Genomic DNA, 57671 nt, shown 5'->3' on the forward strand with positions numbered 1-57671 from the left:
GCCGTCCTCAAATGCGGGTGCAAAGGTACGGGTTTTATTTTGGAAAAGCTAGGGCGTGGTGAATAAGAATTTGATAGAAAGTCATGCTGAGCGAAGCCGAAGCATCTCGCGTGTGGTAGTAATCAATCGTCGAAAAAGGATTAGTGATGGCACGCGAGATGCTTCGACTTCGCTCAGCATGACGTTCCCGTTGTTCGGGCACCGTTCTGCTGAACACAAAAAAAAGCCCACCAAAGGCGGGCTTTCTTAGATTGCAAAGCTTGAGCTGAATTAAACCAGCGATACTTTTACTGCGTTCGGGCCTTTTTTGCCTTGAGCTACTTCGTATTGAACTTTGTCGTTTTCGCGAATCGAGCTAACCTGGAGGTCGCTGATGTGAACGAAGATGTCTTCGCCAGTTTCGTCGTTTTTGATGAAACCAAAACCTTTGGTGTCATTAAAGAATTTTACCGTTCCGGTGGGCATGGTGGTTGGTTGTGGAGTTTCCCTAAGCGTTTGGGCCACCGTGGCTTGGTTTCTTAGGTTGCGTCAAAGATAGGCAGAATTTCCAAATGACCAAGTCCATAGATATTTTTTTCAATGGCTTGGAACGCTAGCGGAGAAGGTCTTGCCCTATGATGCTGGGGGCGCCAGGGGGCACAGCCCCGTGGTTCGGCTACATGGAATTGAAAGTAATGGCTTCACTCGCGCATTGCCTCGCTGCGCCCGGTATGACGTTCTTTTGTGTCTTGCGCGCTGCTTTATTTCCGCCTTCTCCCTTTTCTTACCTCTTACCCATGCCCGACGCGCCCTCCCACGCCTTCTCGCACGAATTTCAGGTACCGGCCAGCGCCATTGATGCGCTGGGCCATGCCAATAATGTGGAGTACGTCCGCTGGGTGCAGGACGTGGCCGGCGCACATTGGCTAAGCATCTGCCCGCCTGAGTTGCGCGACCAGATTATTTGGGTGGTGCGCGAGCACCGCATCCGCTACCTGCAATCGGCCTTCTCGGGCGAGACGCTGCGGGCCACCACCTGGGTGGGCGAAACCAGCGGGGCCACGTCGCTGCGCTACACCCGCCTCAGCCGCGTGAGCGACGGCGTGCTGCTGTGCGAGGCGGAAACGACCTGGGTGCTGCTCGACCCCAACAGCGGCCGGCCGGTGCGGGTGACGGCGGAGATGGTGGGTTGGCTGACAAACGACGTGACTTAATCTACTTTTTCTTTTACTCAACTTCTCAGAATAGTAGGATGCTTTCTTGAGCTCACTTTCTCTGTAGATACTTGTTCTGGAACATAAACCCGCATAGAAATAGCGCACGCTGTCATTACTAGTTCTGCTTGAAAAAGAGCAAGATTTGGCGTACACTAAATACGATTTACCTTCTTGAAACATTATGCCACAATCGGCGCCCCCACTTCCTGTTGCTACAACTACGGTATCAGAATGTACCAGACCCTTTCCTTTGGCTTGCACCAATAGAGTAACCAACTTTCCAACCATTGAAATGCCTTGCCATCTCAGGTAATCCACTCGCTTTACAGATAGAACTTTACCGCCAAAAACAATATCTGAATTACTCACTGCATCTTTTACACTTGCCTTGCCACTACAAGAACACGCAAACGAACTATTGGCAGTAAGTAGCAGAGCAAGAATTACAGCTATTGTCTGAGAGTATTTCATTCGCTTTATCTGGTTTTGCAAGTTGATGCTCGAATCAAACAAAGTACATATGCCTCCCTCCTTCCGCATCTACTCCTCTTCGGCCGGCTCGGGCAAGACGTACCAATTAACGAAAGAATACCTGCTGCTGGCGCTGGGCGCCGACGACCCGGCGTATTTCAAGCGCGTGCTGGCCATTACGTTTACCAACGACGCGGCGGGGGAAATGAAGGAGCGCATTGTGGGGGCGCTACGGCGCTTTGCGTACCCGGAAAGCGGTAAGGCCGACGGGCTGCTGACCGACATCGCGGCCGAGCTGAAGCTGCCGGAAACGGAGGTGCGGCGGCGGGCAGCCGAGACCTTCCGGCTGGTGCTGTACCACTACGCCGATTTTGGGGTGAGCACGATTGACTCGTTTGTGCAGCGGATTGTGACGGCGTTTACTCGGGAGCTGGGCTTGCCGGCCACGTTTGAGGTGGAGCTGGACACGGATGCGGTGCTGCAAAGCGCCGTGGCCGCGCTGCTCGACAAGGTGAACCGCGACCCCAACAGCCGGCTGCTTTCCCAAACGCTGGCCGAATACGCGCTGGGGCAGGCCGACGAGGGCAAAAGCTGGAGCCGGCTGCCCGAGGAGCTGGCGGGCTTCGGGCGGGCGCTGTTTAACGAGACAGTGCAGGAGGCGGTGACGCAGCTGGGCCGGCTGACGCTGGCCGATTTCCGGCGGCTGGATAAGCAGATTCGGGCGAAGCGGGCGGAGATTGAAGCGGCCTTTGCCCAGACGCGGGAGGCGGCGCTGGCGGTGCTGGAGCAGGCCGGCGTAGCGGAGGGCGACTTTTTCCAGGGCAAGCGCGGCATTTTTGGGTACGTGCAGAAGGGCGTGGACTTGCTGGCCCCGGAGGCCGGGCCGAACAGCTACGTGGCCGCCACGCTCAGCGACGACAAGTGGTACAGCGGCAAAATCAAAACCGAGGCCGACCGCGCCCGCGTAGACGCGGTGAAGGAGCCGCTGCGGGCGGTGGTGGCGGCCGTGGAGCAGCTGCGCGAGGCGTATTTGTCGAGCTACGTGCTGCTGGCGGCCATGCAGCCGTACCTGTTTCATGCCTCGCTGCTGAGCGAATTGAACAAGGTGGTGGAGCAAATCAGCCGGGAGCGCAACGTGGTGCTGATTTCGGAGTTTAACCGGCGCATTGCCAGCATCGTGCTCACCGAGCCGGTGCCGTTTTTATACGAGCGGCTGGGCGAGCGGTACGAGCACATCCTGATTGACGAGTTCCAGGACACGTCGGTGCTGCAATGGAACAACCTGCTGCCGCTGGTGGAGAACACGCTGGCCAACGGCCACAGCAGCCTGGCGGTGGGCGATGCCAAGCAGGCCATCTACCGCTGGCGCGGGGGCGAGATGGAGCAGATTCTGCGCCTGCACCAGAACAACACCGCCGCCCTGGTGGCGCGGGCCCGCGAGCCCGAGATGCGCGAGCTGCTGCGGCTGCGCTACGAAACCCTCGACCCCGTGCTCGAACCCAAAGCCCTGCAGGTGAACTACCGCTCGGCCCGCGAAATCGTGGACTTCAACAACGCCTTTTTCAAAGCGGTGAGCGACCGGCACGCCACGCTGGGGTTGGTGGCGGGCATATTCGACAACCACTTTGGGCAGCAGGTGCCCGAGTCGCAGAGCACCGCCCAGCAGGGCCACGTCGAGCTGCTGTTCACCCAAAAAGACGCCCCGGCCCTGCGCTACGGCGCCGCCACTGGCGCCTACACGCCTGAGGCCCTCCCCGGTCACCTGCCCGAGGCGGTGCTGGGCTACGACGAAAGCACCTGCTACCTCACCCTGCAGTTGGTGGAGCAGGCCCTGGCCGAGGGCTACGAGTTGGAAGACATTGCGGTGCTGTGCCGCACCCGCTACGCCAGTAAAATCATTGCCAAGTTCCTGAAAGAGCGGGGCTACCCCATCATTTCGGCCGACTCGCTGGCGCTGGAATTTGCCGAGGTGGTGAACCTGCTGGTGAGCATCCTGCGGGTGCTGCACCAGCCGGCCGATACGCTGGCGCGGGCCGAAGCCCTGCTGCTCGTGGACAAAGTGGTGCGCGGGCTGGCCCCCACCCCGGCCCGCGCCCGGCACATTGCCGAGGTGGCCAACGCGGCCGGCGGCCACTCGTTTTTCGACGAGCTGCGGGCGTTGGGCTACGACGTGCGCGAGACGGAAACCGGCAACCTGGGCCTCTACGAGCTGGCCGAGCGGCTGCTCAACCTCTTCGGCCTGCTGGGGCGCAACGGGGAGAGCGACTACCTGTTCCGCTTCCTCGATTTGACGCTGGAATACAGCCTGCGCTTCGGCAACAACCTGGGCAATTTCCTCACCTACTGGGAGGAGCGCAAGGGGCGCATCAGCATTAATGCGCCGGGCGGGCGGGCGGCCATCACCATCACCACGGTGCACAAGGCCAAGGGCTTGGCGTATGGCGTGGTCATCGTGCCGTTTGCCGACTGGAGCCTGGAGCCGCACCGGGGCACCCTGCTCTGGGGCCACCTGGAGCCCGACGAAAAGCCCCTCGAAAACATGCCCGAAGTAGCAGTGGTGAGCCTGCAAAAAGGCATTCAGCAAACGGCGCTGGCGGCCCAATACGACGAGGAGCGCGAGAAAACCTTCCTCGAAGGGCTCAACACGCTGTACGTGGCCTTCACCCGGCCGCGCCACCGCCTCTACGTCATCAGCAAAAAGCCTGCGGCAGTTGGTAGTTCTTCGTTGTCAGTTGGTAGTTCGAAGGAAGGCAAAGAGCCGCAGGGCAGCGCCTCTCCAGCTCGTAATGTCGCCGACCTGTTGCACGGCTATTTAGAAGAGCGCGGCGAGTGGCAAGATGAGCAGGTGTCTTTTGTGGTTTCTAAAGGCACCCCGGCCGCTCGGAAAAAATCTGACAACGGACAACTAACAACGAACAACTACGAGCTAACCAACCTGGCCGCCGCGCCCTGGGAAGACCGCCTCAAGCTGCGCCGGCACGCCACCACGCTCTTCGATTTTGACGAGCAAAAAGAGCAGGGCGAGTGGAACCGCAAGCTGCACTTCGGCCTGCGCCGCCTGCTCACGGCCGCCGACGTGGGCCGCGTGGCCAGCCAGCTCGTGGCCGAGGGCATCCTCAGCGCCCGCGAACGGCCCCGGCTCGTCGACAGCCTCGAACGGCTGGTGCTCGACCCGCGCCTGGCCCCCTACTTCGCCCCGCACCTGAGCGTGGAAACGGAGCGCGAAATCCTGGTGGGCGGCGTGAAGCTGCGCGACTACAAGCCCGACCGCATCGTGCTCGAACCCTCCCTAGAAGAACACCACCGCCTCGGCGGCCGGGTCACGCTGCTCGATTTCCGCCTGCCCCCGCCGCAGGAGAAACACCGGCGCCTGCTGCGGAACTACGCCACGCTATTTGAGCAGTTGGGGTACGCGGAGGTGAAGGGCCTTATTTATTATTTCGGCACGGGGGAAGTGGTAGAAGTGTGAGAAATCAAAATAAAACCTCAACTGATGAGAAAATTATTGACGCTAAATGCACTTGTAATCATTGCTTCACTAACCGCCGGAATATATGGCAGTTTGCATGACCAGATTACCTATACAATCTCGCCAGAATATTACACAAAATTCAAATTCATCCAATTCGATTTTGTTGTAATGGGCAACGAGGCTATTCTTCCAAACCCAAGATTATACGTTGCATTCGTAGGTTTTTTAGCTACTTGGTGGATGGGAACAATATTGGGCTTCATTTTAAGCTTGGTTAATTTAATTCAGCCCGATTGGAAGACGATGCTTACCGTTGCAATTAGGGCTTTTTTTGTTACGATGCTTGTTGCTTTTACAACTGGAATTATTGGCCTTATTTACGGCCACTTTTTTCTTGCTAAAAATCCTAAAGACGCTTTCGAAAATTGGTTTATTCCGAATAATGTGATTGATTTCACAAACTACATAAGCGTTGGGTCCATGCATAATTTCAGTTATTTAGGCGGAGTAATCGGCTTAGTTGCTGGGATTATATACAGTCTGCGGCAAAAGCAGGAACGTTCAGAATTGGCTACATTTTAGTTTCTCCTCCCCGCCAAACCGACGCCTGAACATTGCGCCCATCCTCGCCACAGGCGCTGCTCCAGGCCGATGAGGCGCCCTGGTGGAGCCCAAGGGTCACTTTTTCATCGTGAACGCCTCTATCGGGCGACCTTTGTCCCGATGCATACCCTTCACCAACTCCGCACCGGACAGCTCCGGGGTCTAAAACGCCTCGACCTGGCTGCCGGCCTCACAGAGTTCCCCCGCGAGATTTTTGACCTCGCCGACACGCTGGAAGTACTCAACCTCACCGGCAACGCGCTGTCCTCCCTTCCCGACGACCTGGGCCGCCTGCGCCACCTGCAGGTATTATTCTGTTCTAACAACCGCTTCACCGAAGTGCCGGCCGTGCTGGGCCAGTGCCCGCAGCTGCAAATGGTGGGCTTTAAGTCCAACCAGATTCGAACGCTGCCGGCGGCCGCCCTACCGCCGGCCCTGCGCTGGCTCATTCTCACCGATAATCAACTGGAGGCGTTGCCCGAGGAAATCGGCAACTGCCAGAAGTTGCAAAAGCTGATGCTGGCCGGCAACCGCCTCACGGCGCTGCCCGAAACCCTGGCTCGGTGCACCAAGCTGGAGTTGCTACGACTTGCCGCCAACCGCCTGACCGAGCTGCCGACGTGGCTGCTGGCCTTGCCGCGCCTGGCGTGGCTGGCCTACGCAGGCAATCCGGCTTCGGCCGAACTTGAGCGGGCCGCCGAGCAAAACCAGCCCATTGGCCCCATCAACTGGGATTCGCTGACGCTCACGGAGCAGCTGGGCGAAGGCGCGTCGGGGGTCATTTCACGGGCTTGGTGGCAGCACCCCAACACCGCCGCCACCGAAGTGGCCGTGAAGCTTTTTAAAGGCGCCGTTACCAGCGACGGCCTGCCGCACTGCGAGATGCTGGCTTGCCTCAAAGCCGGCGCCCACCCCAATTTAATTGCCGTGGAAGGCAAAGTGCACCGCCACCCGGCGGGCGCCGAAGGCCTGGTCCTGGAACTCATCGACGAGTCGTTCGGCAACCTGGCCGGGCCGCCCAGCCTGGCCACCTGCACCCGCGACGTGTACGCGCCCAGCACCCGGTTTTCGCTGGAAACGGCGCTCAGCATTGCCCGTGGCATTGCCGCTGCCGCCGGGCATTTGCACGACAAAGGCATCCTGCACGGCGATTTGTACGCCCACAACGTGCTGACTACCACCGACGGCAATGCGCTGCTGGGCGACTTTGGAGCGGCCAGCTTCTTCGCACCCGACGGCGAGGCCGCCCCTGTCCTGCAGCGGCTGGAAGTACGCGCCTTTGGCTGCCTGCTGCAGGAATTATTGGCGCATTGCCCCGAAGCGGAAGGCTCCCCGCAGGCAACAAGACTCCAGCAGCTCCAGCACCAATGCCAGCGGCCTGACGTGGCCGCTCGGCCCTGTTTTGGCGAGATTCAGCAGGTGCTGGCTGGCTTGTAGCAACGCCCCCTATTTATTCAGCCAGCCATTGGCGTCCAACCAGTTGCGCAGGCGGTCGGTCCAGAGGTCTTTGGTGGTTTTGTTGTTGAGACCGAAGCCGTGGCCACCTTTGGGATAAAGGTGCAGCTCGGCGGGCACGCCGTGGCGCAGGCAGGCCTGGTAGAATACGATGCTGTTGTTGACGGGCACGGTTTTGTCGTCCTGGGCGTGCACGAGGAAGGTGGGCGGCGTTTGGGCCGTCACCTGCAGCTCGTTGGAATACTGGCGAATTTGCTCCGGCGTAGGCGTTTTGCCCAGCAGATTATCCCGCGAGCCGCCGTGTTTGAGCGTGTCGCTGAAGCTGATGACGGGATACATCAGCACCAGAAACGCCGGCCGCACCGATACCGGACCGGGCTTGTCTCCCACCGGCCGCGCAAACTGCGTGCCCGCCCAGGCCGCCAGGTGCCCGCCCGCCGAAAAGCCCATCAGGCCGATGCGCTCGGGGTTGAGGCTGTACTTGGCGGCTTGCTGGCGCACCAGGCGCAGGGCCTGCTGGGCATCGAGCAAGGGCGCGATGGATTTGTCGGGCTGGCTTTGGTCGTTGGGCAGGCGGTATTTGAGCACGAAAGCCGTGACGCCCATTTCGTTGAGGCGCTTGGCCACGTCGTAGCCTTCGCTGTCGATGGACAGGCGTGCGTAGCCGCCGCCGGGGCAAATGACGACGGCCGTGCCATTGGCCGTGCCCGCCGGCGGCACAAAAACCGTGAGGTTGGGCTGCACCACGTTGGAGATGCGCACCCCGCCGTTGGCCAACGTGAGGCTGGTTTCTTGCACCGCGCTGGGCTTGGAATTGGGAATGGTGCCGGTGTAGAGCGGGAGAGTTTGCTGGGCACGGAGGTGGCCTGCAGAAGTAGCGGCGAGGGCTAATATGCCGAGGATAAAGTACTTTTTCATAAGCAGGACAATTGTACGCAGAAAAATATTTTATGGCCAAGGAGTGGCACAATATGAAATCGCAGTAGAACTTTTCAAATAAATTCTCAGAAAACGCAACCCAAAATGAACCATGCCGTAGCGGGGCGGGTCTGGGGAACATGCGAAAGACCACTCTGCTGGCCGCCGCCGCCCTGCTGGGCAGCCCCGGCCTCACCCTGGCCCAAAACACCGCCGAGGAAAACAACCCCAATGTGGATGCCCCCTTCGTGCGGAACATTCGCGCCGACCGTCCCGGCCAAACCATCACCGCCCAAGTATTGCAGCCCGGCCGCTTTCAGCTCGAAACGGGCTTTCAGCGGCAGTTTGGCGGCAGCAGCTTGGCCCAGAGCCTAAGCGCGGCCACGCTGCGCATCGGTTTTTTCAATAGCATGGAGCTGCGCGTGACGCAGGGCTACCGCCACAACGGCCCGCTCTCCGCCACCGAGGCCGGCCTAGTGGAGGCCCGGGGCTACGCGCCCACGGTCATCGGCACCAAGCTCATGATTTCGCCCAACTACGACACCCGCACCCAAGTGGCCATCATGGTGGAATCGGCGGTGCCGGGCACGGGCAGTGCGGCCCTGCGGGCCACCACCTGGGCCCCCGCCGGGCGCCTGCTGGTGAGCGAGCAACTCGGCGAGCGGTTTGGCCTGGAAGGCAACTTTGGCTTTAGCCAGCCCGGCATCACGACGGCCGACATCAGCAAAGGCCAGTTCCTCGGCTCGCTGGCCCTCAACGGCCCGCTGAGCCAGAAAGCCGGCTTTTTTGTGGAAGCATTCGGCTACGGCCGCAGCGGCCTCAACACGGGCACCACGGCGGGCCTCTACATTCGCCCCGTGCCTGCCATGCGCCTCGACGTGACGGCCGGGCAGGTATTGGGCGGCACGGCGGCCGGAACCACCACGGTGGGCGCCGGCCTCACGTTCAAAGTGGGCAACTAGCGCAAGCTCATCCTTAGCACCGCCAACATTCAGCAAAAGCCTGCGTACTCACGCAGGCTTTTTGCGTTTGGAAAGTCCTTCAATTGCGTTCCGCTATGCGTTTCTCCGTTCTGATTCTGGCCCTGCTAGCCGCCGGCTGCAATACCCGCCCCACCCAGGAAACCGCGGCAACGGCCCCATCGGCCCCCACCACGCCCCGCGCCCCGCTGCGCGAAACCCACTGGGTGCTGCGGCAGTTGGCCGGCAAGCCCATTTCGGTGCCCGCCAATACTCGTGAGCCCTACCTCACGCTCCGCGCCGACGGCACCGCCGAGGGCAACGGCAGCTGCAACCGCTTTCGGGGCAGCTTCTTTAGCGAAACCGAGCGGGAGCTGAAATTCAGCCCGCTGATGAGCACGCGCATGAGCTGCCCGGCCATCGACACCGAAAACGCCTTCACCGGGGCCCTGGCCAAGGCCAACAGCTACGAAATCAGCGGCGACACCCTGCGGGTGCTGGACTCCAGCGGCGCGGCCGTGGCCCGGCTGGAAGCGGTATATCTGAAGTAGAAGTAGGTGAATGGGCGAATAGATGATGAACTCCCCATTCGCCCATTGCCTATTTCCGGTCGTCCGTCAGCGGGGGGATGCGGCTGGGGGTTTGGCGGCCGGCCACGATACCGCTGGCACTCTGCGCAATGGCCTGAATGACGGCCGTCATGTTGGTCAGGTCGAGGGTTTCCACTTCGTCGTCGACGGAGTGGTAGAGGCCGTCGGTCGGAATCTGGTCGGTGCTGATGGTGTGGGCCGGCACGCCTAGGCGGGCCAGGGTGGCGTTGTCGGACCGATAAAACAGGTTTTGCTCGGGGTACGGGTCGGGCTCGAAGCGAAATTTGCTGCCCGTGAGGTTGTCTTGCAGCAGCTTGCCGAAATCGGACCTCTCGTAGCCCGTGATAAAGGCCGTATTGGGGCCGAATTTGGCTTCTTTGCCAATCATCTCGATATTGAACATGGCCGTCACCTGCGCGGGGTCGAGCTGACGGGAGAAGAACTGCGAGCCGAAACCGCCCACCTCCTCTGCAGCGAAGGCCACGAAGATGAGCGGGCGGGCGTTGTCGTTGCGCTTCTTGAAGTATTCGGCCAGGGCCACCACGGCCGTGGTCCCGCTGGCGTCGTCGTCGGCGCCGTTGGCAATGGAGTCGCCGGCAGCCGTGGGCTTGAGAATGCCCAGGTGGTCGTAGTGGCCCGAAAACACCACGTTTTCTTTGGCGCGCTTGGGGTCGCGGCCGGGCAGTTGGCCCACAATGTTGCGCAGCTCCACGGGCACCACCACGGCGTTGGCACTGATGCGGTAGGTGAGCGTGGCCGGGCGGGCGCCCAGCACAAACACCGTGGCGAAGGGCTTGGGCGGCTCGGCGCTAGTGGTGCCCCGGCCCAGGTAGCCCTGCAGCTGGCGGAAAGCCTTGGTCTGGGCCGTGTCGACAAACACCAGCGTGTTGGCCGTGGGGTTGAGGTAGCCAAACAGCTTGCGGTGCTCAACGGGCTCGGCGCCAATGACGGCCACCGTGGGCGGCTGCGCATCTTCGCTCGACCAGTTGATGGCGGGCTGGCCAGAAACGGCCACTACCTGCGCGGGCCCCAGGGCTTGCCCATTGATGAAGGCCCCCACCGGGCCAGTCTGGCTCTGGTACACGGTGAGCTTCTGCTCGAAGCCCGCCTGGCCCGCCAACGGCTTCAGGCCAATGCGCTTAAACTCGCCGGCCAAAAAATCGGCGGCGCGCTGGCCCCCGGGCTGGCCCGTGCCGCGGCCTTGCATGTCGTCGGCGGCCAGGGTTTGCACCACGCGCGTCACGGTGGCGCCGGAAACGGCAACGGCTTTGGCAACCGGCTTGGCAGCGGGTTTGGCGGCTTTTTTCTGCGCGGCGGCGGGCAAGGCAGCCAGCATGCCGCCCAGCAAAAGAATTTTGTTCATCGGGTTAGTTTAGGGTCAGCACCAAGTCATCGGCAGCCACGCGGGTGCCTTCGTGCAAAACTATGTCGGCCACGGTCAGGTCCTGCGGGGCGGTGATGGTGGTTTCCATCTTCATGGCCTCGATGACGAAGAGCGGCGTGTTTTTGGTGGCCGTCTGGCCGGGCTTCACCAGCACTTTGCTGAGCATGCCCTGGAGCGGGGCGCCCAGCTGGCGCGGGTTGGCTTTGTCGGCCTTGGCGTTGCTGATTTTGGTGACGGCCACCGACTGGTCGCGCACCTGCAGGTTGCGGGTCTGGCCGTTGAGGGTGAAGAAGATGGTGCGGCAGCCTTCCTCGTTCAGCGTGCCCACCGACTCCAGGCGCACGATGACGGACTTGCCGCGCGCGATTTCAATAATGGTTTCTTCGCCCGGCTTCAGGCCGTAGAAGAACACCGAGGTAGGCACCTTGCTCACGTTGCCGAATTTCTGGCGGTGCGCCCAGTATTCCTCAAACACCTTGGGATAGAGCAGCGACGACAGCAAATCGGTGAACTTGGCGCCGGGGAATTTCTCCTGAAAAGCTGTCCACTCCTGGTCGAAGTCGATGGGCGCGAGGTGCTCGTTGGGCCGGTCGGTGAAGGGCGTTTCGTTCTTCAGAATAAGCTTCTGCAGCTCCTGAGGCCAGCCGCCTTCGGGCTGGCCGATGTCGCCGCGGAACAGCTCGCGCACCGACTCGGGGAAGTTCAGGCCCTCCCCGCGTTCCATCACGTCCTGGGGCGTGAGGTTGTTCGACACCATGAACAACGCCATGTCGCCGACCACCTTGCTGCTCGGCGTCACCTTCACGATGTCGCCGAACATCTGGTTCACGTCGGCAAAGCGCTGCTTCACTTCCTCAAACTTATCGATGAGGCCCAGCGAAGCCGCCTGCGGGCGCAGGTTGGAGTACTGCCCGCCCGGAATCTCGTGCTGAAACACCTCAGAAGTGCCCGCCTTCAGGCCCGACTCGAAGGGGTAGTACATCTCGCGCACGGCCTCCCAGTAGTTGCTGAATTCGTTGAGCGAGGGCTGGTCGAACTCGCGGTGGCGCGGCGTGCCCCGGAACATTTCCACCACCGAGTTGAAGTTGGGCTGCGAAGTGAGCCCCGACAGCGAGCCAATGGCCACGTCGATGACGTTGACGCCGGCCTCCACGGCCTTGGCGTAGGTGGCGGGCTGCAGCGACGACGTGTCGTGCGTGTGCAGGTGGATGGGCAGCTTCACCGTATCGCGCAGGCCCTGAATGAGCTCAGTGGCAGCGTAAGGCTTCAGCAGGCCAGCCATGTCCTTGATGCACAAGATGTGGGCGCCGGCGTCTTCGAGCTGCTTGGCCAGCCGGAGGTAGTAGTCGAGGGTGTATTTGGTGCGCTTGGGGTCCAGAATGTCGCCGGTGTAGCAGATGCTGGCTTCAGCCAGCCGGTCGGTTTTGTTGCGCACAAAGCCGATACAGGCTTCCATGCCCTTCATCCAGTTCAGCGAGTCGAAAATGCGGAAGATGTCGACGCCGGTTTCGGCCGCCTGCTGCACAAACCGCTCGGTGAGGTTGTCCGGGTAGGCCTTGTAGCCCACGCCGTTGGCCCCGCGAATGAGCATTTGGAGCAGGATGTTCGGAATGGCTTCGCGGAGCTTGGCCAGGCGCTCCCAGGGGTCTTCGTGCAGGAAGCGCAGGGCCACGTCGAAGGTGGCGCCGCCCCACACTTCCAGGCTGAAGGTCTGGGGGTGCATCTGGGCGTAGGCGCGGGCCACTTTCAGCATGTCCCAGGTGCGCATGCGGGTGGCCAGCAGGCTCTGGTGGGCGTCGCGCAGGGTGGTGTCGGTGTAGTGCACCAGCGGCTCGTCGCGCAGCCATTGGGCAAAGCCTTCGGGGCCCAGCTCGTGCAGCTTCTGCTTGGTGCCGGGCGCGGGCGCCTCGTGGCCCGAGTGCGGAATGTGCGGCCGGCGCGGGTTGGCGCGCGGGTCGAGCAGGTTTTTCACGTCGGGGTTGCCGTTCACCACCGTTTCGCCGACAAAGCCCAGCAGGCGGGTGGCGCGGTCGCGCCGGGTTTCGAACTTGAACAGTTCGGGGTGGTCTTTGATGAAGTCGACGGTGGCGTGACCGGTCTGAAACTCCTCGTTGCCGACGATATTCTTCAGGAACTGAATGTTGGTTTGCACGCCGCGCACGCGGAATTCGTCGAGCGCGCGCAGCATTTTCTGGGCCGCGGCGTGCAGCGTCGAGGCGTGGGCCGACACCTTCACGAGCATGGAGTCGAAAAACGGCGACACCACCACCCCCTGATACACCGAGCCCTCGTCGAGGCGAATGCCGAAGCCGCCCGCCTGCCGGTAGGCCACAATGGTGCCGTAGTCGGGCTTGAAGTCGTTTTCGGGGTTTTCGGTGGTCACGCGGCATTGCATGGCAAAACCGGCGCGCAAGGGCTTCACGTCGGGCCCGAGGCCGATTTCGGGGTCGCTGAGCTTGTAATCGGCCGCGATGAAAATCTGGGTTTTGATGAGGTCGATGCCCGTAATCATCTCGGTCACGGTGTGCTCCACCTGGATGCGCGGGTTCACCTCAATGAAGTAGATGCGGTCGTGCTCGGGGTTCACCAGGAATTCCACGGTGCCCACGTTGTCGTAGCCCACGGCCCGCCCGATGCGCAGGGCGTACTCGTACAAGAGGTGGCGCTGGTGGTCGGGCAGGTTCATGGCCGGGGCCACTTCCACCACTTTCTGAAAGCGGCGCTGCACCGAGCAGTCGCGCTCGTAGAGGTGCACGAGGTTGCCGTGGTGGTCGCCCACCAGCTGCACTTCGATGTGCTTGGGCTTCTCCACGAACTTCTCCAGAAACACGGTGTCGTCGCCGAAGGCGTTCAGGGCCTCGTTGCGGGCTTCAAAAAAGCCCTTCTCCAGCTGCTCGTCGTCGCGGATGACGCGCATGCCGCGCCCGCCGCCGCCGGCCGCCGCCTTCAGCATCACGGGGTAGCCGATGCGGTTGGCCTCGGTTTTGGCGGTGGCGAAGTCGACCAGCTCGGCCTCGCTGCTCTCAATCTGGGGCACCTGGCACTGCTGGGCCACTTCCTTGGCGCGCACCTTGTCGCCGAGGGCTTCCATCACCTCGGGGCGCGGGCCCACGAAAATGATGCCTTCCTCGGCGCAGCGGCGCGAGAGCGTGGCGTTTTCGGACAGGAAGCCGTAGCCGGGGTGAATGGCGTTGGCCCCGTTTTCCTTGGCCACCCGCAGGATGCTCTCGATGTCGAGATAAGGCTTCAGGGGCTCGTCGTCGCGGCCTATCTGGTAGGCCTCGTCGGCTTTGTAGCGGTGCAGCGAGTACCGGTCCTCATAGGTGTACACGGCCACCGTGGGGATGTTGAGCTCGGTGGCGGCGCGCATGACGCGAATGGCAATTTCGCCGCGATTGGCGACCAGGAGTTTAGTTATGTTCATATGCGAGTAGTGGGATAAACGCGCTTACGGCGAAACTACGCCAAAGGCTGCTACCAACCTGCGTTTCCCCATTTTTTCCAGCGAAATTTCGCTAGAAGAGAATCTTCGGCAAACGTTTGCATTTTCATTCGGCAGCCTTTCCGCCGAAACTTTCGCCCTGATACAGGGTTAGCAAGGCATTCGCACAGCTAAGCTTTCCCGCATGGATTTTACGGACAAAAACATTCTGCTCATCGGCGCCTCGTCGGGCATTGGCCTGGCCACGGCCCGGCTTCTGCGCTCCCTCCACGTCAACTTATTCACGGCCTCGCGCCACCTTTCGCCGGAGCTGGCCGAGTTGGGCACCACCCACATAACCTACGACGCTACCCAGCCCGTGGGCACCGCCTTCGATGCCCTGCCCGACGTGCTGCACGGCGTGGCCTACTTCCCCGGCAGCATCAAACTGCGGCCGTTTGAGCGCATCCCGACCGATGATTTCCAGGCCGATTTCGACCTGAACGTGCTGGGCGCCGTGCGCGTCATCCAGGCCACCATCAAACGCCTGAAAAAAGCCGAGGGCACCGCTTCCATCGTGCTGTTCAGCACCGTGGCGGCAGATACGGGCATGAGTTTTCACACCAGCATTGCCACGGCCAAAGCCGCCGTGGAAGGCCTGACCCGCGCCCTAGCCGCCGAGTACGCCGCCAGCGGCGTGCGCGTGAACTGCATCGCGCCCTCGCTCACCAATACGCCCCTGGCCGCCGCCCTGCTCAACTCGCCCGAAAAAGTGGAGGCCGGCGGCAAGCGCCACCCCCTGCAGCGCATCGGCCAGCCCGAGGACCTGGCCTACACCGCCTCCTTCCTGCTTTCCGACCACAGCTCGTTCGTGACCGGCCAGGTGCTGGCCGTGGATGGCGGCATGAGTAAATTGAAATAGGTAAAAAACGTCATGCAGAGCGCAGCGCAGCATCACGTTCTGCTTTGCATAGATAACCCAACTTACCAACATGAAAGTCTGCCTTTTCTGGCACCGGCGCGACCTGCGCATTCACGACAACGTGGGCCTGGCGGCCGCGCTGGCCAGCGGCCTGCCGGTGTTGCCGCTGTTCATTTACGACCGCGACATTCTCGACCATCTGCCCAACAAGGCCGATGCCCGCCTCACCTTCATTTATGATGAAGTAGAGAAGCTGGCGCACGAAACCGAGGCTGCCGGCGGCACCTTTCTGGCGCGCTACGGCCAGCCGCTGGCGGTGCTGGCGCAACTGGTCAAGGACTTCGACGTCGCGGCCGTGTACACTAACGAAGACTACGAGCCCTACGCCACCGAGCGCGACACGGCCGTGGCCAAGATGCTGAAGAAGCACGGCGCCGAGTTCCACGCCTATAAGGACCAGGTCATCTTCGCCAAGGATGAAATCATGACCAAATCGGGCACCGTGCCCAAGGTGTTCGGGGCTTACCTGAAGGCCTACACGGCCAAGCTGACCCATGAGCTGCTGGCTCCTTCCGATTCTAGGCAGCAGTTCAAAAAAGCCAACTTGCACCACGTGCCGGCCGACCAAGCTGGCCGGCGCCCCACGCTTGCCAGCATGGGGTTTGAGCGCAAGGAGCAGTATTTCCCGCCGGTGAAGCTGCCGGCTGAAGGCGTGGTGCGCAACTATCACAAAACGCGCGACACGCCCGCCGATGAGCACGGCAGCACGCGCGAGTCGCTGAACCTGCGCTTCGGCACGCTGAGCGTGCGCGAGGTGATGAAGCAGGCCAAAGAGCTGAACCCGAAGCTACTGGCCGAAATCATCTGGCGCGATTTCTTCATGATGCTGCTCTGGCACTTCCCCAACACCGCCACCGAGAGCTACGACCCCAAGATGCGGAAGATTCCCTACCGCAACAACGAAGATGAGTTTCGGGCCTGGTGCGAGGGCCGCACCGGCTACCCGCTGGTGGACGCCGGCATGCGCCAGCTCAACGAAACCGGCTACCTGCCCAACCGCGTGCGCATGACCGTGGCCGGCTTTCTGGTGAAGCACTTATTCATCGACTGGCGGTGGGGCGAGCGGTATTTCGCCGACAAGCTGCTCGACTACGACATGGGCAACAACGTGGGCAACTGGCAGTGGATGGCCGGCACCGGCGCCATCTCGGCCCCGTGGTTCCGGGTGTACAGCCCCGAAAGCCAGCAGGCGCAGGTCGACCCCCAGATGAAATACATCAAAAAATGGGTGCCGGAAGTGGGCACGGCGAAATATCCCAAACCGATTGTGGACCACAAGTTTGGGCGCGAGCGGGCCGTGGAGGCCATTCGGGCGGCGCGCATTGCAGCCTCGTAGCGTGTACCCTGCGAGTCCGCGCTTTGCAGAATGGTCGCATGGGCCAGACTCGCAGAGTCCACGCTGCAATCCGAACCTCCCGCCTACTCAACCGGTTGTACTGCCATGGAAAAGGACCGCATCAAACAAGTCTATCTCGACTTTGTACTCAACGAAGGCCACCCGCCGCAATCGGTGTTCAAGCTCACCCAGCAGCTGGGCGTGGCCGAAGCCGAGTTCTACCAGCATTACCCCAACTTCGAAGCCATTGACCGCGAAATCTGGGCTGATTTTGGGCGGCAGGCGCTCGAAACAGCCGCGGCCGAGCCGGTGTGGGAGGGCTACGGCAGCCGCGAGAAGCTGCTGGCGTTTTACTACACGCTGCTCGAAATCCTCAAAAATAACCGTTCCTACGCCCTGATGAGCCTGCGCCGCTCTCTGCACCGCATCCCGGCGCTGTCGCCGCGCGTGCTCGATGACTTCCGGCAGGACTTTGAATACTTCGTGAGCGACCTGCTCAGCGCCGGGCGCGTGAGCGGCGAAATTGCGAACCGCACGCTGGTGCAGGACGGCTACCCGCGCTTCTTTTGGCAGCAGGCGCTTTTTGTGCTGGGCTACTTCGCCAAAGACGACACGGTGAACTTCGAGCGCACCGACGCGGCCGTGGAAAAAGCCGTGACGCTCAGCTTCGACCTCGTGGGCCGCAACACGTTGGATTCGGCCGTGGATTTCGTGCGGTTTCTGGTGCGGCGGTAAATAGCAGTGAACAGTTATCAGTGAGCAGTGAACAATACTGTTCGGCAAATTCCTGAAAACTGTTCACTGCTCACTGATAACTGTTCACTGATTTAATGGACGAACCCCAAACCTCCCTGCCGACCACCAAAGTGGCCCGCGCCGCCCGCTTCGCCAAAACCGGCTTCAACGTCGGCACCAACTACATTAAGCACTACGCCAAAAAGGCCGTGGGTGCGGAGTCGACCACCGAAGACCTGCACGCCGCCAACGCCGCCGAGCTCTACGGCACGCTGAGCGAGATGAAAGGCTCGGTGCTGAAAGTGGCCCAAATGCTGGCCATGGAGAAAAACATGCTGCCCACGGCTTACGCCGAGCAGTTTGCCCAGGCCCAATACTCGACGCCGCCCCTCTCGGGCCCGTTGGTGGTGAAGGCGTTTCGGGATGCCTTCGGCAAGTCGCCGTTTCAGCTCTTCGACGAGTTCGAGCCCGAGGCCCGGCAGGCGGCTAGCATCGGGCAGGTGCATTTGGCTCGCAAAGACGGCAAAGCCCTGGCAGTGAAGGTACAGTACCCCGGCGTGGCCGACAGCATCAAGTCGGACATCCGCCTGGTAAAGCCCATTGCCCTGCGCATCATGGGGCTGAACGAAGCGCAGGTGCGGCCTTATCTGGAGGAAGTCGAGACCCGGCTGCTGGAGGAAACCGACTACAAGCTGGAACTGCGGCGCGGCCAGGAAATCGCAGCCGAGTGCCAGAGGCTGCAGCATTTGGAGTTTCCGGCCTACTACCCCGAGTTTTCTACGGCGCGCATTCTCACCATGGACTGGCTGCCCGGCCAGCACCTGAAAGAATTTCTGGCCACCAACCCCAGCCAGGAAGTGCGCAACCAAATCGGCCAGGCGCTGTGGGATTTCTACGAGTTCCAGTTCAACACCCTGCATCGCCTGCATGCCGACCCGCACCCCGGCAACTTCCTAATGCGCGCCGACCACGGCGGCACCCTCGGCGTGCTCGATTTCGGCTGCGTGAAGGACGTGCCGCAGGACGTGTACCTGCTGTTCACCGCCCTGCTGGCCCCCGAAACCATTGCCGACGAAGCCCGCCTGGCCGAGCTGCTCACCCAGGCCGGCGTGCTGCGCCCCACCGATGCGCCGGCCATGCGCGCCCTTTACTTGCGCACCCTGCAGGTATCACTGGAGCTGGTGGGCCGCCCGTTCCGCCAGCCCACTTTCGATTTCGGCGACCCCGCCTACATGGCCGCCCTCTACACCCTCGGCGACGACCTGATGGCCGACCCCGAGCTGCGCAAGCAGCGCGAGCCCCGCGGCTCCGAGCACTTCATCTACCTGAACCGCACCTACGTGGGCCTGTTCGCGCTGCTCACGGAGCTGGGCGCGGCAGTCGAAACGGGCATGATGTAGCACGTACGTCGGCTTTTGCCCGTCCGAACGCCCCTCCGGGCACAAACCGACGCAGGTGCTACATTTCGGCAATGAACCTCCGAACCGAGCTGCTGCGGGAACACTCGGCGCGCCAAACCCAGCGGCTTGCCGACTACGCCAGCGCCCACCCTACCGCCTTGGCCGAGTTGCTGCAGCTGTTCTGGTACGGCGCGGAGCGGGAGCGCCAGTTGGCCGCCGACGTGCTGGGCTGGGTGGGCGAGCGTCGGCCGAAGTGGCTGGTGCCGCATTTGCCCGGCCTGCTGGCCGCTGCCCAACCCAGCCCCGACCAACATCCGGCCGTGCGGCGGGCGGTGGTGCGGGTGCTGCAGGTTGTGCCCGTGCCCGAGGAATGGCAAGCCCTGGCTTTCGACACGTGCCTGAAGTTGTTGCGGGCACCGCGCGAACCGGTGGCCATTCGGGTCTACGCCCTCACGGCGGCTGCCCGGCTGGCCGGCCCCTACCCCGAGCTGGCTGCCGAAGTGGTATTGGCCATCGAAAACGCCTTGAGCACCAGCACGTCGGCGGCGCTGCGCAGCCGGGCGGCACGGGAGCTGCCAAAACTTCGCCACCTTGCGCGGGAAGTTTTGCCGGATTAGCTGTTGCGCTTGCTCATTTGCATTCATTCTTACCCAACCCGATGTTCTCTAAAAAGCTATTCACGCTGGGCGCGGCCCTGCTCAGCCTCACGTTCTCGACTTCGGCCCAACAGGTGGCCAGCTGCTGCGCCCGCCCGGCCGCCAACCTCTCGGCTTCGGCCACCGAGGCTTTTGCCATGCTGGCCAGCAACAAAGATTTTTCGGGTGGCCACGACGCGCCGCTGCCCTTCGTGTACGAGGGCACGGGCAAGGAAATCACCTTCAAAACGCCCGATGGCAGCACCGGCAAGGGCTTCGAAATCAAGAGCGCCAAGGCTAGCAACAAGTACCTGTTCGTGGTTCACGAATGGTGGGGCCTGAACGACTACATCAAGAAGGAAGCCGCCACCTTCGCCGCCGAGATGCCCGACGTCAACGTCATCGCCGTCGACCTCTACGATGGCAAAATTGCCACCACCCACGAAGACGCCGGCAAATACATGGGCGAGGTGAAAACCGAGCGCGCCGTGGCCATCCTCAAAGGGGCGCAGGCCTACGCCGGTCCCAAGGCGCAATTTGCCAGCATCGGCTGGTGCTTCGGCGGCGGCTGGAGCCTGCAGGAAGCCCTGCTCGGCGGCAAGCAAACCGTGGGCTGCGTGATGTATTACGGCATGCCCGAGAAGGACGTGGCCAAGCTCAAAACCCTGAATTCCGACGTGTTGGGCATCTTCGCCAGCCAAGACAAGTGGATTAACCCCGAGGTGGTGGCCCAGTTCAAAAAGGACATGACGTCCGCCGGCAAAAGCGTCACCATCGAGAGCTACGACGCCGACCACGCCTTCGCCAACCCCTCGAACCCCAAGTACAAGAAAGACGACGCCGCCAAAGCCCACGCTCACGCGCTGGCCTACCTGCGCGGCCGCTTCAAGTCGAAAGCCTAAGGGTTTAGCCCAGCCGTAGAAACGCGACACTTCGCGCCTCTACCCCGTGCTACAAGCGCCTTCCCACATGGGAAGGCGCTTTTTTTGCTACTTTGGTACACACTCCGCTACGCAAATTCCCACCACTATGGCCCCGCTTGCTTCCCTCCTCTCCGAATACGGCGAAAGCCACCAGAACCCCACCAACAAGCTGGTGCACTGGGTGTGCGTGCCGCTGATTATGTTCTCGCTCCTCGGCCTGCTGTGGTCGGTGCCGGTGCCGGCCGCCGTGCAGCACATCAGCCCCTGGCTGAACTGGGGCACGCTGGTGATGGCGCTGGCCCTCGTGTATTACGTGCGGCTGAGCGGGCGCCTAGCCCTGGGCATGGTGCTGGTATGGGTGGCCATGGCGCTGGCCCTGCGCGTGGTGGCAGGCGCGGCGGTGCTGCCGCTGTGGGGCATCTGCCTCATCATCTTTGCATTGGCGTGGGTGGGCCAGTTCTGGGGCCATAAGGTGGAGGGCAAAAAACCCAGCTTTCTCAAGGACCTGCAGTTTCTGCTGATTGGGCCGCTGTGGCTGCTGCACTTCGTGTACCGCCGGCTCGGCTGGGAGTACTAACGGCGCGTTGCCGGGGCTATTTCACCGCCGCGCCCGTGGCGGAAACCGGTTCGTAGGTCATGGCCAGCTGCTTGGTATCGCCCGTGACAGTGAGGTCGAGCACGGCTTGTTTGGAAGTGGGGTTGAGCAGCACGGCCGTGGAGCCCTCGGCAAACCGGAGCACGCCGCGCTGCCCCGGAACCAGCGTGGTTTTGCCAAAAATGCCGCCGCCCCGCGGCCGCTCCCGAATCTCAACGGGCACCGGCCCCACGTTGTGCGCCGATACCCGGAAGGCTCCGGGCTGCCCACCGCCCAAAATGAATTGCTTGCCCGCCTCAATGAGCAGGTGCGAGTGAATGGTGCCCGCGAGGCCCAGTAGCGGCAGCAGCCCAATGGCAACGAAACCCACCAGCCCGGCTCGTTGGCCTGCCAGCGGTCTAAATAGCTTTTTCATGAGAAGTGCGGTTAGTGAATTGATGCCCAAAGGTCTTTCTTCACCAAGCGGCCCGCGCTTCAACTTATGGCTTGGGCCCTACCGGCTTACGATTTGGGACGCGCAACTTCTCCCGGCGTGCGCCCCGTCAGCTTCTTGAACACCCGATTGAACGTGGATTTCGAGTTGAAGCCTGACTCTAACGCAATGCCAACCAACGAGTAATGCGCCAGACGGGGGTCTTGCAGCTTGCGCTCGGCCTCGGCCACCCGGTAGGTGTTCACAAAGTCGTTGAAATTTTGCCCGCAGCCCGTGTTGATGACGTGCGAGAGCAGCGAAGTGTTGGTACGCAGGCGGTGGGCCAGTTCGGCCAGGGTTAGCTCGGGTTCCAGCCAGGGCTGGTCGTTGGCCATCAAAGCCAGCAGCTTCTCCCGCCACGGCTGGAGCTCGGGCGCCAACGCATCGGCCGGCGCGCCGGCTACCGGCGCCTCAACGGGCAAAGGCGCCGCGGCCATGGCGGGCGAAGAGCCGGATGTAGGCACAGCTTCCAGCAGCACATCTTTCGTGGCAACTTCTGAGGCCGGTGGCCTTGGCGGTACCGCTTCTGCTGCCTCCGGCTGGAAGCGTAGCGGCGTCACGGCCGCGAAGTTGGCTTGCAGGCCTACTATGCTTAAGTAGTATATCAGGGCGCCATTGGCGAAGTATGCGTACCAATAACCGCCGTAGCCCAGCGGTCCAAACGCCCGGTTTACCACTTCGAAGCTCAGCCACAGCACCAAGCCTAGCAAGGCCGCTACGAGCAAATCGCGGAGCCCCCGGAACCGCAGCCGCTCCGTATCGGAAAAATTGTCGTCGAGGTAGCGGCGGTAGCGGCGAAAGAGCCGGAGGGTGGCCAATCCGTAGCCCAACATCAGCGCGTAGCCGAGCCAGCCGGCGGGCGCCCCCAGCACGTCGAGCCAATGGGCGGCTTCGCCCTTGGTGCCAAAGTGAAAGGGCAAGGCCCGTCCGTGCAGCGCCCGCAGCCACACCAAATCGTAGAGGGCTGCCGCCGCATAAAGCCCCGCGAAGATTAGCCCGGGCAACAGGTGCAACCAATGCCTCCGCAAGGAAAACTCCTGATTGGTAAGGCTGCGGAAATACAAGTAGAACGCCGGCCCCCAGGCCAGCCACGGTTGCCAGGGCACGTAGAACATGGCCGTCGAATGGCCGTCGTGGCTGTCATACCAGCCGGCGAAGCCCAGCATCCATTGCGCTACGGGCAGCACGTTCAGCAACAGCAGCAGCGATAGGAGTACGTCGGGAAGCGCGCCGAAGCGCACCGCTTTTATGAGCAAATGCCCCGCCAGTGCCAGCCCGGGCACCACAAACGGCAACAGCAACGCACTATGCGCACCAAATTCGAATAGCATAAGCGCGAAGCTACTGCATGGGGCGAAGCTCCTGCTTAGTTTTCAAGAATATGCTTAGCAAACTCCCGTTCGGTGGTGCGCTATCGAACGGGAGTTTGCTAAGCATTTCAGTTAGCGCAGCGCCAGAATACCCGTCAGTTCCTCCACGCATTCCGTGAGCCGCTCCCAAGCAGGCAACATGAAGTACTGATGTTGGTAGCGCGCCCCGGTTACGGGTGTGTTCAACACAGTAGCGAGGTCGAAAGCCGGGCGTGGCGTGAGTTCGTTCACGCAGTGGTGGATTTCGCCGGCCGACGAGAGCAGACCCGCGCCGTAGAGCATAGGCCGGCCATCGTGTTGCACCATGCCAAACTCGGCCGTGAAGAAGTAGAGCGCCCACAGCTGCTCGCGGGCGGGCGAGCCCGCGGGCAGCGCTACATAAGCCTGCCCCAGTTCGTGCAGGAAGTTGGCCAGGCCCTCATCGAGCAACATGGGCACGTGCCCGAACAGGTCGTGGAACAGGTCAGGTTCGGGGCTGAAATCGAAGGCGTGCATCGCCCGGATGCGCGTCACAATCGGGAACTTCCGCTCGGCCAGCAGGGCGAAAAACGCGGCCGGCTCGAAGGGGCGGCCCACCGGGGCCAGTTGCCAGCCTGTTTCTGCCTGCACCACGGCGCTCAATTCCCGGATGTCGGGGATGGCTTCGCGCCGCAAGCCCAGCCGGGCCAGGCCCTCCCAAAACTTCGGCACGGCGCGCCGGTGCAGCAGCGCCGTCTGGCGGTCGAACAGGATTTTCCATACCAGCTGGTCCTGGCTGGGAGCGGTGACGGAAGTGCGGTTGATAATCATAGCTGGTTGGCAAAAAAAAAGCCCGATATCCTGGCGGATTCGGGCTTTCAGTGGTTTCTAGTTAAGGTCGGGCTTCATGCCTGATATTTCCTTACCGCCAACAGCAGCCCGCTCCCGCCCTGTTTGGGGCAAGTCAGTAGCATGTTGATATTGACGAATGGGTGGCGCATGAGTGAGACGAATTTAAGAACCGATTTTGAATATGCAAGCATTCGCTTTGTTAAAAAAACATTAATCGGCCTTGTTCTAGCCTTATTCCAGCTGGCCGCGCATCTCGAACACCCGCCGCAGGTTGCGGATGAGCTTGGCCGACTCATCAAAATTCAGGGTTTGTTGCCCGTCCGAAGCAGCCGTTTCGGGCGTTTCGTGCGTTTCGTACACAATGCCGTCGGCCCCGGCCAGTACACCGGCCATGGCCATCTGCGGCACGTAGTCGCGAATGCCAATGCCGTGCGATGGGTCCACGATGACGGGCAGGTGGCTTTTCTCTTTCAGAATAGGTACCGCATTCAAATCCAAGGTATTGCGACTGGCCGTTTCGAAGGTTCGAATGCCGCGCTCGCAGAGCATCAGCTTCTCGTTGCCCCCCGAAAACACATACTCGGCCGACGACAGCAGTTCCTCAATGGTACCCGATATGCCGCGCTTGAGCAGCACGGGCTTATCTACGCCGCCCAGGGCGTCGAGCAAGTTGAAGTTTTGGGTGTTGCGGGCGCCTACCTGGAAGACGTCCACGTAGTCGTGCATTTCTTCCACTTGCGACACCTGCATCACTTCGGTCACGATTTTGATGCCGCGCGCCCGGGCCATGCGGTGAAAATCCTTTAGGCCATCCATGCCCAGCCCGCGAAAAGCGTAGGGCGACGAGCGGGGTTTGAACACGCCGCCGCGCATTAGGCGCACGCCGTTGTCCAGGAGGTGGGCCATTACCTTTTCCATCTGGGCTTCGCTCTCGATGCTGCACGGGCCGGCGCAAATGGCCAGGCCGCCTTCCCCGATGCTCACGCCGTCGCCCAGGTCGAGCACCGTGGGCTTTACGCGCCACTTGCGGCTCACGAGCTTATAGTCGTCGGACACGTGGTGCACGTCGCGCACCCCGGGCAATTGGCCAATGGTACGCAGGTCCACGTCTTTTTTGCCAATGGCCACCAAATAGTGCGCGTGCTGGGTGGTGACTTCGGTGGTTTTGTAGCCATGCTGCTTCAGGTGCTCGGTGATGACCGGCACGGAGGCGCTTTTTTCGAGTTGGATTATCATGTGGAGATGCTCACGCTTGAATCTCGCGGCAGACTCCTTCCTCTGTATTCGAAGAAAGCTGCTTAGAGAAACGCCTAGCGTTTAAACAGGAAATGGGGTTTAGAAAACAGGCAGTTTTTCCCTTACAGAGAGAGGAATCGGAGCACGACTACTGCGCCTTAATTCCGCGCACGAACCGGGCCGCTTCGGCCGGCGCATCGGGCACTCCGTCAAGGGCGCGAATGAGGGCCGAGCCGATGATGGCGCCTTCGGCGTGATTGCAGGCGCGGTCGAAGCCGGATTTATCGGCAATGCCAAAGCCGATGAGGCGGGGGGTATTCAGGCCCATGCCGGCAATGCGTTCGAAGTACGATTTTTGCATTTCCTCATCGGGCAGCGTGGTGCCGCCGGTGGTGCCCGGCCCCGAAACCAGGTAAAGAAAGGCTTCCGACAAGGCGTCGAGGCGACGAATCCGCTCTTCCGACGTTTGCGGGGTAATAAGGAAAACCGCTTTCAGGCCGTAGTGCTGAAACAGCGGGTGGTACAGTTCCTCATACTCGTCGAGAGGCAGGTCGGGCAGAATCAGGCCGTCGACGCCCACGGCAGCCGCTTGCTGCAGGAATCGTTCCACGCCGAATTGCATCACCGGGTTGAGGTAGCCCATGAGCAGCACGGGCGTGTCGGGCACGGCGCTGCGCAGCTCCCGCAGTTGCTCAAACAGCACCGGCAGGTTCATGCCGTTGGCTAGCGCGGCCGAACTGCTGCGCTGAATGACCGGGCCGTCGGCCAGCGGGTCGGAAAACGGCATTCCGATTTCGAGGATGTCGGCCCCGGCCTCGGCCAGGGACTTGGCCAGCGGCAGGGTGTCGTGCAGGCGGGGGTAGCCGGCGGTGAAGTACACGTTGAGCAGCTTATGGTTGCGCGCAAAGGCGTTGGCTATTCGGTTCATTATGTTCGGCAGGAAGTTGTAGCAGCGGGTCGCGGACAATGGTCATCCGCAGCCGTCGCGGGGCTTCTTAAATGAGCTTGTCCATGTTTTTCAGGTAGGTTTCCAGGTCCTTGTCGCCGCGGCCGGAAAGGTTCACCACCACCACGTCGTCGGGGCCGGCACCGAGTTGGCCCAGAGCCGCCAGGGCGTGGGCCGTTTCCAAGGCCGGGATGATGCCTTCGAGGCGGCTCAGTTCGCTCACGGCCGCTAGGGCGTCATCGTCGGTAATGGCGATGAATTCGGCCCGGCCCGAGGCGCCCAGGTGGGCGTGCAGCGGCCCGATGCCCGGGTAGTCCAGGCCCGCGCTCAGCGAGTAGGGTTCCGTTATCTGGCCGTGCTCGTCCTGCATCAGCAGGGTTTTGCTGCCGTGGATGATGCCCGGCGTGCCCAGCACCGACGTGGCCGCCGAGTGCCCCGAGTGAATGCCGTGCCCGGCTGCTTCTACCGCAATGAGGCGCACGGCGGGTTCGTCCAAGAAATGGTAGAAGGCCCCGGCGGCATTAGAGCCGCCGCCCACGCAGGCCACCACGTAGTTGGGCAGTTCGGAACCGGTTTTTTCCAGCAGCTGCGCCCGCATCTCCTCGCTGATGACCGCCTGCAGGCGCGCCACCAAATCCGGGTACGGGTGCGGCCCCACCACCGAACCGATGATGTAGTGCGTGTCGACGGGATTGGCAATCCAGTCGCGAATGGCCTCGTTGGTGGCGTCTTTCAGGGTTTGGCTGCCGCTTTCGGCGCGGCGCACCTCGGCCCCGAGCAGGCGCATGCGGGCCACGTTGGGCGCCTGGCGCTCAATGTCGACGGCCCCCATGTACACCACGCAGGGCAAGCCCATCAGGGCGCACACCGTGGCCGTGGCCACGCCGTGCTGCCCGGCCCCGGTTTCGGCAATGATGCGCTTCTTGCCCAGCCGCTTGGCCAGCAGAATCTGGCCCACCGTGTTGTTGATTTTGTGGGCGCCGGTATGGCACAGGTCTTCCCGCTTCAGAAACACGCGGGTGCCGTACCGCTCCGACAGGCGGCGGGCCGCAAACAGCGGCGTGGGCCGGCCCACGTAGTCGCGCAGCAACTGCTGCAGCTCGGTCTGAAAGTCCGGTTCGGCCAGAATGTCGAGGTAGCGGGTGCGCAGCTCTTCCACGTTCGGGTAGAGCATTTCGGGAATGAAAGCACCGCCAAATTCGCCGTAGTAGCCCCGGGCCGTGGGTTGCTGATAGGAAGGAGTCATGGGAATGTATGTTTGATTGCCAGCGATGCCGGGGCGGCGCTCGCACAGGCATGCTGATTGAGTTACTGTTGCGCCTCGCGCTGGGTGGGCAGCGGGCGCAGGGCGGCCAGCATCTGCCCTACCCGACCGGCGTCTTTCACGCCGGGGGCGGTTTCGAAGCCGCTGTTTAAGTCGACGCCCACCAAGCCCGGCAGTTGCAGCGCAGCCAGTTCGGCCGCGTGTTCCAGCCCAAGACCGCCGGCCAGGAAATAGGGCACCGGCAGGTTGTAGGACGCCAGTAGCTGCCAGTCGAACACCATCCCGTTGCCGCCCGGCGCGCCCCCTTTGGTGTCGAATAGAAAGAAGTCGCAAAACGGCACGTAGGGCAGCAGCGTGGGCAAATCGACGGCATTGCCCACCGAAATCGCTTTTATCACCAGCAGGCCGGCTGCGCCCAGCTCCTCGCATTGCGCAGGTGGTTCCTGCCCGTGCAGTTGCACGGCCCCCAAGGCATACGTTGCGGCCGCTTCCAGCATGGTTTCGGTGGTCGAATTGACAAAAACGCCCACCTTCCAGATTTCCTTGGGCAGCCCCTCAAGCAGCTCGGGGACCAAGGCCGTGCCCACGAAGCGCGGCGAGGCCGGCGCAAAAATGAACCCCAAAAAGTCGGGCTTCAGCGCCGCCACCTGGGCCAATGCCTCAGGGTCGCGCATGCCACACACCTTCACCAGCAACCGCGGCGGTTGGACCGGCACGGGCGCACCCGCCGCGGGCAGGCCAGCGGCGAGGGCTACGTCGGGAGGCAAATAACGGGGCGTTTTCATGCCAGGTTTTGGGCGAAAGCGGCGGTTTTAGGCAGGACGGCTAGCTCTTGCACCAGGGCGGCGCAGGCGCGCTCGGGCCGGGCGTGGCGCATGAACGCTTCGCCGAGCAGAAAGCCGCGGTAACCGGCCCCGCGCAGCTGGGCGATGGCCGCCGCGTTGGAAATGCCGCTTTCCGACACTTTCACAAACGAGTCCGGAATGGCAGAGGCCAGCTCCAGGGAGGTATCGAGGCTAAGGCTGAAGTCGTGCAGGTTGCGATTGTTCACCCCGATGAGGTCTACGGCATCGGCGTTGGCCGAGCGGGCCAGTTCGCCGGCGTCGTGCACTTCGAGGAGTACCTCCAGGCCCAAAGAACGGGCCAGCGTGCCCAAGGTCGCGATTTCGGCCGGGGTGAGTACGGCCGCAATCAGCAGCACGGCATCGGCCCCAATGCTTTTGGCTTCCAGCACCTGGTATTCATCCACCACAAAATCCTTGCGCAAAATGGGGCAGAAATTGAAGCGGCGGGCCACTGCCAGGTCCTCGTTTTTACCGCCGAAAAACGCGGCATCGGTGAGCACGGAGAGGGCCGCCGCACCGGCCTGCATGTAGCCCAGCGTGGTGCGCTCCACGGGCGCATACTGGTTTATCCAGCCTTTGGAGGGCGACTTGCGCTTGAATTCCGCAATGAGGCCGCTGCCATTTTCGCGCAATAGGTAGTGACGGAGCGACAACGGTTTAGAGGCAAAATACAAGCTGGTTTCCAGCAGCTTGACGGGTACCAGCTCGCGCCGGGTGGCCACTTCTTTCCGCTTGTGCGCAACGATGGTTTGAAGGATGGTGGGCTGTGACATAGTTAGCAAACAGAAGTAGGAAGCAATTGCTTCGCGAGAGGAAGAACTAGGGGTGCTTGATGTGCCGTGCTTAGTGGGTAGCGAGCATGGTGTCGAAAGCGCGTTTGGCTGCGCCCGAGTCCAGCGACTCGCGGCTTTGACCCAGGGCCTCGTCCCAGCTCAGGCCGGGGTGGGCGCATTGCAAGGCCAGGGCAGCGTTGGCCGTCACCACGTTGCGTTGAGCGGGCGTGCTCTTGCCTTGCAGCACTTCCGCAAACAGTTCGGCGGCGGCGGCCACGGTGCTGCCGCCAGCCAGGTCGTCGGCCAGGCAAGTAGCCAAGCCCAGCCCTTCGGCGCTCAGCACTCGCTCGCCCCCAAACGACGACACCACCTTGGCCGGGCCGGTGAGGGCCAGTTCGTCGTAGCCGTCGAGGGCGTGCACCACGGCGTAGCGCGTGCCGGTGGGCTGCATCAGGTAGTGGTACACGCGCTGCAGCTCCAGGCTGAACACGCCCAGCAGTTGGGCCGCCGGCCGGGCTGGGTTCACCAGCGGGCCCAGAATGTTGAAGAAGGTGCGCAGGCCCAACTCGCGCCGGACGGGCCCGGCGTGCCGCATGGCCGGATGAAAAGCCGGTGCGTGCAGAAAGCAGATGCCGGCCCGGTCGAGCTGCCGCCGCAACTGGTCGGAACTGGCTTCAAAATCATAGCCAAAATGCGCCAGCACGTTGGACGCCCCCGACACCGACGACACGCCAAAATTGCCGTGCTTGGCTACCTTAACCCCCGCCCCGGCCACCACAAAACACGCCAGGGTGGAGATGTTGAGCGTGTTTTTGCCGTCGCCGCCCGTGCCCACAATGTCGAGCACGTCGGTGGTGCCCAGCTCGGGGTCGCGGCTCAAATCCAGCAGCGCCTGCCGGAAACCAGCCAGTTCGGCCACGGTGATGGGGCGCATGCGGTACACCGCCAGAAAAGCCGCCGTTTCGGCAGCATTGGCCCCGCCCTCGCCCAGTTGGCGCATGGCAGCGCGCGCCTCGGCATGGGTCAGGGGCTGGTGGTCGAAAAGCTTGGTGAGAATCTGTTTCATGTTAAGTCTTTCCCGAACGCCATGCTGAGCGCAGCCGAAGCATGACGTTCTTTTTTACGTTTCTATTTCAACCAATTTTCCAGCATCTGGGCGCCGTGTTCCGTGAGGATGCTTTCGGGGTGGAACTGCACGCCGCGCACGTCGTACTCGCGGTGACGGAAAGCCAGCACCTCGCCGTTGGCGTCGCGGGCCGTTACTTCCAGCGTCGCGGGAACTGACTCGGGCCGCACCGCCCAGGAGTGGTAGCGCCCCACCTGGAACCGCTCGGGCAGCCCGGCAAACAGGCGCTCGTCGGCTACCGTGACCTCGGCTTCGTGAGCCACGCCGTGCAGCACGGCCGGAATGTTGTAGAGCTCTGCCCCAAAGCTTTCGGCCAGGCCTTGGTGCCCGAGGCACACGCCCAGTATGCGCTTGGTGGGCGCATATTTTTCGATAATGGCCGGCATCAACCCCGCTTCGGTGGGAATACCGGGCCCGGGCGAAAGCAGAATGGCGTCGTAGGCCGCTACCTCGTCCAGCGTCAGCTGGTCGTTGCGCGTCACGGCCATATTTGGGCCGTGGCCGAGGTCGCGCAACAGGTGCACCAAATTGTAAGTGAACGAGTCGTAGTTATCGAGAACCAGGATTTTCATGGCGAAAGACAGAAATTATGTGACGTTTTCAGCCGCCCGCAGCGCGGCGCGCAGCGCCCCCAGCTTGTGGTGCACCTCCTCTAGCTCCGACTGCACGCTGGACGCGGCCACTACGCCCGCGCCGGCCTGGAAATAGAGTTGGTTGCCGGTGCTCAGGAACGAGCGAATCATGATGGCGTGGTTGAAATTGCCGTCGAAACCCAGGTGGCCAATGCAGCCCCCGTAGTAGCCGCGGGCGGTGGGCTCCAGCCCATCAATCAGCTGCAGGGCACGGTGCTTGGGCGCGCCCGATAGCGTGCCGGCCGGGAAGGTATCGGCCACCACCTGCAGGGTGTCAGTGCCCTCGTCGAGTTGGGCCGTCACGTGGCTCACCAGGTGAATGACGTGCGAGTAAAACTGGATTTCGCGCAGCGTGCGCACTTGCACCTGGCTGCCGTGACGGGCCAGGTCGTTGCGGGCCAGGTCCACCAGCATCACGTGCTCAGCGTTTTCCTTGGGGTCGGCGGCAAGGCGCTGGGCGGCGGCGGCATCGGCAGCGTCGTCGCCGGTGCGGCGGTAAGTGCCCGCAATGGGGTACAAGCTGGCTTCGCGGCCTTGCACCAGCACCTGCGCCTCGGGCGAAGAGCCAAAAATTTTGTAGTCGCCGTAGTCGAAGTAAAACAGATAAGGCGAGGGATTGATGGACCGCAGTGCCCGGTACACGTTAAACTCATCGCCCGAAAAACCCTGCTGAAACCGACGCGACAACACAATCTGAAACACGTCGCCGCGCCGGCAGTGCGCTTGGCCCTGGGCGAGGCGCGCCAGAAATTCATCGTCGGTCTGGTTGCTGACTTCCTCTCCTACCGTGGCAAAATCGAAGGCTGGCACGCTGGGGTTGCGCACCAGGTTTTCGAGCCGGTCGAGGCCGTCATTCGTGGCACGTTCCTCCCCGGCTATGCCGTGCTCAAACAGGAACAGCTCCTGCCGGAAGTGGTTGAAGGCAATGACGTAGCGGTACACGCCGTAGCGAATCAGGGGGACGTCGCCAGCCGGCACTTTGGCTGCGTCAAAGGTTACGTCCTCAAAGCTTTGCACGGCCTCGTAGCCCATGTACCCAAACAGGCCGTTGCTGATGAATGGCATCTTGGTGGCCGCCTCGTCGGGCTCAAAAGCGGCGGCAAATTCCCGCAGGCGAACCAGCGCCTGACGTGGTTCCTGCAGTAGCTCCCGGCGGTCGGCTTCGCCGGGCAGACGCTGCCGCAGCTCGCTGCCCCGACGCAACTCGAAAGTGCCCAGCGGCTCGCACACCAGGTAGCTGAACGCGTTTTGCTGGCCGTGGTAGTCGGCGCTTTCCAGCAGCAGGCAGTTGGCATACTGGTCGCGAAGGCGCAGGTACAACCCTACGGGGGTCACGGTATCGGCCAGCAGACGGCGGTGGCGGGTGATAAGTTGGAGCGGCACTTTAAAAAAGTAGGAATACGGTTGAAAACAAAAAAGCCCGGCGGACGGCCGGGCTTTTGTCGTTGTTAGCGAAAGAATCTGTTGACTTCGCTAGGCACGCAGGCAGGCCGGACCGAGGTTTCGGAACTGCCACCACCAAGCCTGGGAAGTACGATGTGAAATCATGAGAGAAACCATGCGCTTTGAAAGCACGCCGCAAAGATATGGCAATTTTCTTGAAATTGCAGCAACGCCTTTTGCCATCTATTACAATAAAATCACCAACAAGGTTGTGCATCCACCGAATTCACAAACCAGCCTTATGCTGGTTTGCCTCTACTTTATTTGGTCTTTGCCTTGCTGCCAACCGACAAGGGCTTGACGCTGAACAGGAAACGGTACGCCGTTGGAAATTCCCGCCGCCAGAACCATTCGCGGTGCTGGCCATCGGCCGGGGCCCAGAAAGCCACGTGGTTGGCCGGCACGCCTTTGGCACGCATCAGGTCCCGCCACTGGGCCATCAAGGGCAACATGGTTTCGGACTCGGTAGTACCGCATACGAAATAAAACCGGGCCGTGGGTGCTGGTGGGTGCGTTTTGGCAAATTCCCGCAGCGAATCATTGCAGACCCAAAACGCCGGCGAAAAAGCCCCAACCAGCCCAAAGACGTTTGGGTACTTCAAGGCCGCGTATACCGAAATGAGCCCGCCCAGGCTGGAGCCGGCGATGCCGGTATGGGCTGCGTCGGGCCGGGTGCGGTAGTGCGCGTCGATATAGGGCTTAAGCGTACGTGCCAGAAAGTCGACGTAGGCGCCGCCCTCTCCGCCCCGGTGGGGCTGGCCCTTAAGCTCAGCACTAGGCCAGGGAATGTACTCGTCGGAGCGAAACTGGTCGCCGTTGTCCACGGCCACCACAATGCTGCCGGTGGCGTCCTGCCCGGATTTGCGCAGGCGGTCAAGGGTTTCGTCCACGCCCCATTCGCCGCCGAAGCTGGTGGCGTCGTCAAACACGTTCTGGCCGTCGTGCAGGTAGAGCACCGGGAAGCAGCGGGACGGGCGGGCAGCATAGTCGGCGGGCAGGTACAGCCACACGCGCCGTTGCCGGCCCAGTTGCGGCATATTGAACGCCGCCGACAACACCCGCACCTGCGGCGTAGCGGTGTGCTTTTTGGCAACCCCGCTCTGGTCGCTCCACGCCAGCACTTGCACGGTTATCTCGCGGCCAGTCGTCAGGTTGGCCGTGCGATTGGCAACTTGGTCGCCCTTTCCGTCTACCTCCACCGTGGGCCAACTGCCGCGCGTGAACTTGTATTCAATGTTGCCCAGGCTGGCAGGCAAGCGGAGCTGATAGCTGCCGTCGGCCTGTCGGCGCAGGGCGTGGGCGCGGCTGTGCGGGTTCCAGCTATTGAAGGAACCCGCCACGAAAAGAGTATCGGTGGCCGGCGTGGTGGCGGGCACCTGGGTTAGTTGGAGCAAGACCTGAGCATTGGCCGTACCCCACGGCAGGGCCAGGACGCCGAACAGCAGCGCCGCACATTTGGGCAGTAGTTGCTTCATTGAATGGGTTTAGCGGATGGTTTCGCCGGAGCCGGCGCCACGCTCGGCCGCTTCCATCTTGCGCAGCGTGTACACGGCGCGCACCGAGTCGACCCCGGGCAGGCCGTTGGCCTGAAAGTCCAGAAACGACCCTTTCTTCTGCGGCCCCTTCACGAAATGCCGGTATTCTTCGGCCGATTCGAGCACCACGTATAAGTAGCCCGACGAGGGGACTTTCAGGCGGGAATAGAAGTTGCGGCCGTCGCCCACGGGCCGGCGCGTGTCCTCGGCCACGGCGCTGGTGCCCAGCAGGCGGTACTTGGTCACGTCGCTGCCCGGCAGGGCCAGGTTGCCGAGGCCGTCGACGAAAACTTCCCGGCGCATCATGAGGTGCTCCAGGTCGAGGGTTTTGAGCAAGCCCAGGTTTTCCTCCGACATGATGAGCTGTTGCACCGATTTGCCAGGGGCGGGCTCTTCGTAATACACCAGCACCGGCTTTTTGAGTTTCACTTTGTTCACCACTATGGGCTGGGCTGTGGGCTCGTCACCATTGCTCTGCGACTGAATGGGCGAATACACCGGCGGGGGCTTGGGGGCCGCTTTGCCGGCCGGCTGCTTGGTTTTGCCTTTGGGTGCCGGCTTGCGCGAGCCGGGGCGGCTTTGCGCACTGGCGCTGAGCCCGGAAGTCACCAAAAGCAAGGCAATGAGCAGGAGGTGCTTTTTCATTTTCTAAGGAAAAGCCAAAAGTAACGACGACGGCGTGCTGGAGCAAGGCCACTGGCAGCCCAAGACCGCGCCCGAGGCGCAAGATAAGCACCGCCAAAATTCAATTTGCCTGACTGGCGTGCCCCCGGCCCCAAGTTAGCAAGCTCGCGGCATTTTCTGGCCTCGGAGCCGTAAGGCCCGACTTGGCCCCGCTTCTCATAAGCTGCCCCTGCCGAGCGCGGCAACCCAAGAAACGCATCCGGCTGCCACGACAAAGCCGGCCTCAAACTATCCACAATTATTCTCCAAAAAAATAGGTACTTGAAGCCCATTGTGCAAACGTTTGCGTACCTTAGTTTCGCCTTTCCGATGGCTGGCTTTGTTCCCCGCATGTATCTTTTACATCATTTTATTGATTATCTGACCATTGCTTCCAATTTACTGGCCTGAGGCCGCCACCAGCCCGGACTGCCCCAGGGACATCTGATAGCGTCAACAATATTGTTCGAATGCTGTCTTACACCTCAGCTGACGCCTTTTTTTAGGCAAATTGTTGGCCGGCTCGCACCCAATCGTTTTTGCTGTTTCCCAATACTTTTTACACACTCCATTACCCGCTCACATTTTCCCACCAAATTCCCGTTTTCATGAAACACCCTTATCTAGCGAAACTACTGTTTCTGCTACTGTTCGCCGCCTACGGCTTCCCCTCAACGGCCCAGGCACAAACCGGTACCATCAGCGGCCGCGTTACTGATGGCAAGAACGAAGGCATTCCGGGCGCTACGGTCCTCATCGAGGGCACGTCGCTGGGCAGCTCTTCGAACGTGGACGGTACTTTCTCGGTGCAGAACGTGCCGGCTGGTCCCCAAACCGTGGTGATTTCGTTTGTGGGCTACAACTCGGTGCGCCGCCCCGTGACGGTGGTGGCGGGCCAGAACGCTGAAGTAAGCGCTTCGCTGGCCGAAAACACCACCCAGCTGTCCGAGGCAGTGGTGGTGGGTTACGGCACGCAGCGCCGCCAAGACATCACCGGGGCCGTTTCAACGGTAGACTCGCGCCAGTTTGTGCAAGGCCAGATTACCAACCCCGAGCAATTGATTCAGGGCAAGGTGGCCGGCGTAGCCATTACTTCGAGCGGTGGCGCGCCCGGCGCGGGCAATACCATCCGTATTCGCGGCAACTCGTCGCTCAACGCGAACAGCGACCCGTTGTATGTAATTGACGGCGTGCCCGTGGACAAAGGCAGCATCAGCGGCACTTCCAACCCGCTCTCGCTGATTAACCCCAGCGACATCGAAAGCTTCTCGGTGCTGAAGGACGCTTCGGCTACGGCCATTTACGGCAACCGGGCGGCTGGCGGCGTTATCCTCATCACCACCAAGCGGGGCCTGCAAGGCGACAAGCTGCGCGTGGAGCTGAACTCGCAAATCGGCGTGTCGACGGTTGCCAAGCGCTACGAAACCCTGTCGACCGACGAATTCCGCCGCTTGATTCAGGCCAACGGCTCGGCATCGCAGATTGCCACGTTGGGTTCGGCTAACACCGATTGGCAGAAAGAGATTTTCCGCACCGCCGCCACCTACGACAACACCGTGAGCCTGATTGGCAACGTGGCCAAGGTCCCGTTCCGCGTGTCGTACGGCAACCTCTACCAAGAGGGCATTGTCATCACCAACAGCCTGAAGCGCAACTCGGGCTCGGTGAGCCTGACCCCCACCCTGCTTGACAACCACCTGCGCATTGACGTGAACGCCAAAGGCTCCATCGTCGACAACCGCTTTGTGGACTATGGCACCGTGGCCGGCGCCGCACTCTACGACCCCACCCAGCCGGTTACTTCGACCGAGGCTCGCTTTGCGCGCTACGGCGGCTACAACCAGTTCACCAACTCGGTGGGCCAGCCGTTGGGCAACGCCCCCGGCAACCCGGTGGCCGCCCTCCAAAACTCCAACAACACCAGCACGGCCAAGCGCTTCATCGGCAATGTGCAGCTGGATTATAAGGTGCACGGCATTGATGGCCTGCGCGCCAACCTCAACTTGGCCATGGATGCTTCGCGCGGCCGCGGCAGCAACGTTATCCAGCCCACCGACTTCGGCAACTACAACACCGACGCCGCCGCGGCTACCAACGCTGGCCTGAACGGGCGCTACACGCAGTACTCGCAGGACAAGGACATGAAACTGCTTGAAGCGTACCTGGCCTATGGCAAGCAACTGGGCGGCACCAAGGTTGACGTGCAGGTGGGCCATGCCTACCAGTCGTTTGTGGACCAAGGCCCCAACTTCTTGGATTACCGCTTTGACCGCAAAACCAAAGTAAACCGCACCGACACCCTGCTGCTGCCGGCTTACTACAACAAGTATGTGTTGCTCTCCTACTTCGGCCGTGCCACGGTGAACGTGCAAGACAAATACCTGTTGACGGCCACTCTGCGCAACGACAACACGTCGCGCTTCCGCGAGGGCTACCGCAGCGGCTGGTTCCCGGCCCTGGGCCTGGCCTGGCGCGTGAAAAACGAAGCTTTCCTGAAGGATAACACGGTGATTTCGGAGCTGAAGCTGCGCGCTGGCTACGGCCGCACCGGGCAGCAGGACGTGGGCGGCGCCTACGACACGCAACCCCGTTACCTAGTAACCGGCTCCACGACTTCCTATCCGTTGGGCGGCACCGGCGGCACCATTGTGCCGACCTACAGCGTGCAGGGTTACAACGCAACCTTGACCTTCGAAAAGACGAACACCCTGAACGCCGGCCTCGACCTGGGCTTTTTCGACAACCGCTTCACGGCCACCGTGGACGTGTATGAGCGCAAAGCCACCGACCTGCTGGCGCTGGTGAACTTCTCGGCCGGCTCGAACTTCACCAACCAGTTGAACAAAAACATTGGTTCGATGACCAACCGCGGCGTGGAAGTGGGCTTGAACTACGACGTGCTGCGAGGCGAAAACCTGAACTGGAGCGTGAACCTGAACGGGGCTTACAATGTTAACAAAATCACCGCCTTGGACCAGCAGCCCGAGGGCATTTCGCCCTACAAAGTGGGTGGTATTGGCGGTGGCACCGGCAACACGATTCAAATCAACGCTGTGGGACAGCCTTTCAACACCTTCTTCGTAGCGCAGCAGGTGTACGGCCCGGATGGCCGCCCCGTGGAAGGTCTGTACGTGGACCGCAACGGCGACGGCGTCATCAACGACCTCGATTACGTTTACTACAAGCGCCCCTATCCGCTCGTGACGCTGGGCTTCAGCTCCAACGTAAATTACAAGAAGCTGTCGCTGGCCTTCACGCTGCGCAGCAACCTCGGCAACTACGTGTACAACGCCAACGCTGCCAACTTCGGCACCTACGCCAACGCGCAGGGCTCGACCAACTTTGTGAACAACCTGAGCCCCGACGTGCTAAACACGGGCTTCACCCGTCAGCAGGTGTTCTCGGACTACTACGTGCAAAACGCCTCGTTCCTGCGCTGCGACAACATCTCGCTGGGCTACAACGTGGGCAAAGTGTTCGGCGCCTCCACGCTGCGCATCGCCGGCAACGTACAGAATGCCTTCGTGGTGACCAAGTACAAAGGCCTCGACCCGGAAGTGCTGAGTGCGGCTTCGCCCACTTCGGGCGCCACGTTCGGCATCGACTCTAACTTTTACCCGCGTGCCCGTACCTACACTCTGGGCCTTGCTCTCGGCTTTTAATTCCCACCACTCATGAAAAAAGCATTATACCGGGGGCTGACGGCCCTCACCCTGAGCACGGCACTGGCCGGCCTGAGCACGTCCTGCACCAAGGACCTGGACCAGACGCCCAAGTATGAGCTCACGCCCGACAAAGTATACGTGAGCCTGCCCGCTTACAAGCAGGTGCTCGCCAAGCTCTACGGCGGCTTCGCCCTGACGGGCCCCTCGGGCCCCGGTTCGGGCGACATTGTGGGCATCGACGCGGGCACTTCGGACTACATCCGCCAGTACTGGAGCGCCCAAGAGCTGACCACCGACGAAGCCGTGATTGCCTGGAACGACCCGGGCGTGCAGGAGTGGCACCGCATGAACTGGGACGCCACCGACCCGCTGACCCGCGGCCTGTATAACCGGATGTATTACGAGATTGCCATCTGCAACGAGTTCATTCGCGAAGCCTCGGACGACAACCTCAGCAGCCGTCTCGGCAGCGGCGACCAAGGCGAAGCCAAGCGCTACCGCGCCGAAGCCCGCTTCCTGCGCGCCGTAGCTTATCTGCACGTTATTGACCTGTTCGGCAATGGTCCGTTTGTGACGGAAAAAGACCCCATTGGGGGCCCGCTGCCCAGCTACGGCACGCGTCAGCAGCTGTACAACTACGTGGAGAGCGAGTTGCTGGCCCTGACCACGGAACTGGCTCCCGCCCGCACCAACGAGTACGGCCGCGTAGACCAAGCTGCTGCCTATGGCATGCTGGCCCGCCTGTACCTGAACGCAGGTGTATATACCGGCACGCCTCAGTACGCCAAAGCTGCCGATGCTGCCGACAAGGTTATTAAATCGGGTTATAGCCTGAGCGCCACTCCCTCCGGGCGTGTGTCGTCGGCTTACGGCCGCCTCTTTTTGGCCGATAACAACCTGGCTCCGGCCAAAGACGAAATCATCTGGCCCGTCATTTTTGACGTGAACAGTGTGCAGAGCTACGGTGGCACCACCTTCTTGGTGAACGGCGCCACGAGCGGTGCCGACGCCGGCTGGCAGCGCCTGGTGGGCCAGTCAACTGGCTGGGGCGGTCTGCGCACCACCAGCGCCTTGTTCGACAAGTTCTTCCTGGCCGGTGGCGACACCGCCAAGGACCGTCGGGGCCGCTTCTACACCAATGGCCAAACGCTGGCCATCAACGACCTGAGCCAGTTTACCCAAGGCCTGGGCGTACTGAAGTACCGCAACATCAATTCGGCCGGTGCGCCCCAGGGTGCTTCGCTCAACTTCTCGAGCGTGGACTTCCCCATGCTGCGCCTGGGCGACATGATGCTCATTTATGCCGAAGCAGCAACCCGCGGCAGCGGCGACCGCGTTGCGGCTCTGAACTACGTGAACCAGTTGCGCCGCCGCGGCTTTGGCCTGCCTATCACGACGCCCAGCGCCTTGGCCGACATCACCGACGCGCAGATGACCAGCGCCTTCATTTTGGATGAGCGCGCCCGGGAACTGCACTGGGAAGGCACGCGCCGCTCCGACCTCATCCGCTACAACCAGTTTGTGGAAAGCACTTACCTGTGGCCCTGGAAAGGGGGCGTGGCCAACGGCAAGGCTGTTGACGCCAAATACAAGCTGTTTCCGCTGCCGGCTTCGGACCTCGCGGCCAACCCCAACCTGAAGCAAAACACGGGCTACTAGCCTGTGCCTGGGAGGAACTGTCGCTGGGCAGTTCCTCCCAAATTTTGCTTTCATTTTTTTAGATGACGCGCACCGCTGCTCCCGGTGGCAGGCTTTCGCCCACTGCGAAGCCCGGTTCCGGAGTACGTACCGTTTCTGTTTACTCTTTTCATAATTTCCTATAACCATGAAAAATTGGCTTACCCAAGCAGCCGCTGGCCTGTTTGCCGTAGCTGCGCTGGCATCTTGCTCCAAAGACGAGAACAAGGTTACCGTGGCGCCTTCGGCTACAAGCACGCTGACGGCCTCCGCCAACTCGGTGGTACTGACCCAGGCAAACGCAAACCAGACGGCCATCACGTTTAACTGGACGCCGGTGACTTTTGCGCTGAGCGGCACCGAATACAACAAGGCCCCGGTGGTGACCTATGAACTGCAGGTGGCAAAGTCCGCCGATGGTTTCGGCTACCCCGGCATCATCAGCGTGACCGGCACGGGCACGTCGAAAGCCGTGACGGTGCAAGACCTGAACACGGCCCTTACCTTTTTGAACGTGACGCCCGGTGTGGCAACGCCGGTGTACGTGCGCGTTGCAGCTGGCGTGGGCAGCGACCGCCACAGCTTTGTTTCGAACGTTGTGCCCATCACGGCCACGGGCTACAAAGTTTGCCTACCCCCCAACACGGACGTGTGGTCCATCATTGGCCCCGCTGGCGTGGATTGGAACACCGACGTGCCGCTGGTGTACAATTGCGACACGAGAACCTATGACCTGACCCGCACCCTGAACGCCGGCGAGTTTAAGTTCCGTAAAAATTCCCAGTGGAACGTGAACGGCGTAGCCACCAACTACGGCGCTAACGCCCGCAATGCAAGCGGCACCGGTACCTTGGTATTGGACGGACCCAACATCTCTGTTCCCACCACGGGTACTTACACCATTAAGTTCGATTTGAACACCCTGACCTACTCCCTGAAGTAATTTCCCTGCGTTTTTGGATTTCAGGCTACGAAACCCCGTTCATTTTTTGGGCGGGGTTTCCGTTTTTATAACCTCACCCAACGCAAGGGTTGGGTTCCCTTCTCGCCTTGCGTACTACTTTAGCCCATCTTAAATAAAAGGCCATTTTCTCATGATTCTAATTGCCGACGGCGGTTCCACCAAATGCAGCTGGTGCCAGCTCGACGACGCGCGCAACCGCGTTTACTTCAACACCGAAGGGTACAACCCCGATTTTATTGACACGGCCGGCATTGCGGCGTCGCTGAACCAGCACCTGCCCGACACCCTGCCCCGCGACCAGGTGCGCGACGTGTATTTCTACGGCGCCGGGGTGTCGTCGGCCCAAAAGGCGGAGGTCATTGCCAGCGCACTGCGCCAGCTGTTTCCCAACGCCAAGGCCCACGTGACCGAAGACCTGCTGGCCGCGGCCCGGGCCCTGCTGGGCCGCAAGCCCGGCTTTGCCGCCATTCTGGGCACGGGCACCAACTCCTGCCTCTACGACGGCGAAAAAATCACCTACAACGTGGACTCGCTGGGCTATTTCCTGGGCGACGAAGGGTCGGGGTCGTTTTTCGGTAAGCGCCTGCTGCGCGACTATTTGCGCGGCCTGCTGCCCGACGGTCTGCAGGAGGCCCTGAAGGAAGAGTACAAGCTGGGCACGCGCAACGAAATCCTCGACCGCCTCTACAACCAGCCGCTGCCCAACCGCTACCTGGCCAGCTTCGCCAAGTTTGCCTACGACCACAACAACGTGAGCTACTGCCGCGACATCGTGCTCGAAGGCTTCGAGACGTTCTTCCAGAACCTGGTGCTGCACTACCCGCGCTACCAGGAGTACACTTTCAACTGCGTGGGCTCGGTGGGCTATAATTTCCGCGACGTGCTGACGCAGGTGGCCAAAAACCACGGCATGGAAGTGGGCAAAATCATCCGCTCCCCTATCGATGATTTGGTGGCGTACCACGAAGAGGATTTGTAGGCTGCGCTGCGCTTGGCAACGTGCAATTGCCGCCAAGCTCACCGCAAACAAAAAGGCCGCTTTCCTAGGAAAGCGGCCTTTTTGTTTGCGGTGAATTCCGTTAATGCTGTACCACCAGTCGAATGGTTTGGCTATGCTGCGGCGTGGTGAGGCGCACGAGGTACACGCCCTCGGCCAGCCCTTGCACGGGCAGGCTCACGCTGTGCGGGCCGGCGGCTTGCGGCGCGGCCGTGCTCACGGTGCGCACGGTGGCGCCCAGCAGGTTCTGCACGGTCATCGTGACGGCGGCCGGCAAGGGCAGCTCGTACTGCAGCAGCGCGGTGCTGGCGGTGGGGTTTGGCGAAGCCGTGAGGCGCAGCACGGCGGCGGCCGCCTGCGTGCGGGTGGGCAGCAGGGTGGCCTTCTTGATGCGGCGCGAGGTGTACACGGCGTAGGCGCCGGGCTGCAGCGTAATCAGCGCGTTGGGGTTGGTGACGGTGATGCTGTCGCCGCTGAGGTAGTTGTACCACTTGCCGGTGTTCTGGAAGGCCGGGTCGATGGTGGTGGAAGTCACGTCGAAGTTGCCAATGATGGTGACCTTCGTGTTGGCGTCGCTTAGGTGAATGGACTTGGCGGCACCGGCCAGCGACTGCGTGTAGGTGGTGGGGTTTTCAAACACCGGCTCCTTTTTCTTGAGCGCGATGAGGGCCCGGTACACGTCGTAGAGCTGGCGGCGGTTGGCGTTCTGGTAGTAGTTCCAGAGGATGGGCTTGTTGCCCACGCGGCCGTTCTGGTCGATGCTGATGTCGTAGCCCAGCTCGCCAAACTGCCAAATCATCTTCGGGCCGGGCACGGTGAGGAAGAAGGCCGCGGCGGCTTCGGTACGGGCCAGGGCGGTGTTCAGGTCGCGCACGTTGTGGGCGGGGTTGGTCTGGTTGCCGTAGGTGATGTTCTTGAACATGAGCCGCTCCTCGTCGTGGCTTTCCATGTACGTCACCAAATTGGGGCCGGCAAAGTTGCGGGTGCCGTAGTAGCCGCCGCTGAAGTTCGAGGTGCTCACGTAGCCCATGGTGGCTTCGTTGTAGTTGTAGTTCATGTTGCCCCACAGCATCATGCCGTAGTTGGCCAGCACCTGCTCCTCCGAGTTGTCAGCAAAGTGCTCCAGAATGCAGTACAGGTTGGGGTCCACAGCCTTCATGGCATCGTAGTAGTCCTTCCAGATGTTGATGCGCGACTGGTCGTAGGCGCCCCAGGCCCCCACGTTGGTGGGGTTGTTCACCTGCGTGAAGCCCTTGCTCAGGTCGAAACGGTAGCCGTCGACCTTGTATTCCTGCAGCCAGAACGCCATCACCTGCTTCGAGAAATACTTGGTGAATTGGCTTTCGTGGTTGAAGTCGTAGCCCACGTTGAAGGGGTGCGTGGCGTCTTGGTTGAACCACGGGCTGTTGGCGGCGGGCTTGCCGGTGGCGTTGTCGAAATACAGTTGCACCATGGGCGACTGGCCGAAGGAGTGGTTCAGTACCATGTCGAGCACCACGGCCATGCCGCGGCGGTGGCACTCGTCGATGAGGCGCTTCAGGTCGTTTTTGGTGCCGTAATATTTGTCGGGTGCGAAATAGAAGGAGGGATTGTAGCCCCAGCTTTCGTTGCCTTCAAACTCATTGATGGGCATCAGCTCGATGGCATTCACGCCCAAACGGCTCAGGTAGTTGAGCGTGTCGCGCAGGGTCTGGTAGTCGTGCCGGGCAATAAAGTCGCGCAGGTGCAGCTCGTAAATCACCAAGTCGGCGCGGCTAGGGCGCTGGTAATTGGTGGTCGTCCACACGTAGGGCGCCTGGTTGGTTTGCAGCACCGACACGTTCCCGGTCGTCGCGCTCGTGGGGTACGGCTTCAGGTTGGGGTAGGTCACGCTCGGGATGAACCGGTCGTCGTTTGGGTTCAGGATTTTCTCGCAGTACGGGTCGGCCACGCGCAGCTCGCCGTCCACGAGGTACTGATAGGCGTACTCCACGCCCGGCGTCAGGCCGTTGATTTGCACCCACCAGCGGTTGCCGTCGGGCGTGCGGTTCATGAAGGCCGAGTTGAGCGTCTGCCAGTTGTTGAATTCGCCGATGGCGTACACAAACTGCTTGTTCGGCGCAGTAAGGTTCAGAATCACCGACGTACCGCCGTTCAGGTAGGTGATGCCGTCCTTGGCACCGGCGGGCAGGGCCGCCGTCACCACCGAGGGCCGCACCACAAACACCAGCGAATCGACGGCCTGCGACGTGCCGCTCACCGCCGTAAAACGCACCACGCTGCGGCCCGTCTGCGAAATGGTGATGTTAGACGTCAGCGTGGTGGCGTTGGCTTGCTGAGCCACCTGGGTGCCGTTGAGGGTAAAGGCCAGGTTGGCCGACGCCGAGGCGGCGCCGGTCACGCTCACCTGCGTGTTCTGGTTCACAAACAGCGGATTGCCGTTGGTGCCCGGGCTGGGGCTGGTGATGCGGGCCGTGAGCGCCGCCTGGGCGGCATCCACGAAAATATCCCCGCCGCCGGCAGCCCGGCCCACCACGGTGCCGTCGGCATTCTTGAAAATCATGCCCAGGCGCAGCAGCGTTTCGCCGGCCGGAATGGGGTAATAGGTGCGCGGCGTGAAGGTGATGCGGTAGATGTTCGGATTGCTGGCGTCGCGCGTCATCAGGGCCGTGGGGTCGGCCTGATTGAAGGTGGAGCTGTGCACGTTGCGCCAGTTGGTGTTGCTGGAGCTCAGGTTGGTCACGGTGCCGGTCCAGATGTAGACGTTGCCGGTGAAGTTGGCCAGCGCGCCGTTGCCCTGGGTGGCGTCGAAGGTGATGGTCACGGGCGTGGTGTCGGTGAAAAACACCGGCGACGTGGTGACCACCTGCGCCTGAGCCGTCCAGGCCAACAGGCTGCACAGCAGCATGGTAATTCGGGTAAATGTTTGCATTGGGGGAATTTTTGTTGGGATGGATGAAGGAACAACAAGGCCCCGCGCAAGGCCTTGTGCAAACGATAGCGCAAGATACAGCTTCTGGCCTCTTCGTGGGGCAAAACCGCCTACCTTTGCGGCTGATTCTTGCCCGCATGACGTTTATTTCCTGCCCATTTGTTCCCATACGACGTTGGCTGTTGATGGGGCTGTGGGCCGTGGGCGGACTGGCCCTGGCGCCCGCCGCCAGCGCGCAGATTCCCGCCCGCGCCGATAGCACCGTGCTGCTCGCACCGCAAACGGCTGCATCGCCGTCTACCGATTCGTTGGCGATGCGCAAACGGCGCCTGCGTTGGTTGGTGGGCGGTTCGGCCGTGGGCTACGGCGTCATCTACACGGGCCTCACTACCGCCTGGTATACCGGGGAGCGGGTGCCGCTGCACTGGTTCAACGACTTGCCCGAGTGGCAGCAGCTCGACAAAGCCGGCCATTTCTGGGGCGCCTTTCAGGAAAGCCGCGGCGCCGTCGACATGCTGCGCTGGGCCGGCCTGAGCGAGAAGAAAGCCATTTGGTACGGGTCCTTCGTGGGGTTTGCCATTCAGAGCCCGCTGGAAATTCTGGACGGGCGCGACCCGGAATATGGCGCCTCGGCCACCGATTTGGCGGCCAATTTTCTGGGCTCGGCGGGCCTGCTGGCCCAGCAGCTGGCTTGGCACGACGTCCGCATCATGCCCAAATGGTCGTTTCACCTCACCGGCTACGCCCAGCGCCGCCCCAACGTACTGGGCAGCAACGTACCCGAACGCTGGCTCAAAGACTACAACGGCCAGACGTATTGGCTCTGCACCGACGTGGGCGCTTTTCTGAAGCCCGGCAACCGCTGGCCCCGCTGGCTGCAGCCGGCCCTGGGCTACGGCGGCGAAGACATGGTGTACAACGACGACGCCACCAACGCGGCGGCCGGCCTGCGCCCCTACCGCCAGTTTTACTTGTCGCTCGACGTCGACCTTCGGCGCATCCCCACCCGCAGCGTGGTGCTCAAGCGGGTGTTCTACGCCCTGAGCATTTTCCACATGCCGGCCCCGGCCCTGGAATACAACCCACGCAACGGTTTCGGCTTCCACGCGCTCTACTTATAGGCCCGGGCCGGCTAAAATCCGTTAGGGAAACCCGGGCGGCCCCCGTTGCCCGTACTTTTGACGAACTCACCCGCCCCGGGCAGCCGTTCTTCACGCCGTAGAACTGACCTGGGAGCGGGCAAATTAGAACTGTTATGAACGTAGGAGATAGAGTCCGGCTGCTGACCGGCACCGAAGAAGGAATCGTTACCCGCCTGCTCGACAGCGAACTGGTGGAAGTGGCCATCGACAACGATTTTACCATTCCCGTGCTGCGGCGCGAAGTGGTGGTGGTGGCCCAGGAAGAAGGCAAGAACTTCGACCGCGCCGCCCCCGACCTGGGCCCCGGCCAAGCGCCCGGCCGCAACGCCAACGCCAGCAAAAAAGACAAAAGCAAGCGCCCCGGCCAGCCGGCCGCCGCGGCCCCGGGTCGGCCGGCGCAGCCCTCGCTGCAGGAGGCCCTGGCCGCCGCGGCCTCCAGCGGCGCGGGCATCGCCAAGCCGGCCGGCATTGTGCCCGGAACTGCCGGCGCCAAGCAGCCAGCAGCGGCCAAAGGCCTGTTCCTGGCCCTGGTGCACCAGTCGCCGGAGCTGCTGGCCGTCACGCTCATCAACAACACCGAGGCCGACGTGCTCTACACCTACGGCGAGGAAACCAGCGCCCGTCCCTACCGCGCCCTGGCCGCCGACAAGCTGGGCCCCAAAGCCAGCACCAAGCCCCTCTCCTTCCTGCACCTGAAGGATTTTGAAACCTGGCCGGCCGTGGTGTTCCAACTGCTGCCCACCAGGCTCAACGGCGACGCGGCCTACGAGCTGCTCACCAAGCGCCAAGCCTTCAAAGCCAGCACCTTCTACAGCAGCCTGAAACCGGCGCCGGTAATTGGCAAGGAAGCCTACCTCTTCCAGCTCGACGAAAAAGCCGCCGCGGCCATCGCACCTGAGAAACTCGCCGAAGAAGCCCCGTCTCCGGCTCCCGCCGCCCAGGCCAAACCCGCCGGCGTGGATGCCGCCGCGCTCAAGGCCCAGCTCAGCGGCGATGCACCGGCCAAGCCGGCTGCGGTAGTAGCGGCCGCGGCGCCCGCGCCCGCTGCGCCGGTAGTAGCCCCGCCCCACGAGTTCGACCTGCACCTCGAAGCCTTGCGGCCCGACAACAAGGAGGACTTGAGCAATACCGCCATCCTGCGCCTGCAGCTCGATGCGTTTGAGGATGCGCTGAGCCGCGCGCTGGCCACCAACATGCACGAAATCGTCTTCATCCACGGCATGGGCAACGGGGTGCTGCGCAAGGAAATTCACCGCCAGCTGAGCCGCAACAAGGATATCAAGTTCTTTGAAGACGCGCGCAAAGAGAAGTTTGGCTTCGGTGCCACGCTGGTGCGCTTGAAGTAGCACTTCGGGCTTCTCGCCGGACAAGTAAAAACGTCATGCAGAGCGCCAGCGAAGCATCTCGCGCGCAAGAGTAGATAATTACTTCTGCGCGCGAGATGCTTCGCTGGCGCTCTGCATGACGTTCTAATTTCTTTCAAATCCCTTTCCTACCATGTACGACCTCATTGGCGATATCCACGGCCACGCGGCCGAGCTGCATCGGCTGCTGAAAAAACTGGAATACGCTCCCGATGCGCAGGGCATTTATCGCCACCCGGCGGGGCGCCAGGTCATTTTTTTGGGCGATTTCATCGACCGGGGGCCGCACATCCGCGAGACGCTGCAGGTGGTGCGCGGCATGGTGGACGCCGGCACGGCCCTGGCCGTGATGGGCAACCACGAATACAACGCCCTCGCGTTTTGGGCCTTCGCCCCCGACGGGGGCCACCTCCGGCCGCATTGGCCTAATCACATTCTGCAGCACCTGGAAACCATCAAGGAGTTCAGCAGCAAGGAGCAGTTTGCGGAGTGGCGCGGCTACCTGGCGTGGTTTCGCACGCTGCCGCTGTTTCTGGAGCGGCCGGGGCTGCGCGTGGTGCACGCCTGCTGGGACGCCCGCTTCATTGCGTACCTGCGGCAGGAACTGCCCGATTCCCACCTGACGCCGGACTTTCTGCTCCGGGCCAGCCGCGTCGGCTCGCCCGAATTCAAGGCCATTGAAGTGACGCTGAAAGGCCACGAAACCAAACTGCCCGGCGACCACCATTTCTTCGACAAAGACGGCCACCGCCGCACCATGGTGCGCACCGCGTGGTGGCGCGACCCGGCCGCCTCCACCTACCACGACTACTACCTCGAACCCATCGACGCCCTGGCCGACCAGCCCGTGGACGTGGCCGCCCTGCCCCACGCCGGCTACTACCAGGACGAAACGCCCGTGTTCTTCGGCCACTACTGGCTGCGCGGCGAGCCCCGGATTCTGACGCCGCACTCCGTGTGCCTCGACTATAGCGTGGCCAAGGGCGGCGAGCTGGTGGCTTACCGCTGGCACGGCGAGCAGGTGCTCACGCCCGCCGGACTGGTGCGGGCCTGATTCAGGGGATTTTGCCGGACGGCAGGCAACGGTGCCCTTCCCGCACCGTTCTTTGTCCTTTACCCGCAAAATCAACGGCGTCCCATGCGTTTTCTTTACCTGCTGCTCCTCTCCCTGCCCGCCCTGGCCCAGCAGCCCCTGCCCATCCCGCGCAACCTGCAGGCCACCTACGCCAAAGGCACCCGCGCCGAAAGCGGCCAGCCCGGCCCCAACTACTGGCAAAACACCGCCGACTACGACCTGACCGTCAGCTTCGACCCCACCACGCGGCGCGTGAGCGGCACCGTCGACATCAAGTACCAGAACAACAGCCCCGACTCGCTGCGGCAGGTCTGGTTCAAGCTCTACCCCAACATTTACCAGAAAGGGGCGCCCCGCAGCCGCCCCTTCTCGCCGGCCGACGTGGGCGAGGGCATGAAAATCACCGCCCTCACCATCAACGGCGAGGTATTCAACGTGGCCAAGCTGGCCATCGAAGCCACCAACATGGCCGTGCCGCTTCGCCGGGCCATCGGGGCACGGCAGTCGGCCACGGTGAAGGCCACGTACTCCTACGTCCTCAACAAAGGCTCGCATCAGCGCACCGGCGAGATTGAGCCGGGGGCTGACTTTGTGGCTTATTTCTTCCCGCGCATTGCTGTTTATGATGACATCGATGGCTGGAACCGCGTGCCCTACACCGGCGACCAGGAGTTCTACAACGACTTCTGCAATTTCAAAGCCGCCATCACCGTGCCCAAAAACTTCGTGGTGTGGGCCACCGGCGATTTGAAAAACACCGACCAAGTGCTTGCCAAAAAGTACGCCCAGCGCCTGCGCGATGCGGAACAGAAAGACGCCGTGGCCTTCGTCATCTCGGCCGAAGATGCCCAGCGCCGCGACATCACCGCCCAAAACCCGCAGAACACCTGGCGCTTCGAGGCCCGCAACGTGACGGACTTCGTGTTTGCTACCGCCGACCATTACGTGTGGCAATCGACCAGCCTCGTGGTAGACCCGGCCACCAAGCGCCGCACCCGCGTCGATGCCGTGTACAATCCCAAGCACAAAGACTACGAGGAGGTCATTCAGTTCAGCCGCAAAACAGTGGAGGCCATGAGCTATACCTTCCCCAAGTGGCCCTTCCCCTACGCGCACGAAACGGTGTTTGACGGCCTCGACCAGATGGAGTACCCCATGATGGTGAACGACAACCCCACCGAAACCCGCGAGGACGCCATCACCCTCACCGACCACGAAATCTTCCACACGATGTTCCCTTTCTACATGGGCATCAACGAAACGAAGTACGGCTGGATGGACGAGGGCTGGGCCACCATCGGCGAGTGGCTGATTTCGAGCCTCATCGACCCCAAGCTCGACGACGACTACGGCGTGGCCCGCTACGCCAGCAGCGCCGCCACCGAAAACGACCTGCCCGTGGTCACGCTCAGCACCCAGCAAACGGGCCTGCCGTTCTTCCTCAACTCCTATCCCAAGCCCGGCATGGGCTATTTGTATGTGAAGGACCTGCTCGGCGACGAGCTGTTCACGCAGGCCCTGCACACCTACATCCGCCAGTGGAACGGCAAGCACCCCATGCCCTACGACTTCTTCAACAGCATGAACACCGGTGCGGGCCGCAACCTGAACTGGTTCTGGCAGCGCTGGTTCTTCGACGCCGGCTACCCCGACCTGGCCATCGCCGGCGTGACTAAAACCGGCACCGGCTACGATGTCCAGGTGCAAGCCAAAGGCAGCAAGCCCGTCCCCGTCGACCTCACCGTGACCTTCGCCGACAACACGACCCAGAAAATCCACCGCAGCATAGCCGTTTGGGAAACGGGCGCCACCTCCGTCACCGTGCCCGTAGCCACCAAGCAACCCGTGACGCGCGTGACGCTGGGCAGCACGCTGGTGCCGGATAGTTACCCCAAGGACAATGTGTGGGAGGGAAAGTAAATAATATCTCCGATGGGCCTGCTTTTCCTTATTGTCCTTTTGCCTTGCGTGTTCGTTTGGTGTAAATCTGTTTATGCCATTAGCAAATATTCGCAGCTTAGTTGGGTGACCGTTTTGCTGGGGACTGTGATGGCTGTGTTTGGTATCATTTGGCCCATGGCAATGTGGAAGATTACGGGCAGTATTTATGCATTCGGGCCACCCTTTGTTTACTTATTGTTTTCGGTTATTGTACCTTACTTTTTGGGTGATACCCTACTACGCCCCGAGGGAAATAACCACAGGCCATTTAATCTCGCGTTAGCACATTCCTTGTTTCTGGCAGTAAGTATGACATTTCCTTTCTTGTGTGCTTACTATTTTTTTGCTCCTGCTAACATGAGTGTCTCCGCGCTTCTGGGGCTTCAGGCGTATCATTAGTTGCCTTGCTGACTTGTCCCTTACCTTTGCCCGCAGTGATGGGTCGCCCCACCGCGGCGCTTTCGGGCGACGAGGAAAGTCCGGGCAACGCAGAGCACCTTGCTTCCTAACGGGAAGGACTGGCGCAAGCCAGGACAGCGAGTGCCACAGAAAATTACCGCCTACGTCGCCCTCGGGCGGCCGGTAAGGGTGAAAAGGTGCGGTAAGAGCGCACCAGCGGGCGGGTGACCGTCCCGGCTGGGTAAACCTCAGGGGTTGAAAGACCAAATAAGCTGGCACGCCGGCGCGGCCTTCGGGCGGCACCGGCACCGGGCGGCTCGTCCGGCGCCAGCGGGTAGGTTGATGGAGCCTTTCCGCAAGGACTGGCCTAGATAAATGGTGGGGCAGCTGCTTCGGCAGCGGACAGAACCCGGCTTACAGACTCATCACCTCCCATCAAAAAAGGCTCTTCCCGCACGGGAAGAGCCTTTTTTATTCATTGGCCGTCATGCTGCGCTGCGCGCTGCATGACGGCCTTTTTTCGCGCTTATTTCTTGTTAGCGGCCCGAATAGCCTTCACCTCGGCCGCGCTCAAGGCGCTGGCTTTGTTGCCGAAGGAGTTGCGGACGTAGGTGAGCACCGCCGCAATCTGGGCGTCGGTCAGCGACTCCTGGGCGGGCATCACGTTGTTGTAAGGCTCGCCGTTGATGTCGACGCCCTGCAGGCCGTTGAGCAGCACTTTGGTGAGGCGGGTTTTGTCGCCCAGCACGTAGTCGGTATTGGCCAGCGGCGGGTTCAGGCCGTCCACGCCCAGGCCGTCGGCCTGGTGGCAGCTGAGGCAGTTTTGCACGTACACCGACTTGCCCTGGGCCAGCACGGCGGCGGGCACGCCCACGGCTTTTTTGGCGGGGGCTTTCACGGGCGTTTTTTTCTGGGCGGCGGCGGGGCCGGCCGCCACGGCCAGCAGCGACAGCAGAACAACTAATTTCTTCACGAGCGGGCTTATTTCTTGTTGTACACGATGCGGTAGATGGTCCCGGCCTTGTCGTCGCTCACGTAGAGCGAGCCATCGGGGCCCTGGGCCAGGCCGCAGGGCTTGTGGTCGGCGCGGCCGGACGCCACCTTTTCCGGCGAGCCGGCGAAGTTGTCGGCAAACACTTCCCACGGGCCGCTCGGCTTACCGTTTTTAAAGGGTTGGAACACCACGTAGTAGCCCTTCTGCGGCTCAGGGGCGCGGTTCCAGGAGCCGTGGAAGGCGATGAACGCGCCGTTGCGATACTTTTCCGGAAACATGGTGCCGGTGTAGAACAACAGCGCGTTGGGCGCCGTGTGGGCGGGGTAGGCCGCGGCGGGCTCCAGGTACTTGGGGTCGGCTTCCTTCTTGCCGTCGCCGCCATACTCGGGGGCCAGCATTTTCTTCTTTTGAATAGGGTCGTAGTACAGGAAGGGCCAGCCGGCGTTGGCGCCTTTGGTAAGGGCGTAGAGGCACTCAGCAGGCAACTCGGCCGACTGTTTCGTGTCGTACATCTCCGGGAAGATGTCGTGCAGCTGGTCGCGGCCGTGCTGCATCACGAAAAGCTGGTTGGCCTGCGCGTTCCAGTCGAGGCCCACCACGTTGCGCAGGCCCGTGGCGTAGCGGCTGCCGCTGCCATAGCCCTGGTTCAGCTTGTCGGCCCGGAACTGCCAGATGCCGCCCGCCGAATCCAGAATCGGGCAGTTTTGCTGGCCCAGGGAGCCTTTCTGCCGGTCTTTGATTTGACAGGAGTTGGAGTAGGCGCCGATGTTGACGTAAAGGTTGCCGGCGTTGTCGAGGGCAATGGATTTGCTCTCGTGCTGACGGCGGTTGATGAGGCCGCTCACTATTTTTTCGGGCTGCGTGGGGTTGGTTACCTCCCCTTTCGCGTCCAGCTTGTAGCGGTACACGTCTTCGTCGGACGAGGCGTAGAGGTAGCCGTCTTTCACGGCAATGCCGGTGCCGCCGTATCCGCCGAAACCACCCGTCACCGTGGCCTTGCCCGTCGCGGCGGGCTTCAATTCGAGGATGCCTTTGCCGTCTTTGGGCCGGTTCAGCTTCACGTAGATGTTGCCCTGGGGCGTCACGGCAATGTGCCGGGCCCGGCCGCCGGTTTCGGCCACTACCAGCGCGCCGAAGCCGGCCGGGAGCTTGAGGCCGGCGTTGTTGGGGTCGGGGGCCACGGTGGGTCGGCTGGTGAGGGAGTAGAGGCCGAAGCTGCTGGCCAGAGCCGCCGCCAGCAGCAGCGGACGGGTGAAGTTATTGTTCATGGATGGAAATGTTGGTTGAATAGGGCGAAGTAGAGACGCAACATCTTGCGTCTCGTCGTGGAACGGTAACACTGAACGAGCCAGACCGTGCCGTTCAAATAAACAACATCGGCAACGACGAGACGCAAAATGTTGCGTCTCTACTTGGTTCAATATCCTGCCTTAAACTCCCACCGCCGCTTTTCGTTACCTTCGCCCCTCTCCATTTGCATTCCATCGTATTCCATCCCGCATGCCCCGCATCCTCATCATCGACGACGAAAAAGCCATCCGCAACACGCTGAAGGAGATTTTGGAATTTGAAAGCTACCAGGTCGACCAGGCCGAAGACGGCCCCGCCGGGCTCGACATGCTCATTCAGCAGAAGTACGACGTGGTGCTCTGCGACATCCGCATGCCCAAAATGGACGGCCTCGAAGTCCTCACCCGCGCCCAGGCCATGGGCACCGACGCCGCGTTCATCATGGTGTCGGCCCACGGCAGCATCGACACGGCCGTGGAAGCCACCAAGAAAGGCGCCTACGACTTCCTGCCCAAGCCCCCCGACCTCAACCGCCTGCTCGTGACGGTGCGCAACGCCCTCGACCGCACCAAGCTGGTGAGCGAAACCAAGACGCTGAAAAAGAAGCTCTCCGTCACGAAAGGCTCCGAAATGGTGGGCTCCTCGGCCGCCCTCGGCGCCGTGCGCAAAGCCATCGAAAAAGTGGCCCCTACCGATGCCCGCGTGCTCATCACCGGCCCCAACGGCGCCGGCAAGGAGATGGTGGCCCGCCAGCTGCACGAGCAAAGCAACCGCGCCCAGGGCCCCATGGTGGAAGTCAACTGCGCCGCCATTCCGTCGGAGCTGATTGAAAGCGAGCTGTTCGGCCACGAAAAAGGCTCTTTCACCTCGGCCGTGAAGCAGCGCATCGGCAAGTTCGAGCAGGCCGACGGCGGCACGCTCTTCCTCGACGAAATCGGCGACATGAGCCTCTCGGCCCAGGCCAAGGTGCTGCGCGCGCTGCAAGAAAACAAAATCACCCGAGTGGGCGGTGAAAAGGAAATCTCGGTGAACGTGCGCGTGCTCGCCGCCACCAACAAGGACCTACTGCAGGAAATTGCCGACAAGAACTTCCGCGAAGACCTCTACCACCGCCTCTCGGTCATCGTCATCAAGGTCCCGGCCCTCAACGACCGCCGCGAAGACATCCCCGAGCTCATCCAAAAATTCCTCAACGACATCGCCGCCGACTACGGCAACAAGCCCAAGAAAATCGACCCCGCCGCCTTGGAGTACCTCCAGGGCCTCGACTGGCGTGGCAACATCCGCGAGTTACGCAACGTGGTGGAGCGCCTCGTCATTATGAGCGACGATACTATTTCGGCCGATGACGCGAAGGCGTTTGCGGGAAAGTAAGAATAGGCACCGGCGCCCTAGCAACAGAAAAGCGGCGGCAGTACCACATGGTACTGCCGCCGCTTTTCTGTTGCTAGGGCGCTTTGGGCTTTGATGAGGTGGAATGGAGCAATTGTATTTTCCAGTCTTTACCCTCTTTCACCAGCACTGCACTTTCAAGCCACTGGCGGCTCCTTTTCCGCTCGCCTGCACTCATCTCGGCAGCATTGTCATACGCTACCCACGCAGTATTTCCTTTAACGTCGGTACGAAAGAAATTCAAGTGGTTGACTCTCGTATAACCAGTTGCCTTTAATGGCTTTATCTTGTTAACCAAAGTATCAATGTTCCAAACGGCACCGTCTTCCAGTAACAGAAAATCTGTTGTGATGTATTGCTTCATCGTTTTGGTATCCAGGGCCGCAAGTCCATCAAAAAACTTAGTGACGGCTTGATTGACTTTCGACTGCTCAGCACTCATGGGAGCCTGCGCATTTGAGCGCAAGCCAGCACCAAAGAGTAACAGCATTAGAACTAATGACTGTTTCATAGCAACTTAAACAAGCTAGAAGGTTGATGGAATACTGCCCATATTTATCCTTAAGTCTAAATATATAAATACTATCCTGAAAGTTATAACCACCTCAGCTCGGCATTCACACCATCTGATTGCACCCGCGCACGTCCGAATTATCCATCCGGCCCAGCACCTCAAAGCTGCCATCTTCGTGCATCCGCGCCAAATCCTTCGTCTCGATAAAAGCGCAGGAATCAATATTGGCTAGGTCAATCACGTTGATGGCGCCGTCCCTTCTACCGCCAATCGAAAACGGGTCCGACGGGTCGCGCAGAAGCACGCGCAGCGGCGCGGGGCAATGGAAACGGCCGTCGCCCAGCGAGTAGGCCTGGCTGAGCAGCTCCGTCATGCCGTATTCGGAATGAATGCCCGTCGGGCCAAAAGCCTGCTGCAATTCGGCGTGCAATTCCTCTCGAATCATCTCGCGGCGCCGGCCCTTCATGCCGCCGGTTTCGAGCACGGTGAGGCCTTGCAGCTCCGGCGCGGGGCCAGTCTCGGCGGCAAAATCGAGCAGGGCGTAGCTCACACCGATGAGCATGACGCGGCGGCCGGGCACTTGCTTGGCTTCGGCCAGGGCGGCGCGCAGGGCGGCGTGGTCGTGCAGGAAAAACGCCGGCTGGGCCTGTCCCGATTGCCGGGCGAAATAGTCAACCATGGCCACCAGTGAGGAATTGCCCTGCTCCAGGTACGACGGCAGCAGGGCCAGAAAAATCCAGCCCGAGAGCGGGCCGTAGTATTGCTCGAAGATGCGGGCCGCGTTTTCGCGATATAAATCGGGGTCGCGCACGAGGTGGCGGCTGCGCTGCTGCAGGGTAGTGCCGCTGCTGAGAAACAATTCCTGGGCCTCCCACTGGGCGGGCTCGGTCCGCACCTCGTGGGTTTTGAAAAATTCGATGGGCAGGAAGGGGATATCGGCCAGCTGGGCTACCACGGCGGGGTTGCGGCCCAGCTGCTGCAGGTACTCGGCGTAGGGCGGGCAGTGCACGGCCTGGTGCCGGAACAGGGCCAGCGCAGCTTCTTCGAACGACGAGGCGGTGAGCGTGGGCAGGGCCTGTAAAAATTCAGTGCGGAAACTCATGAGCGGGAAACGCGGTTGGCAACGCAGACCGAACCAAGCAGCCCGGCAAATCGTTGGGAAAAACGTACTTTGGCGGCGATTCCGCCGTTGTGTTGCTGTCTAGTCATTTCCTGCCTTTATGAACCCGCTTCGTACCCTTGCCGCTGTCGCTGTTTGCCTGGTGGGGCTGTCCCTCAGCAGCTGCCTAAACGCACCCGAATATCCAGAGACGCCTTCCATCGACTTCAACTCGCTGACCATGGTGCGCAATAAGCCGGCGGGCCAAACCGAAATCGACACGCTGAAATTTGCGCTCGATTTTCGCGACGGCGACGGCGACCTAGGGCTTTCCGACGAAGACATCAAAGTAGCGCCCTGGAACGCCACGAGTGGCGGCCCCAACAACCGCGGCTACAGCTACAATTACTTCATTCAGCCCTACAAAAAGGTGAACGGCATTTTTGTCAAGTTCATTAACGCGGGCGGGGTGGCCGGCGAGTACGACGGCCGTTTCCTGCGCCTTGACGACACCGACGGACGTCCGGCCCCCCTCAAAGGCACGCTCAACTACAAGCTGCCCATTAACATCGACGGCGCACCTTTTTTTCCTGGCGACGTGCTGAAGTTTGAAATCAGCATCATGGACCGGGCCTTGCACCAGAGCAACGTCATCACCACTTCCGAAATAACGCTGGGCCGCTAGCCCAGCGTTTTTCTTTTGTTACGCTTGCGCCCCGGTCCGATGGCTGCGCTATTGAACCGGGGCAGTTGCTTAGTAGATATCCGGAAATTTCTCGGGGGCGGCCTCGCTCATCAGCTCGTACACCGTGTCGAACACATCTTCGACGTTGGGCTTGCTGAAGTAGTCGCCGTCGGAGCTGTAGGCCGGGCGGTGGGCTTGCGCGGCCAGGCAGCGCGGCTGCGAGTCGAGGAAGCGGTAGGCGCCCTGCTCGTCCAGCACGTGCTGCATCATGAAGGCGGTGGCGCCGCCGGGCACGTCCTCGTCGGCAAACACCACGCGGTTGGTTTTCTGCAGGCTGTCGGCAATGAGGTGGTCGGTGTCGAAGGGCAGCAGGGTTTGCACGTCGATGACTTCGACGGAAATGCCCACTTCGGCCAACTGCTTGGCGGCGTCCATCACGATGCGGCACATCGAGCCATAAGTGACCACCGTCACGTCGGTGCCGGCTTGCAGCACCTCGGGGCGGCCCAGCGGCAGCGTGAATTCGCCCACGTTCGAAGGAATGGTTTCCTTCAGGCGGTAGCCGTTCAGGCACTCAATCACGAGGGCGGGCTCGTCGCTGCGCAGCAAGGTATTGTAGAAGCCGGCGGCCTGCGTCATGTTGCGCGGCACGCACACGTGCATGCCCCGGATGCTGCCCAGAATCATCTGCATGGGCGAGCCGGAGTGCCAGATGCCCTCCAGGCGGTGGCCACGCGTGCGTACAATCAGCGGGGCTTTCTGGCCGCCTTTGGTGCGGTACTGCAGGCAGGCCAGGTCGTCGCTCAGAATCTGGATGGCGTAGAGCAGGTAGTCGAGGTACTGAATTTCGGTGATGGGGCGCAGGCCGCGCAGGGCGGCGCCAATGCCCTGCCCAATAATGGTGCACTCCCGAATGCCGGTATCGGTGATGCGCAACTCGCCAAATTTCTCCTGCAAGCCCGCAAAGGCCTGGTTCACGTCGCCAATCTTGCCCACGTCCTCGCCAATGGCGAAAATGAGCGGGTCGCGCTGGAAGTTGGCGTCGAAGCAAGCCTGCAGCACTTCGCGGCCGTCAACCTGCGGGGCGCCGGGCGCGAAGGTGGCGGGCACTTCCTCAATGTTGCCCACGGCCAGCTCGCTCTGGCTGAACAGGTTGGAATTGTAGCGGTCGGCGTTTTCGGCCAGCAGATGCTCCAGGTGGCGCTGAATGGCGCGGCGGCCGGCGCTGCGCTTTTCGGTGCGCACCTGCCGCAGGGCGCGGCGCAGCGTGCGCACAATGTCGGCCCGGATGGGCGTGGGGTTGGTTTTCAGCTGCTCCACCAAGTCGTGCATGCTGTTTTCGGTGCCGTAGTCGGCCACCAGCTTGTTCAGC

46 protein-coding genes and 1 other RNA gene (1 of these 47 only partly in view) are annotated in these 57671 nt (G+C 61.7%); 24 read left to right on the top strand and 23 right to left on the bottom strand.

The window, feature by feature from the left end; translation table 11 throughout:
- Positions 1-270: 270 nt before the first annotated feature.
- Positions 271-465 (bottom strand): cold-shock protein, encoded by a 195-nt coding sequence (locus tag JAO73_RS11025; protein ID WP_068239330.1) that lies wholly within the window; start codon positions 463-465, stop codon positions 271-273.
- 311 nt (positions 466-776) lie between these two features.
- Between JAO73_RS11025 and JAO73_RS11030 the strand changes: the two genes are divergently transcribed.
- The 4 genes from JAO73_RS11030 (at position 777) to JAO73_RS11045 (ending at position 7179) form a co-directional block, all read left to right on the top strand.
- On the top strand, positions 777-1193 hold the full coding sequence (locus tag JAO73_RS11030; protein ID WP_198977100.1) for an acyl-CoA thioesterase: 417 nt from the start codon (positions 777-779) through the stop codon (positions 1191-1193).
- A gap of 523 nt (positions 1194-1716) precedes the next feature.
- Positions 1717-5136 carry a UvrD-helicase domain-containing protein gene (locus tag JAO73_RS11035; RefSeq protein WP_198977101.1) on the top strand — a complete coding sequence of 1140 codons (3420 nt, stop codon included), beginning with the start codon at positions 1717-1719 and terminating at the stop codon, positions 5134-5136.
- 24 nt (positions 5137-5160) lie between these two features.
- Positions 5161-5721 (top strand): hypothetical protein, encoded by a 561-nt coding sequence (locus JAO73_RS11040; RefSeq protein ID WP_198977102.1) that lies wholly within the window; start codon positions 5161-5163, stop codon positions 5719-5721.
- Positions 5722-5862: 141 nt separating this feature from the next.
- On the top strand, positions 5863-7179 hold the full coding sequence (locus tag JAO73_RS11045) for a leucine-rich repeat-containing protein kinase family protein (protein WP_198977103.1): 1317 nt from the start codon (positions 5863-5865) through the stop codon (positions 7177-7179).
- 9 nt (positions 7180-7188) lie between these two features.
- Here JAO73_RS11045 and JAO73_RS11050 read toward each other — a convergent pair whose 3' ends face one another.
- Complete coding sequence (locus JAO73_RS11050) at positions 7189-8115, bottom strand: alpha/beta hydrolase (RefSeq protein ID WP_198977104.1); 927 nt, start codon at positions 8113-8115, stop codon at positions 7189-7191.
- Between the two features lie 140 nt (positions 8116-8255).
- Here JAO73_RS11050 and JAO73_RS11055 point away from each other — a divergent pair, with 140 nt between their 5' ends.
- Together JAO73_RS11055 and JAO73_RS11060 are read left to right on the top strand one after the other, a co-directional pair.
- Entirely contained in the window at positions 8256-9077 is an 822-nt protein-coding gene (locus tag JAO73_RS11055; RefSeq protein WP_198977105.1) for a transporter, read from the top strand.
- Positions 9078-9172: 95 nt separating this feature from the next.
- A complete protein-coding gene (locus JAO73_RS11060) occupies positions 9173-9625 on the top strand; it encodes an META domain-containing protein (RefSeq protein WP_198977106.1) in 453 nt (150 codons plus the stop codon).
- A 49-nt stretch (positions 9626-9674) separates the two neighbouring features.
- Here JAO73_RS11060 and JAO73_RS11065 read toward each other — a convergent pair whose 3' ends face one another.
- Both JAO73_RS11065 and JAO73_RS11070 read right to left on the bottom strand, forming a co-directional pair.
- Entirely contained in the window at positions 9675-11027 is a 1353-nt protein-coding gene (locus JAO73_RS11065) for a M20/M25/M40 family metallo-hydrolase (protein WP_198977107.1), read from the bottom strand.
- Between the two features lie 4 nt (positions 11028-11031).
- Positions 11032-14472 carry a pyruvate carboxylase gene (locus JAO73_RS11070; protein WP_198977108.1) on the bottom strand — a complete coding sequence of 1147 codons (3441 nt, stop codon included), beginning with the start codon at positions 14470-14472 and terminating at the stop codon, positions 11032-11034.
- A gap of 202 nt (positions 14473-14674) precedes the next feature.
- On the opposite strand from JAO73_RS11070, the gene JAO73_RS11075 reads away from it, so the two are divergent.
- The 7 genes from JAO73_RS11075 (at position 14675) to JAO73_RS11105 (ending at position 21057) form a co-directional block, all read left to right on the top strand.
- On the top strand, positions 14675-15391 hold the full coding sequence (locus JAO73_RS11075; protein ID WP_198977109.1) for an SDR family NAD(P)-dependent oxidoreductase: 717 nt from the start codon (positions 14675-14677) through the stop codon (positions 15389-15391).
- 70 nt (positions 15392-15461) lie between these two features.
- Entirely contained in the window at positions 15462-16787 is a 1326-nt protein-coding gene (locus JAO73_RS11080; protein WP_198977110.1) for a cryptochrome/photolyase family protein, read from the top strand.
- Between the two features lie 105 nt (positions 16788-16892).
- Entirely contained in the window at positions 16893-17522 is a 630-nt protein-coding gene (locus JAO73_RS11085) for a TetR/AcrR family transcriptional regulator (protein WP_198977111.1), read from the top strand.
- 95 nt (positions 17523-17617) lie between these two features.
- Complete coding sequence (locus JAO73_RS11090; protein ID WP_198977112.1) at positions 17618-18922, top strand: ABC1 kinase family protein; 1305 nt, start codon at positions 17618-17620, stop codon at positions 18920-18922.
- A gap of 71 nt (positions 18923-18993) precedes the next feature.
- Positions 18994-19539: a HEAT-like fold family protein gene (locus tag JAO73_RS11095; RefSeq protein WP_198977113.1), complete on the top strand. Its 546-nt coding sequence runs from the start codon at positions 18994-18996 to the stop codon at positions 19537-19539.
- A gap of 41 nt (positions 19540-19580) precedes the next feature.
- Positions 19581-20459 (top strand): dienelactone hydrolase family protein, encoded by an 879-nt coding sequence (locus tag JAO73_RS11100; RefSeq protein WP_198977114.1) that lies wholly within the window; start codon positions 19581-19583, stop codon positions 20457-20459.
- A 127-nt stretch (positions 20460-20586) separates the two neighbouring features.
- Entirely contained in the window at positions 20587-21057 is a 471-nt protein-coding gene (locus JAO73_RS11105; RefSeq protein ID WP_198977115.1) for an Mpo1 family 2-hydroxy fatty acid dioxygenase, read from the top strand.
- Between the two features lie 16 nt (positions 21058-21073).
- Here JAO73_RS11105 and JAO73_RS11110 read toward each other — a convergent pair whose 3' ends face one another.
- The 13 genes from JAO73_RS11110 to JAO73_RS11170 all read right to left on the bottom strand — a co-directional run bounded on the left by JAO73_RS11110 (position 21074) and on the right by JAO73_RS11170 (position 34172).
- Positions 21074-21490 (bottom strand): hypothetical protein, encoded by a 417-nt coding sequence (locus JAO73_RS11110; protein WP_198977116.1) that lies wholly within the window; start codon positions 21488-21490, stop codon positions 21074-21076.
- Between the two features lie 86 nt (positions 21491-21576).
- Positions 21577-22878, bottom strand: a complete 1302-nt coding sequence (locus tag JAO73_RS11115) for a helix-turn-helix domain-containing protein (protein WP_198977117.1) — start codon at positions 22876-22878, stop codon at positions 21577-21579.
- Between the two features lie 111 nt (positions 22879-22989).
- Positions 22990-23706: a phenylalanine-4-hydroxylase gene (locus tag JAO73_RS11120; protein ID WP_198977118.1), complete on the bottom strand. Its 717-nt coding sequence runs from the start codon at positions 23704-23706 to the stop codon at positions 22990-22992.
- 252 nt (positions 23707-23958) lie between these two features.
- Entirely contained in the window at positions 23959-24963 is a 1005-nt protein-coding gene (aroF, locus tag JAO73_RS11125) for a 3-deoxy-7-phosphoheptulonate synthase (RefSeq protein ID WP_198977119.1), read from the bottom strand.
- A gap of 148 nt (positions 24964-25111) precedes the next feature.
- Positions 25112-25891, bottom strand: a complete 780-nt coding sequence (gene trpA / locus JAO73_RS11130; protein WP_198977120.1) for a tryptophan synthase subunit alpha — start codon at positions 25889-25891, stop codon at positions 25112-25114.
- A gap of 67 nt (positions 25892-25958) precedes the next feature.
- The gene (trpB, locus tag JAO73_RS11135; protein ID WP_198977121.1) at positions 25959-27155 is read right to left on the bottom strand and encodes a tryptophan synthase subunit beta; all 1197 of its coding nucleotides are present in this window, start codon (positions 27153-27155) and stop codon (positions 25959-25961) included.
- A 62-nt stretch (positions 27156-27217) separates the two neighbouring features.
- Complete coding sequence (locus tag JAO73_RS11140) at positions 27218-27958, bottom strand: phosphoribosylanthranilate isomerase (protein ID WP_198977122.1); 741 nt, start codon at positions 27956-27958, stop codon at positions 27218-27220.
- The gene (gene trpC / locus JAO73_RS11145) at positions 27955-28791 is read right to left on the bottom strand and encodes an indole-3-glycerol phosphate synthase TrpC (protein ID WP_198977123.1); all 837 of its coding nucleotides are present in this window, start codon (positions 28789-28791) and stop codon (positions 27955-27957) included. Before trpC ends, JAO73_RS11140 begins: the two co-directional genes overlap by 4 nt.
- A 70-nt stretch (positions 28792-28861) precedes the next feature.
- Positions 28862-29857 (bottom strand): anthranilate phosphoribosyltransferase, encoded by a 996-nt coding sequence (trpD, locus tag JAO73_RS11150; RefSeq protein WP_198977124.1) that lies wholly within the window; start codon positions 29855-29857, stop codon positions 28862-28864.
- 62 nt (positions 29858-29919) lie between these two features.
- A complete protein-coding gene (locus JAO73_RS11155; RefSeq protein WP_198977125.1) occupies positions 29920-30489 on the bottom strand; it encodes an anthranilate synthase component II in 570 nt (189 codons plus the stop codon).
- A 15-nt stretch (positions 30490-30504) separates the two neighbouring features.
- Complete coding sequence (locus JAO73_RS11160; RefSeq protein WP_198977126.1) at positions 30505-31932, bottom strand: anthranilate synthase component I family protein; 1428 nt, start codon at positions 31930-31932, stop codon at positions 30505-30507.
- Positions 31933-32252: 320 nt separating this feature from the next.
- Positions 32253-33467, bottom strand: a complete 1215-nt coding sequence (locus tag JAO73_RS11165) for an alpha/beta hydrolase (RefSeq protein WP_198977127.1) — start codon at positions 33465-33467, stop codon at positions 32253-32255.
- A gap of 9 nt (positions 33468-33476) precedes the next feature.
- Positions 33477-34172 (bottom strand): hypothetical protein, encoded by a 696-nt coding sequence (locus JAO73_RS11170; protein WP_198977128.1) that lies wholly within the window; start codon positions 34170-34172, stop codon positions 33477-33479.
- 626 nt (positions 34173-34798) lie between these two features.
- Between JAO73_RS11170 and JAO73_RS11175 the strand changes: the two genes are divergently transcribed.
- The 4 genes from JAO73_RS11175 to JAO73_RS11190 all read left to right on the top strand — a co-directional run bounded on the left by JAO73_RS11175 (position 34799) and on the right by JAO73_RS11190 (position 41475).
- A complete protein-coding gene (locus JAO73_RS11175; protein WP_198977129.1) occupies positions 34799-37852 on the top strand; it encodes a SusC/RagA family TonB-linked outer membrane protein in 3054 nt (1017 codons plus the stop codon).
- A gap of 12 nt (positions 37853-37864) precedes the next feature.
- Positions 37865-39514 carry a RagB/SusD family nutrient uptake outer membrane protein gene (locus tag JAO73_RS11180; protein ID WP_198977130.1) on the top strand — a complete coding sequence of 550 codons (1650 nt, stop codon included), beginning with the start codon at positions 37865-37867 and terminating at the stop codon, positions 39512-39514.
- A gap of 166 nt (positions 39515-39680) precedes the next feature.
- Positions 39681-40475: a SusE domain-containing protein gene (locus JAO73_RS11185; RefSeq protein WP_198977131.1), complete on the top strand. Its 795-nt coding sequence runs from the start codon at positions 39681-39683 to the stop codon at positions 40473-40475.
- Positions 40476-40626: 151 nt separating this feature from the next.
- On the top strand, positions 40627-41475 hold the full coding sequence (locus JAO73_RS11190; protein ID WP_198977132.1) for an N-acetylglucosamine kinase: 849 nt from the start codon (positions 40627-40629) through the stop codon (positions 41473-41475).
- 100 nt (positions 41476-41575) lie between these two features.
- On the opposite strand, the gene JAO73_RS11195 is transcribed toward JAO73_RS11190, so the two are convergent.
- Positions 41576-44404, bottom strand: coding sequence for an alpha-amylase family glycosyl hydrolase (locus JAO73_RS11195; protein ID WP_233169151.1), 2829 nt, complete (start codon positions 44402-44404; stop codon positions 41576-41578).
- Positions 44405-44541: 137 nt separating this feature from the next.
- On the opposite strand from JAO73_RS11195, the gene JAO73_RS11200 reads away from it, so the two are divergent.
- The 5 genes from JAO73_RS11200 to rnpB all read left to right on the top strand — a co-directional run bounded on the left by JAO73_RS11200 (position 44542) and on the right by rnpB (position 50758).
- Positions 44542-45525, top strand: coding sequence for a DUF2279 domain-containing protein (locus JAO73_RS11200; RefSeq protein WP_233169152.1), 984 nt, complete (start codon positions 44542-44544; stop codon positions 45523-45525).
- A 134-nt stretch (positions 45526-45659) separates the two neighbouring features.
- Complete coding sequence (locus JAO73_RS23020) at positions 45660-46892, top strand: Smr/MutS family protein (protein ID WP_233169153.1); 1233 nt, start codon at positions 45660-45662, stop codon at positions 46890-46892.
- A 151-nt stretch (positions 46893-47043) separates the two neighbouring features.
- The gene (locus JAO73_RS11210) at positions 47044-47964 is read left to right on the top strand and encodes a metallophosphoesterase (protein WP_198977133.1); all 921 of its coding nucleotides are present in this window, start codon (positions 47044-47046) and stop codon (positions 47962-47964) included.
- An 84-nt stretch (positions 47965-48048) separates the two neighbouring features.
- The gene (locus JAO73_RS11215) at positions 48049-49905 is read left to right on the top strand and encodes a M1 family metallopeptidase (protein WP_198977134.1); all 1857 of its coding nucleotides are present in this window, start codon (positions 48049-48051) and stop codon (positions 49903-49905) included.
- Positions 49906-50360: 455 nt separating this feature from the next.
- An RNA gene (gene rnpB, locus JAO73_RS11220) (RNase P RNA component class A) lies at positions 50361-50758 on the top strand.
- A gap of 93 nt (positions 50759-50851) precedes the next feature.
- On the opposite strand, the gene JAO73_RS11225 is transcribed toward rnpB, so the two are convergent.
- Positions 50852-51298, bottom strand: coding sequence for a c-type cytochrome (locus JAO73_RS11225; protein ID WP_317191221.1), 447 nt, complete (start codon positions 51296-51298; stop codon positions 50852-50854).
- A gap of 8 nt (positions 51299-51306) precedes the next feature.
- Positions 51307-52587 (bottom strand): PQQ-dependent sugar dehydrogenase, encoded by a 1281-nt coding sequence (locus tag JAO73_RS11230; protein ID WP_190924528.1) that lies wholly within the window; start codon positions 52585-52587, stop codon positions 51307-51309.
- 232 nt (positions 52588-52819) lie between these two features.
- On the opposite strand from JAO73_RS11230, the gene JAO73_RS11235 reads away from it, so the two are divergent.
- Positions 52820-53983, top strand: a complete 1164-nt coding sequence (locus JAO73_RS11235; RefSeq protein ID WP_190924526.1) for a sigma-54-dependent transcriptional regulator — start codon at positions 52820-52822, stop codon at positions 53981-53983.
- A gap of 73 nt (positions 53984-54056) precedes the next feature.
- Here the strand turns inward: JAO73_RS11235 and JAO73_RS11240 are convergent, their stop codons facing one another.
- Positions 54057-54512 (bottom strand): nuclear transport factor 2 family protein, encoded by a 456-nt coding sequence (locus JAO73_RS11240; RefSeq protein ID WP_198977135.1) that lies wholly within the window; start codon positions 54510-54512, stop codon positions 54057-54059.
- 106 nt (positions 54513-54618) lie between these two features.
- Positions 54619-55617, bottom strand: coding sequence for a long-chain-fatty-acid--protein ligase (locus JAO73_RS11245; RefSeq protein ID WP_198977136.1), 999 nt, complete (start codon positions 55615-55617; stop codon positions 54619-54621).
- Positions 55618-55735: 118 nt separating this feature from the next.
- Here JAO73_RS11245 and JAO73_RS11250 point away from each other — a divergent pair, with 118 nt between their 5' ends.
- Positions 55736-56299: a hypothetical protein gene (locus tag JAO73_RS11250; protein WP_198977137.1), complete on the top strand. Its 564-nt coding sequence runs from the start codon at positions 55736-55738 to the stop codon at positions 56297-56299.
- Positions 56300-56368: 69 nt separating this feature from the next.
- Here the strand turns inward: JAO73_RS11250 and JAO73_RS11255 are convergent, their stop codons facing one another.
- On the bottom strand, positions 56369-57671 hold the 3' portion of the coding sequence (locus JAO73_RS11255) for an alpha-ketoacid dehydrogenase subunit alpha/beta (protein ID WP_198977138.1). Its footprint extends 1118 nt past the window's final position; the window shows 1303 of its 2421 coding nt (coding positions 1119-2421); its start codon lies beyond the right edge, outside the window; it ends in the stop codon at positions 56369-56371.

Origin of the sequence: Hymenobacter miniatus, assembly GCF_016427455.1 — a bacterium.
In the GTDB taxonomy this organism is placed as follows: Bacteria; Bacteroidota; Bacteroidia; order Cytophagales; family Hymenobacteraceae; genus Hymenobacter; species Hymenobacter armeniacus.

Excerpts from the sequence above, each read along its gene's own strand:
- JAO73_RS11035 (WP_198977101.1), top strand. The coding sequence starts at position 1,717 with ATGCCTCCCTCCTTCCGCATCTACTCCTCTTCGGCCGGCTCGGGCAAG.
- JAO73_RS11100 (WP_198977114.1), top strand. The coding sequence starts at position 19,581 with ATGTTCTCTAAAAAGCTATTCACGCTGGGCGCGGCCCTGCTCAGCCTC.
- JAO73_RS11155 (WP_198977125.1), bottom strand. The coding sequence starts at position 30,489 with ATGAAAATCCTGGTTCTCGATAACTACGACTCGTTCACTTACAATTTG.
- JAO73_RS11030 (WP_198977100.1), top strand. The coding sequence starts at position 777 with ATGCCCGACGCGCCCTCCCACGCCTTCTCGCACGAATTTCAGGTACCG.
- JAO73_RS11140 (WP_198977122.1), bottom strand. The coding sequence starts at position 27,958 with ATGAAAACGCCCCGTTATTTGCCTCCCGACGTAGCCCTCGCCGCTGGC.
- JAO73_RS11105 (WP_198977115.1), top strand. The coding sequence starts at position 20,587 with ATGGCCCCGCTTGCTTCCCTCCTCTCCGAATACGGCGAAAGCCACCAG.
- JAO73_RS11040 (WP_198977102.1), top strand. The coding sequence starts at position 5,161 with ATGAGAAAATTATTGACGCTAAATGCACTTGTAATCATTGCTTCACTA.
- trpA (WP_198977120.1), bottom strand. The coding sequence starts at position 25,891 with ATGAACCGAATAGCCAACGCCTTTGCGCGCAACCATAAGCTGCTCAAC.
- JAO73_RS11175 (WP_198977129.1), top strand. The coding sequence starts at position 34,799 with ATGAAACACCCTTATCTAGCGAAACTACTGTTTCTGCTACTGTTCGCC.
- JAO73_RS11230 (WP_190924528.1), bottom strand. The coding sequence starts at position 52,587 with ATGAACAATAACTTCACCCGTCCGCTGCTGCTGGCGGCGGCTCTGGCC.
- JAO73_RS11185 (WP_198977131.1), top strand. The coding sequence starts at position 39,681 with ATGAAAAATTGGCTTACCCAAGCAGCCGCTGGCCTGTTTGCCGTAGCT.
- JAO73_RS11180 (WP_198977130.1), top strand. The coding sequence starts at position 37,865 with ATGAAAAAAGCATTATACCGGGGGCTGACGGCCCTCACCCTGAGCACG.
- JAO73_RS11070 (WP_198977108.1), bottom strand. The coding sequence starts at position 14,472 with ATGAACATAACTAAACTCCTGGTCGCCAATCGCGGCGAAATTGCCATT.
- JAO73_RS11210 (WP_198977133.1), top strand. The coding sequence starts at position 47,044 with ATGTACGACCTCATTGGCGATATCCACGGCCACGCGGCCGAGCTGCAT.
- JAO73_RS23020 (WP_233169153.1), top strand. The coding sequence starts at position 45,660 with ATGAACGTAGGAGATAGAGTCCGGCTGCTGACCGGCACCGAAGAAGGA.
- JAO73_RS11055 (WP_198977105.1), top strand. The coding sequence starts at position 8,256 with ATGCGAAAGACCACTCTGCTGGCCGCCGCCGCCCTGCTGGGCAGCCCC.
- JAO73_RS11190 (WP_198977132.1), top strand. The coding sequence starts at position 40,627 with ATGATTCTAATTGCCGACGGCGGTTCCACCAAATGCAGCTGGTGCCAG.
- JAO73_RS11245 (WP_198977136.1), bottom strand. The coding sequence starts at position 55,617 with ATGAGTTTCCGCACTGAATTTTTACAGGCCCTGCCCACGCTCACCGCC.
- aroF (WP_198977119.1), bottom strand. The coding sequence starts at position 24,963 with ATGATAATCCAACTCGAAAAAAGCGCCTCCGTGCCGGTCATCACCGAG.
- JAO73_RS11195 (WP_233169151.1), bottom strand. The coding sequence starts at position 44,404 with ATGCAAACATTTACCCGAATTACCATGCTGCTGTGCAGCCTGTTGGCC.
- JAO73_RS11200 (WP_233169152.1), top strand. The coding sequence starts at position 44,542 with ATGACGTTTATTTCCTGCCCATTTGTTCCCATACGACGTTGGCTGTTG.
- JAO73_RS11165 (WP_198977127.1), bottom strand. The coding sequence starts at position 33,467 with ATGAAGCAACTACTGCCCAAATGTGCGGCGCTGCTGTTCGGCGTCCTG.
- trpD (WP_198977124.1), bottom strand. The coding sequence starts at position 29,857 with ATGAAACAGATTCTCACCAAGCTTTTCGACCACCAGCCCCTGACCCAT.
- JAO73_RS11110 (WP_198977116.1), bottom strand. The coding sequence starts at position 21,490 with ATGAAAAAGCTATTTAGACCGCTGGCAGGCCAACGAGCCGGGCTGGTG.
- JAO73_RS11250 (WP_198977137.1), top strand. The coding sequence starts at position 55,736 with ATGAACCCGCTTCGTACCCTTGCCGCTGTCGCTGTTTGCCTGGTGGGG.
- JAO73_RS11075 (WP_198977109.1), top strand. The coding sequence starts at position 14,675 with ATGGATTTTACGGACAAAAACATTCTGCTCATCGGCGCCTCGTCGGGC.
- JAO73_RS11050 (WP_198977104.1), bottom strand. The coding sequence starts at position 8,115 with ATGAAAAAGTACTTTATCCTCGGCATATTAGCCCTCGCCGCTACTTCT.
- JAO73_RS11120 (WP_198977118.1), bottom strand. The coding sequence starts at position 23,706 with ATGATTATCAACCGCACTTCCGTCACCGCTCCCAGCCAGGACCAGCTG.
- JAO73_RS11235 (WP_190924526.1), top strand. The coding sequence starts at position 52,820 with ATGCCCCGCATCCTCATCATCGACGACGAAAAAGCCATCCGCAACACG.
- JAO73_RS11115 (WP_198977117.1), bottom strand. The coding sequence starts at position 22,878 with ATGCTATTCGAATTTGGTGCGCATAGTGCGTTGCTGTTGCCGTTTGTG.
- JAO73_RS11065 (WP_198977107.1), bottom strand. The coding sequence starts at position 11,027 with ATGAACAAAATTCTTTTGCTGGGCGGCATGCTGGCTGCCTTGCCCGCC.
- JAO73_RS11025 (WP_068239330.1), bottom strand. The coding sequence starts at position 465 with ATGCCCACCGGAACGGTAAAATTCTTTAATGACACCAAAGGTTTTGGT.
- JAO73_RS11215 (WP_198977134.1), top strand. The coding sequence starts at position 48,049 with ATGCGTTTTCTTTACCTGCTGCTCCTCTCCCTGCCCGCCCTGGCCCAG.
- JAO73_RS11060 (WP_198977106.1), top strand. The coding sequence starts at position 9,173 with ATGCGTTTCTCCGTTCTGATTCTGGCCCTGCTAGCCGCCGGCTGCAAT.
- JAO73_RS11095 (WP_198977113.1), top strand. The coding sequence starts at position 18,994 with ATGAACCTCCGAACCGAGCTGCTGCGGGAACACTCGGCGCGCCAAACC.
- trpC (WP_198977123.1), bottom strand. The coding sequence starts at position 28,791 with ATGTCACAGCCCACCATCCTTCAAACCATCGTTGCGCACAAGCGGAAA.
- JAO73_RS11090 (WP_198977112.1), top strand. The coding sequence starts at position 17,618 with ATGGACGAACCCCAAACCTCCCTGCCGACCACCAAAGTGGCCCGCGCC.
- trpB (WP_198977121.1), bottom strand. The coding sequence starts at position 27,155 with ATGACTCCTTCCTATCAGCAACCCACGGCCCGGGGCTACTACGGCGAA.
- JAO73_RS11170 (WP_198977128.1), bottom strand. The coding sequence starts at position 34,172 with ATGAAAAAGCACCTCCTGCTCATTGCCTTGCTTTTGGTGACTTCCGGG.
- JAO73_RS11045 (WP_198977103.1), top strand. The coding sequence starts at position 5,863 with ATGCATACCCTTCACCAACTCCGCACCGGACAGCTCCGGGGTCTAAAA.
- JAO73_RS11085 (WP_198977111.1), top strand. The coding sequence starts at position 16,893 with ATGGAAAAGGACCGCATCAAACAAGTCTATCTCGACTTTGTACTCAAC.
- JAO73_RS11240 (WP_198977135.1), bottom strand. The coding sequence starts at position 54,512 with ATGAAACAGTCATTAGTTCTAATGCTGTTACTCTTTGGTGCTGGCTTG.
- JAO73_RS11080 (WP_198977110.1), top strand. The coding sequence starts at position 15,462 with ATGAAAGTCTGCCTTTTCTGGCACCGGCGCGACCTGCGCATTCACGAC.